At 63.6% G+C, this 55,794-nt stretch carries 55 protein-coding genes and 3 tRNA genes (1 of these 58 only partly in view); 30 read left to right on the top strand and 28 right to left on the bottom strand.

Annotated elements, in window-relative coordinates; genetic code table 11:
- The 5 genes in view from scpA to K0M74_RS02465 are tightly spaced (at most 11 nt apart) and all read right to left on the bottom strand, a layout consistent with a single transcriptional unit that may run on beyond the window.
- Positions 1 to 226, bottom strand: partial view of a methylmalonyl-CoA mutase gene (scpA, locus tag K0M74_RS02485; RefSeq protein ID WP_293967533.1) — the beginning only. The gene continues 1,922 nt to the left of window position 1, outside the view; only the first 226 of its 2,148 coding nucleotides appear in the window; it begins with the start codon at positions 224 to 226; its stop codon lies beyond the left edge, outside the window.
- Positions 227 to 237: 11 nt separating this feature from the next.
- Positions 238 to 852: a glutathione S-transferase family protein gene (locus K0M74_RS02480; protein ID WP_293967530.1), complete on the bottom strand. Its 615-nt coding sequence runs from the start codon at positions 850 to 852 to the stop codon at positions 238 to 240.
- Positions 849 to 1,292 (bottom strand): methylmalonyl-CoA epimerase, encoded by a 444-nt coding sequence (gene mce, locus K0M74_RS02475; protein ID WP_293967528.1) that lies wholly within the window; start codon positions 1,290 to 1,292, stop codon positions 849 to 851. The genes K0M74_RS02480 and mce overlap by 4 nt, the downstream gene beginning before the upstream one ends.
- Complete coding sequence (locus K0M74_RS02470) at positions 1,289 to 1,576, bottom strand: hypothetical protein (protein ID WP_293967526.1); 288 nt, start codon at positions 1,574 to 1,576, stop codon at positions 1,289 to 1,291. Before K0M74_RS02470 ends, mce begins: the two co-directional genes overlap by 4 nt.
- Positions 1,557 to 3,089: an acyl-CoA carboxylase subunit beta gene (locus tag K0M74_RS02465; protein WP_293700755.1), complete on the bottom strand. Its 1,533-nt coding sequence runs from the start codon at positions 3,087 to 3,089 to the stop codon at positions 1,557 to 1,559. The genes K0M74_RS02470 and K0M74_RS02465 overlap by 20 nt, the downstream gene beginning before the upstream one ends.
- Positions 3,090 to 3,301: 212 nt before the next feature.
- On the opposite strand from K0M74_RS02465, the gene K0M74_RS02460 reads away from it, so the two are divergent.
- Positions 3,302 to 4,711 (top strand): short-chain fatty acyl-CoA regulator family protein, encoded by a 1,410-nt coding sequence (locus tag K0M74_RS02460; RefSeq protein WP_293967523.1) that lies wholly within the window; start codon positions 3,302 to 3,304, stop codon positions 4,709 to 4,711.
- Positions 4,712 to 4,744: 33 nt separating this feature from the next.
- On the opposite strand, the gene gor is transcribed toward K0M74_RS02460, so the two are convergent.
- Both gor and pgi read right to left on the bottom strand, forming a co-directional pair.
- Positions 4,745 to 6,091: a glutathione-disulfide reductase gene (gene gor, locus K0M74_RS02455; RefSeq protein WP_293967520.1), complete on the bottom strand. Its 1,347-nt coding sequence runs from the start codon at positions 6,089 to 6,091 to the stop codon at positions 4,745 to 4,747.
- A 211-nt stretch (positions 6,092 to 6,302) separates the two neighbouring features.
- Positions 6,303 to 7,808, bottom strand: a complete 1,506-nt coding sequence (gene pgi / locus K0M74_RS02450; RefSeq protein ID WP_293967517.1) for a glucose-6-phosphate isomerase — start codon at positions 7,806 to 7,808, stop codon at positions 6,303 to 6,305.
- Between the two features lie 202 nt (positions 7,809 to 8,010).
- Between pgi and lepB the strand changes: the two genes are divergently transcribed.
- From lepB to K0M74_RS02430, 4 genes are read left to right on the top strand one after another with little or no spacing between them, the layout of a single operon-like run.
- Positions 8,011 to 8,895, top strand: coding sequence for a signal peptidase I (gene lepB, locus K0M74_RS02445; protein WP_293967514.1), 885 nt, complete (start codon positions 8,011 to 8,013; stop codon positions 8,893 to 8,895).
- Positions 8,892 to 9,572 carry a ribonuclease III gene (gene rnc / locus K0M74_RS02440; protein ID WP_293967512.1) on the top strand — a complete coding sequence of 227 codons (681 nt, stop codon included), beginning with the start codon at positions 8,892 to 8,894 and terminating at the stop codon, positions 9,570 to 9,572. Before lepB ends, rnc begins: the two co-directional genes overlap by 4 nt.
- A complete protein-coding gene (gene era, locus K0M74_RS02435) occupies positions 9,569 to 10,462 on the top strand; it encodes a GTPase Era (protein WP_293967509.1) in 894 nt (297 codons plus the stop codon). Before rnc ends, era begins: the two co-directional genes overlap by 4 nt.
- A gap of 12 nt (positions 10,463 to 10,474) precedes the next feature.
- Entirely contained in the window at positions 10,475 to 10,915 is a 441-nt protein-coding gene (locus K0M74_RS02430; RefSeq protein WP_293967506.1) for a hypothetical protein, read from the top strand.
- A gap of 5 nt (positions 10,916 to 10,920) precedes the next feature.
- On the opposite strand, the gene K0M74_RS02425 is transcribed toward K0M74_RS02430, so the two are convergent.
- The 3 genes from K0M74_RS02425 to K0M74_RS02415 form a co-directional block, all read right to left on the bottom strand.
- Positions 10,921 to 12,045, bottom strand: a complete 1,125-nt coding sequence (locus K0M74_RS02425; protein WP_293967503.1) for a lipase family protein — start codon at positions 12,043 to 12,045, stop codon at positions 10,921 to 10,923.
- A gap of 153 nt (positions 12,046 to 12,198) precedes the next feature.
- A complete protein-coding gene (tig, locus tag K0M74_RS02420) occupies positions 12,199 to 13,806 on the bottom strand; it encodes a trigger factor (RefSeq protein WP_293967501.1) in 1,608 nt (535 codons plus the stop codon).
- A 100-nt stretch (positions 13,807 to 13,906) separates the two neighbouring features.
- Positions 13,907 to 13,991, bottom strand: a tRNA-Leu gene (locus tag K0M74_RS02415).
- A 167-nt stretch (positions 13,992 to 14,158) separates the two neighbouring features.
- On the opposite strand from K0M74_RS02415, the gene K0M74_RS02410 reads away from it, so the two are divergent.
- Positions 14,159 to 14,380: a hypothetical protein gene (locus K0M74_RS02410; protein ID WP_293967499.1), complete on the top strand. Its 222-nt coding sequence runs from the start codon at positions 14,159 to 14,161 to the stop codon at positions 14,378 to 14,380.
- A 154-nt stretch (positions 14,381 to 14,534) separates the two neighbouring features.
- Positions 14,535 to 16,223, top strand: coding sequence for an amidohydrolase (locus K0M74_RS02405; RefSeq protein ID WP_293967498.1), 1,689 nt, complete (start codon positions 14,535 to 14,537; stop codon positions 16,221 to 16,223).
- 7 nt (positions 16,224 to 16,230) lie between these two features.
- Here K0M74_RS02405 and K0M74_RS02400 read toward each other — a convergent pair whose 3' ends face one another.
- The 5 genes from K0M74_RS02400 to K0M74_RS02380 all read right to left on the bottom strand — a co-directional run bounded on the left by K0M74_RS02400 (position 16,231) and on the right by K0M74_RS02380 (position 22,057).
- Complete coding sequence (locus tag K0M74_RS02400) at positions 16,231 to 16,629, bottom strand: hypothetical protein (protein ID WP_293967496.1); 399 nt, start codon at positions 16,627 to 16,629, stop codon at positions 16,231 to 16,233.
- A gap of 166 nt (positions 16,630 to 16,795) precedes the next feature.
- Positions 16,796 to 18,262, bottom strand: coding sequence for an Asp-tRNA(Asn)/Glu-tRNA(Gln) amidotransferase subunit GatB (gene gatB, locus K0M74_RS02395; RefSeq protein ID WP_293967494.1), 1,467 nt, complete (start codon positions 18,260 to 18,262; stop codon positions 16,796 to 16,798).
- 1 nt (position 18,263) lies between these two features.
- Positions 18,264 to 19,763, bottom strand: a complete 1,500-nt coding sequence (gene gatA / locus K0M74_RS02390; protein WP_293967493.1) for an Asp-tRNA(Asn)/Glu-tRNA(Gln) amidotransferase subunit GatA — start codon at positions 19,761 to 19,763, stop codon at positions 18,264 to 18,266.
- Positions 19,763 to 20,065 carry an Asp-tRNA(Asn)/Glu-tRNA(Gln) amidotransferase subunit GatC gene (gene gatC, locus K0M74_RS02385; protein ID WP_088443554.1) on the bottom strand — a complete coding sequence of 101 codons (303 nt, stop codon included), beginning with the start codon at positions 20,063 to 20,065 and terminating at the stop codon, positions 19,763 to 19,765. The genes gatA and gatC overlap by 1 nt, the downstream gene beginning before the upstream one ends.
- Positions 20,066 to 20,293: 228 nt before the next feature.
- Complete coding sequence (locus K0M74_RS02380) at positions 20,294 to 22,057, bottom strand: DUF4153 domain-containing protein (RefSeq protein WP_293967492.1); 1,764 nt, start codon at positions 22,055 to 22,057, stop codon at positions 20,294 to 20,296.
- 86 nt (positions 22,058 to 22,143) lie between these two features.
- On the opposite strand from K0M74_RS02380, the gene K0M74_RS02375 reads away from it, so the two are divergent.
- The 5 genes from K0M74_RS02375 (at position 22,144) to K0M74_RS02355 (ending at position 26,557) form a co-directional block, all read left to right on the top strand.
- Positions 22,144 to 23,403, top strand: a complete 1,260-nt coding sequence (locus K0M74_RS02375; RefSeq protein ID WP_293967490.1) for a DUF3089 domain-containing protein — start codon at positions 22,144 to 22,146, stop codon at positions 23,401 to 23,403.
- A 143-nt stretch (positions 23,404 to 23,546) separates the two neighbouring features.
- Positions 23,547 to 24,005 (top strand): Holliday junction resolvase RuvX, encoded by a 459-nt coding sequence (gene ruvX, locus K0M74_RS02370; RefSeq protein ID WP_293967488.1) that lies wholly within the window; start codon positions 23,547 to 23,549, stop codon positions 24,003 to 24,005.
- A gap of 2 nt (positions 24,006 to 24,007) precedes the next feature.
- Positions 24,008 to 24,334, top strand: a complete 327-nt coding sequence (locus K0M74_RS02365; protein WP_293967486.1) for a DUF1294 domain-containing protein — start codon at positions 24,008 to 24,010, stop codon at positions 24,332 to 24,334.
- Between the two features lie 13 nt (positions 24,335 to 24,347).
- Positions 24,348 to 25,343 carry an aspartate carbamoyltransferase catalytic subunit gene (locus K0M74_RS02360; RefSeq protein ID WP_293967484.1) on the top strand — a complete coding sequence of 332 codons (996 nt, stop codon included), beginning with the start codon at positions 24,348 to 24,350 and terminating at the stop codon, positions 25,341 to 25,343.
- On the top strand, positions 25,334 to 26,557 hold the full coding sequence (locus tag K0M74_RS02355; protein ID WP_293967482.1) for a dihydroorotase family protein: 1,224 nt from the start codon (positions 25,334 to 25,336) through the stop codon (positions 26,555 to 26,557). The genes K0M74_RS02360 and K0M74_RS02355 overlap by 10 nt, the downstream gene beginning before the upstream one ends.
- A 101-nt stretch (positions 26,558 to 26,658) precedes the next feature.
- Here K0M74_RS02355 and K0M74_RS02350 read toward each other — a convergent pair whose 3' ends face one another.
- Genes K0M74_RS02350 through K0M74_RS02340 form a run of 3 tightly spaced genes read right to left on the bottom strand, consistent with a single transcriptional unit; the run spans position 26,659 to position 29,497 of the window.
- On the bottom strand, positions 26,659 to 28,053 hold the full coding sequence (locus tag K0M74_RS02350) for an SPOR domain-containing protein (RefSeq protein ID WP_293967480.1): 1,395 nt from the start codon (positions 28,051 to 28,053) through the stop codon (positions 26,659 to 26,661).
- 23 nt (positions 28,054 to 28,076) lie between these two features.
- Positions 28,077 to 28,757, bottom strand: coding sequence for a hypothetical protein (locus K0M74_RS02345; protein WP_293967479.1), 681 nt, complete (start codon positions 28,755 to 28,757; stop codon positions 28,077 to 28,079).
- A 17-nt stretch (positions 28,758 to 28,774) separates the two neighbouring features.
- Positions 28,775 to 29,497 carry a ParA family protein gene (locus tag K0M74_RS02340; protein WP_088443538.1) on the bottom strand — a complete coding sequence of 241 codons (723 nt, stop codon included), beginning with the start codon at positions 29,495 to 29,497 and terminating at the stop codon, positions 28,775 to 28,777.
- 240 nt (positions 29,498 to 29,737) lie between these two features.
- On the opposite strand from K0M74_RS02340, the gene K0M74_RS02335 reads away from it, so the two are divergent.
- The gene (locus K0M74_RS02335) at positions 29,738 to 30,907 is read left to right on the top strand and encodes an SPOR domain-containing protein (RefSeq protein WP_293967477.1); all 1,170 of its coding nucleotides are present in this window, start codon (positions 29,738 to 29,740) and stop codon (positions 30,905 to 30,907) included.
- Between the two features lie 134 nt (positions 30,908 to 31,041).
- On the opposite strand, the gene bla is transcribed toward K0M74_RS02335, so the two are convergent.
- Complete coding sequence (gene bla / locus K0M74_RS02330) at positions 31,042 to 31,914, bottom strand: subclass B3 metallo-beta-lactamase (protein ID WP_293967475.1); 873 nt, start codon at positions 31,912 to 31,914, stop codon at positions 31,042 to 31,044.
- A 199-nt stretch (positions 31,915 to 32,113) separates the two neighbouring features.
- Here bla and K0M74_RS02325 point away from each other — a divergent pair, with 199 nt between their 5' ends.
- Both K0M74_RS02325 and K0M74_RS02320 read left to right on the top strand, forming a co-directional pair.
- Entirely contained in the window at positions 32,114 to 33,037 is a 924-nt protein-coding gene (locus tag K0M74_RS02325; RefSeq protein ID WP_293967473.1) for a LysR family transcriptional regulator, read from the top strand.
- A gap of 54 nt (positions 33,038 to 33,091) precedes the next feature.
- Entirely contained in the window at positions 33,092 to 33,895 is an 804-nt protein-coding gene (locus K0M74_RS02320; RefSeq protein WP_293967472.1) for an enoyl-CoA hydratase-related protein, read from the top strand.
- 43 nt (positions 33,896 to 33,938) lie between these two features.
- Here K0M74_RS02320 and K0M74_RS02315 read toward each other — a convergent pair whose 3' ends face one another.
- From K0M74_RS02315 to K0M74_RS02305, 3 genes are all read right to left on the bottom strand, one after another.
- Positions 33,939 to 34,541 (bottom strand): HD domain-containing protein, encoded by a 603-nt coding sequence (locus K0M74_RS02315; protein WP_293967470.1) that lies wholly within the window; start codon positions 34,539 to 34,541, stop codon positions 33,939 to 33,941.
- A 71-nt stretch (positions 34,542 to 34,612) separates the two neighbouring features.
- Complete coding sequence (locus K0M74_RS02310; protein ID WP_293967469.1) at positions 34,613 to 35,326, bottom strand: hypothetical protein; 714 nt, start codon at positions 35,324 to 35,326, stop codon at positions 34,613 to 34,615.
- The gene (locus K0M74_RS02305; RefSeq protein WP_293967468.1) at positions 35,310 to 35,870 is read right to left on the bottom strand and encodes a hypothetical protein; all 561 of its coding nucleotides are present in this window, start codon (positions 35,868 to 35,870) and stop codon (positions 35,310 to 35,312) included. The genes K0M74_RS02310 and K0M74_RS02305 overlap by 17 nt, the downstream gene beginning before the upstream one ends.
- Positions 35,871 to 36,019: 149 nt before the next feature.
- On the opposite strand from K0M74_RS02305, the gene K0M74_RS02300 reads away from it, so the two are divergent.
- The 4 genes from K0M74_RS02300 (at position 36,020) to K0M74_RS02285 (ending at position 38,297) form a co-directional block, all read left to right on the top strand.
- Positions 36,020 to 36,460, top strand: coding sequence for an Rrf2 family transcriptional regulator (locus K0M74_RS02300; protein WP_088443526.1), 441 nt, complete (start codon positions 36,020 to 36,022; stop codon positions 36,458 to 36,460).
- Positions 36,461 to 36,713: 253 nt separating this feature from the next.
- On the top strand, positions 36,714 to 37,052 hold the full coding sequence (locus K0M74_RS02295) for an MbcA/ParS/Xre antitoxin family protein (RefSeq protein ID WP_366932626.1): 339 nt from the start codon (positions 36,714 to 36,716) through the stop codon (positions 37,050 to 37,052).
- A gap of 7 nt (positions 37,053 to 37,059) precedes the next feature.
- Complete coding sequence (locus tag K0M74_RS02290) at positions 37,060 to 37,770, top strand: RES family NAD+ phosphorylase (RefSeq protein ID WP_293967464.1); 711 nt, start codon at positions 37,060 to 37,062, stop codon at positions 37,768 to 37,770.
- Positions 37,771 to 37,916: 146 nt separating this feature from the next.
- Positions 37,917 to 38,297, top strand: coding sequence for a hypothetical protein (locus K0M74_RS02285; protein WP_293967462.1), 381 nt, complete (start codon positions 37,917 to 37,919; stop codon positions 38,295 to 38,297).
- A gap of 175 nt (positions 38,298 to 38,472) precedes the next feature.
- Here K0M74_RS02285 and K0M74_RS02280 read toward each other — a convergent pair.
- Both K0M74_RS02280 and K0M74_RS02275 read right to left on the bottom strand, forming a co-directional pair.
- Positions 38,473 to 38,548 (bottom strand) — tRNA-Ala (locus tag K0M74_RS02280).
- A 129-nt stretch (positions 38,549 to 38,677) separates the two neighbouring features.
- Positions 38,678 to 39,001, bottom strand: a complete 324-nt coding sequence (locus K0M74_RS02275; RefSeq protein WP_088443506.1) for a TIGR02300 family protein — start codon at positions 38,999 to 39,001, stop codon at positions 38,678 to 38,680.
- 124 nt (positions 39,002 to 39,125) lie between these two features.
- On the opposite strand from K0M74_RS02275, the gene aroA reads away from it, so the two are divergent.
- The 4 genes from aroA (at position 39,126) to K0M74_RS02255 (ending at position 43,551) form a co-directional block, all read left to right on the top strand.
- Complete coding sequence (gene aroA / locus K0M74_RS02270) at positions 39,126 to 40,454, top strand: 3-phosphoshikimate 1-carboxyvinyltransferase (RefSeq protein ID WP_293967460.1); 1,329 nt, start codon at positions 39,126 to 39,128, stop codon at positions 40,452 to 40,454.
- Positions 40,451 to 41,080 (top strand): (d)CMP kinase, encoded by a 630-nt coding sequence (locus K0M74_RS02265; protein WP_293967458.1) that lies wholly within the window; start codon positions 40,451 to 40,453, stop codon positions 41,078 to 41,080. Before aroA ends, K0M74_RS02265 begins: the two co-directional genes overlap by 4 nt.
- A gap of 275 nt (positions 41,081 to 41,355) precedes the next feature.
- A complete protein-coding gene (rpsA, locus tag K0M74_RS02260; RefSeq protein ID WP_293967456.1) occupies positions 41,356 to 43,068 on the top strand; it encodes a 30S ribosomal protein S1 in 1,713 nt (570 codons plus the stop codon).
- A gap of 204 nt (positions 43,069 to 43,272) precedes the next feature.
- Complete coding sequence (locus K0M74_RS02255) at positions 43,273 to 43,551, top strand: integration host factor subunit beta (protein ID WP_293967454.1); 279 nt, start codon at positions 43,273 to 43,275, stop codon at positions 43,549 to 43,551.
- A 163-nt stretch (positions 43,552 to 43,714) separates the two neighbouring features.
- Here K0M74_RS02255 and K0M74_RS02250 read toward each other — a convergent pair whose 3' ends face one another.
- Together K0M74_RS02250 and K0M74_RS02245 are read right to left on the bottom strand one after the other, a co-directional pair.
- Positions 43,715 to 44,482, bottom strand: a complete 768-nt coding sequence (locus K0M74_RS02250; RefSeq protein ID WP_293967452.1) for an ABC transporter permease — start codon at positions 44,480 to 44,482, stop codon at positions 43,715 to 43,717.
- Positions 44,479 to 45,417 carry an ABC transporter ATP-binding protein gene (locus K0M74_RS02245; protein WP_293967450.1) on the bottom strand — a complete coding sequence of 313 codons (939 nt, stop codon included), beginning with the start codon at positions 45,415 to 45,417 and terminating at the stop codon, positions 44,479 to 44,481. Before K0M74_RS02245 ends, K0M74_RS02250 begins: the two co-directional genes overlap by 4 nt.
- Before the next feature lie 89 nt (positions 45,418 to 45,506).
- Here K0M74_RS02245 and K0M74_RS02240 point away from each other — a divergent pair.
- The 7 genes from K0M74_RS02240 (at position 45,507) to K0M74_RS02210 (ending at position 53,761) form a co-directional block, all read left to right on the top strand.
- Positions 45,507 to 45,592 (top strand) — tRNA-Leu (locus K0M74_RS02240).
- 74 nt (positions 45,593 to 45,666) lie between these two features.
- On the top strand, positions 45,667 to 47,175 hold the full coding sequence (locus K0M74_RS02235; RefSeq protein ID WP_293967448.1) for an ABC transporter substrate-binding protein: 1,509 nt from the start codon (positions 45,667 to 45,669) through the stop codon (positions 47,173 to 47,175).
- A 39-nt stretch (positions 47,176 to 47,214) separates the two neighbouring features.
- On the top strand, positions 47,215 to 47,637 hold the full coding sequence (locus K0M74_RS02230) for a DUF4112 domain-containing protein (protein WP_293967446.1): 423 nt from the start codon (positions 47,215 to 47,217) through the stop codon (positions 47,635 to 47,637).
- A 189-nt stretch (positions 47,638 to 47,826) separates the two neighbouring features.
- The gene (locus tag K0M74_RS02225) at positions 47,827 to 49,932 is read left to right on the top strand and encodes a prolyl oligopeptidase family serine peptidase (protein WP_293967445.1); all 2,106 of its coding nucleotides are present in this window, start codon (positions 47,827 to 47,829) and stop codon (positions 49,930 to 49,932) included.
- Between the two features lie 179 nt (positions 49,933 to 50,111).
- Positions 50,112 to 50,648: an RNA polymerase sigma factor gene (locus tag K0M74_RS02220; RefSeq protein ID WP_293967443.1), complete on the top strand. Its 537-nt coding sequence runs from the start codon at positions 50,112 to 50,114 to the stop codon at positions 50,646 to 50,648.
- A gap of 109 nt (positions 50,649 to 50,757) precedes the next feature.
- Positions 50,758 to 52,536, top strand: coding sequence for a VWA domain-containing protein (locus K0M74_RS02215; RefSeq protein ID WP_293967441.1), 1,779 nt, complete (start codon positions 50,758 to 50,760; stop codon positions 52,534 to 52,536).
- A gap of 148 nt (positions 52,537 to 52,684) precedes the next feature.
- The gene (locus K0M74_RS02210) at positions 52,685 to 53,761 is read left to right on the top strand and encodes a tetratricopeptide repeat protein (RefSeq protein ID WP_293967440.1); all 1,077 of its coding nucleotides are present in this window, start codon (positions 52,685 to 52,687) and stop codon (positions 53,759 to 53,761) included.
- Between the two features lie 211 nt (positions 53,762 to 53,972).
- Here the strand turns inward: K0M74_RS02210 and K0M74_RS02205 are convergent, their stop codons facing one another.
- Together K0M74_RS02205 and K0M74_RS02200 are read right to left on the bottom strand one after the other, a co-directional pair.
- A complete protein-coding gene (locus K0M74_RS02205; protein WP_293967438.1) occupies positions 53,973 to 54,707 on the bottom strand; it encodes an RES family NAD+ phosphorylase in 735 nt (244 codons plus the stop codon).
- Positions 54,685 to 55,059 carry an MbcA/ParS/Xre antitoxin family protein gene (locus K0M74_RS02200; RefSeq protein ID WP_293967436.1) on the bottom strand — a complete coding sequence of 125 codons (375 nt, stop codon included), beginning with the start codon at positions 55,057 to 55,059 and terminating at the stop codon, positions 54,685 to 54,687. The genes K0M74_RS02205 and K0M74_RS02200 overlap by 23 nt, the downstream gene beginning before the upstream one ends.
- Positions 55,060 to 55,794: the final 735 nt, after the last annotated feature.

Genomic DNA, 55,794 nt, shown 5'->3' with positions numbered 1-55,794 from the left:
AACCCGCATATTGCCGGATCGTCCACGGCCGCCCCGCATACATCGACGCGCGCACGCCGCGAGTGAAGGGCGCGAAACCGGGCAGGCCTGGGTCGGTGGTCACATCCTCCGCCGTGTAGAGCGGCTTGACGTCGATCCCCTCGGCGGTGTGCCAGGTGAGGTCTTTGCCTTTAACTTCCTTGGCGGCAGCGGCGGCCCATTGGTCGAGGGAGGGTTTGTCGGTCATGATCTTTGCTTTCAAGCCTTCGCGCTGGGGCGAGCCGACACGCGGTCGTGCCATGCGCGCAAACGGGCGAGGTCTTCGGGGAGCGGGATGCCGACGAACGCGGCAAAATCTATGGTTGTGAGCAGCAGGATATCCGCCATGCTAAACGCATCACCCGCGAGCCATGGCGACGATCCAAGTCCAGCATCGCACATCGCAAAGGCGTCGAGCGCGCGCGCGCGATTGCTCTCGCCATATTCGGGAAACCGCTGGGTCGGCAGTCGTGCAGTAAACGGGTGAGTGTGGACCCATATCTTGCCGATCGGCTCCATCACCATCAGCTCAATGCGGCGAATCCACATTTCGATCACGCCGATTTCGGCAGGCGTGGTGCCGAACAGCGGGGTGCCCGGATGCAGCGCCTCAAGATAGCGGCAGATCGCGACGCTCTCAGTGAGCACTGTCCCATCGTCCAGCTTCAGCGCCGGGGTCTGCCCGCGCGGGTTGATCGCGAGATATGCTGGCGCCTTATGCTCCCCCGCGACAATGGAGATCGTCTCGCTCGGGAGGTCGATACCCTTTTCGGCAGCGAAAATGCGAACGCGGCGCGGGTTGGGAGCGGGATTGGGAGTGTCGTAAAAGATCATTGGTGATCGCCCTTCGGCGTCTCCATAATCTCGGTCAGCACCCCGCCCATATCCTTTGGGTGGAGGAAGAATATCAACGTCCCATGCGCCCCGATCCGCGGCTCACCCAGCACCCGCTTGCCCATCGCCTCGAACGACGCCTTGGCCGCGTGAATATCGGGCACTTCGTAACAGAGGTGATGCTGCCCCCCTGCCGGGTTCTTCTCCAGAAACCCTGCGATCGAGGTGTTGCCGGGCAACGGCTCGACCAGCTCGATCTGCGTTCCGTTCAGCGCCCCATCGGCACCGGGCGTATCGACAAAACACACCTTCACCCCCTGCTCAGGCAGGTCAAACGGCTCGTGAATTTTCGTCGCGCCCATCACGTCGCGGTAAAAGACGATGCTATCGGCAATCGACGGCGTCGCAACGCCGATATGGTTGAGGCGGCCTAGTTTCATTGAGCACTCCAAATTTCGCCGGGTTTCATCAGCCCCTCACGCCAGGCATTGAGCTCGGCTTCACACTTCGTCAGCACGCTGCGTAAACCGCTCAAATCGAACTCCGCCTTCCAGCCATCAGAATCGAAAAGCTCGCTCGTTTCACCTGCGGGATTCATGGAAATGTCGAATAACACATGGCCATCCAACATGACCTCGACCCCAATGATGTCGGGATCATTCGCCGATACGAACTGATAACTCAGTTGATCGACGCCGATCGGTTCAGAGTGGAATATTGTCATGCTTCTTCCACGGGTTCTCGAGCTGCTTGTTCCGCAGTTTCCGCAGCCCCAGCGCGATCCGCTTGCGCGTGTTGTGCGGGTGGATCACCTCATCGATATATCCGCGCGATGCCGCGACAAACGGGTTGGCGAATCGGTCCTCATATTCCTTCGTGCGCTGCGCGATCTTTTCGGGGTCGCCGATGTCGCTGCGGAAGATGATCTCGACCGCGCCCTTCGCGCCCATCACCGCAATTTCGGCGGTCGGCCAGGCATAGTTCAGGTCGCCGCGCAGATGCTTTGACGCCATCACGTCATAGGCGCCGCCATAGGCCTTGCGGGTGATCACCGTGATTTTCGGCACCGTCGCCTCGGCATAGGCGAACAGCAGTTTTGCGCCATGCTTGATGATGCCGTTGAACTCCTGCGCGGTGCCGGGCAGAAAGCCGGGAACATCGACGAAGGTGATGATCGGGATTTCGAACGCATCGCAGAAACGCACGAAACGCGCTGCCTTCTTCGACGAATTGATGTCGAGCACCCCCGCAAGCACCAACGGCTGGTTCGCGACGATGCCGATCGTCCGCCCCTCGATCCGCCCGAATCCGCAGATGATATTGCCCGCATGCGCCGGCTGCACCTCGAAGAAATCGCCCTCGTCGACCGTCTTGCGGATCAGCTCGTGCATGTCATAGGGCTGGTTCGCGTTGGGCGGGATCAGCGTGTCGAGGCTGGGCTCGGCGCGGTCGAACGGATCGCTCGTCGGGCGCACCGGCACCCCGCTGCGGTTGTTTTCAGGCAGATAGTCAAAGAAATCGCGCGTCGCGAGCAGCGCCTCGATGTCATTCTCGAACGCGATGTCGGCGACCGAGCTTTTGGTCGTGTGGGTAATCGCGCCGCCGAGTTCTTCTTGCGTCACCACCTCGTTGGTCACCGTCTTGACCACATCGGGGCCGGTGACGAACATATAGCTGCTGTCTTTGACCATGAAGATGAAGTCGGTCATCGCCGGGCTGTAAACCGCCCCGCCCGCGCACGGCCCCATGATGAGGCTGATCTGGGGCACCACCCCCGACGCCAGCACGTTGCGCTGAAACACCTCGGCATAGCCGCCCAGCGACGCGACGCCCTCCTGAATGCGCGCGCCGCCGCTGTCGTTGATCCCGATGATCGGCGCCCCGACCTTCATTGCATTGTCCATGACTTTCATCATCTTCTGCGCGTGGCGCTCGGACAGCGACCCACCGAACACGGTGAAATCCTGGCTGAAGACATAGACGAGGCGGCCGTTGATCGTGCCCGATCCGGTGACGATGCCATCGCCGGGGATGATCTGGTCCTGCATCCCGAAATCGGTGCAATTATGCTCGACATAGGTGTCGAGTTCTTCAAACGAACCCTCGTCGAGAAGCACATCGAGCCGCTCGCGCGCGGTCAGCTTACCCTTGCTGTGCTGCGCATCGATGCGCTTTTGCCCGCCGCCCAAGGCAGCGGCGGCGCGACGGCGTTCCATTTCGGCGATATTGGCGGACATTCGGCTCTCCCAACGCACTTCAAAGTTTCGTCTGCCCGCTAAAGGCTCGCCAAGCAAATGCGAATTTGCAAAGTTGCAAAGTAATTGTTAGCAAAGTAGGACTGAATTCAAATCCGGTCGTGCTGAGCTTGTCGAAGCACCACTCTTTTTTTGATGCCGTCAGAAAAATGGCCCATCGACAAGCTTAGGGCGAACGGAGTGAAAGGCACTTCATGACCCGCAACCGCATCTTCGCAGGCGCTCGCCTTAAAGCCCTCCGCCAAGACCGCGGCATCAAACAGGCCGAGTTCGCCGCCGCGCTTGCCATCTCTACCTCCTACCTCAGCCAGATCGAGCATGACGACCGCCCTCTTACTCCGGCCTTGCTCGACCGCCTGCAAAAGCTGTTCCCTCTCGAATGGGAGGAAGTCGCCGCCGACGCGGGCGACCGCCGCGCCGGGGCGCTCCGCGAAGCCGCCGCCGACCCGCTGTTCGCCGCATCCCCCCTGCCACCCGAGCAGCTCGAACGCGCCGCGCTGCAACAGCCGCAGCTTGCCGACCAGTTCGTCGCACTCCACGCCGCCTATCGCCGTGCCGGTCAACGGCTCCAAATCATCGACGAGGCGCTGACCGGCGGCACCGCCGAGGGAAGCCGCCTGCCGTGGGAAGAGGTGCGCGACTGGTTTCACGACGCGGGCAATTATGTCGACAGCATCGACCGCGCCGCCGAGGCGCTGGCGGGGCAGCTGCGCGGCAAAGACCCATCCCCGTCCATCGAGACGATTGAGCGGCGGCTGCGCGATGCGCTCGGCATCTCGATCGTCTATACCCAGACTCAAAGCCTGCGCGATTTCGATGCGACGATGCGCCATCTGGTGATCGATCCGTCGCAGCCCGCGGAAAGCCGCCGCTTTCAGCTGGCGCATCAATTGGCCGCGCTGGCACTGGCGCACGAGATTGCGGCGGTAGTCGAGGCCAGTCCGCTCCGCACGGCCGCGGCCCGCCAACTCCTCCACGTCGGCCTCGCCAACTATGCCGCGGGCGCGGTGCTGATGCCTTACGCCCCCTTCCGCGCCAGCGCGCGCGCCGTGCGCCACGACATCGACCGGCTGCGGATGGACTATGGGGTCAGTTTCGAACAGGCCTGCCACCGCCTCTCGACCCTCCAGCGCCCCGGCGCGCGCGGCATTCCGATGTTCTTCTGCCGTGTCGACATGGCGGGCAATATCACCAAGCGGCACAGCGCGACGCGGCTGCAATTCGCGCGGTTCGGCGGCGCCTGCCCCTTGTGGATCGTCCACGAAGCCGCAGCGATCCCCGACCGCATCCTGTTCCAGCTCGCCGAAACGCCCGACGGTTTGCGCTATGTGTCGATGGCCAAGGGATTGGTGAAACCGTCGGGCAGCTATGCGCGCAGCCCGCGCCGCTATGCCGTCGCGCTGGGATGCGAGGCGCAATATGCGGGGGACTTCGTCTATGCCGACGGGGTCGACGTCGCCGCCCCGCAAGCCGCGACGCGGATCGGTCTGTCATGCCGCATCTGCCCGCGCGACGACTGCGACCAGCGCGCCTTTCCGCCGAGCGATCGGCCGATTCTGGTCGATCCGGATCGGCGCGATGTGGTGCCGTACCGGATTGGGTAATCTTCTCCCTTCCCGCAAGCGCGAGGGGGGCTTTTACTTAAACAACACCAGTTCTTCCGCCATGCTCGGATGCAATGCCACCGTCGCGTCGAAATCGGCCTTGCTCAGCCCGGCCTTCACCGCGACCGCCGCCGCCTGCAAAATCTCCGGCGCATCGGGCCCGATCATGTGCAGCCCGACGACCTGATCGGTCGCTTCATTGACGATCATCTTGTACAGCGCGCGTTCGTTGCGGCCCGCGAGGACATTCTTCATCGCGCGGAAATCGCTCGTGTAAACGCGGACGGTGCCGAGCTTGTTGCGCGCCTCGGCTTCGGTCATCCCGACCGCGCCGATCGGCGGGTGGCTGAACACCGCGCTCGGGACATTGGCGTAGTCGACGACCGTCGGCTTGCCACCGAACACGCTGTCGGCAAAGGCTTGCCCTTCACGGATCGCGACGGGGGTCAGCTGGATCCGGTTGGTGACGTCGCCGACCGCATAGATGCTCGCGACCGACGACTGGTTCGTCTCATCGACCTGGATCGCGCCTTCCTTGTCGAGTTCGACCCCGGCATCTTCCAGCCCCAGCCCCTTGGTGTTCGGCACGCGGCCCGCGGCAACCAATACGATGTCGGCGTCGATCGGATCGCAATTGCCCAGATGGACGGTTAGCGAACCGTCTTCCTTCTTTTCGATCGACTCGAACGGCGCGTTGAAGCGAAATTCGATGCCCTTGGTCATCGAGATTTGCAGCAGGCGGTCGCGGATCTGCTCGTCATAACCACGCAGGATCGTGTCGCCGCGGTTGACGATCGTCACCTTGCTGCCGAATTCGTTGAAGATCCCGGCAAATTCATTGGCGATATAGCCGCCGCCAGCAATCACGACGCGCTTCGGCAATTTGTCGAGGTGGAACACTTCATTCGAGGTGATTGCATGTTCGCTGCCCGGAAATTCGGGGACGAAGGGCCAGCCGCCAGTCGCGATCAAAATGCGTTCGGCAGAGATTTCCTGGCCATCGGCCAGCCGCACCTTCTGCGGCCCGATGATCGTCGCGCGCGTTTTGAACAGCGTGACTTTGTGATTATCGAGGGTCTGGCCGTACAGCCCTTCGAGCCGGGTGACTTCCGCCAGGACATTGTCACGCAGCCGGTCCCAGTCGAACTTGCAGTCGGGCACGTCCCAGCCGAAATGGCGCGCGTCCTTCAGATCTTCGGCGAAATGCGCGCCGTACACGAGCAGCTTCTTGGGCACGCAGCCCCGGATGACGCAAGTACCGCCGACCCGATGCTCCTCAGCCACCGCAACGCGCGCGCCGTGCGAGGCGGCGACGCGCGAGGCGCGGACCCCGCCCGACCCGGCACCGATGACAAACAGGTCGAAGTCGAAATTGCTCATATGGGAGACCCCTGAAATGGAATTGGCTGGCATTCGCAGCCCGCGCCTATGTGGTTACGCGGTGCCGCGATGCCAATCGATTTTTGCGCTTACAGTGATGGGGCGTTGCCGCAATCCCTTCGTCATTGCGAGGGAAGCGAAGCAATCCAGGGGCGGCCTTGCGCCTCTCTGGATTGCCGCGTCGCCTTCGGCTCCTCGCCAATACGAAGCACTATACTCCCAACGCAGCAGTCATCAGCGCCTGCGTTGCAGGGTCGAACTCCACGGTTCCCTCAGCCAGCCCCTTCGCCATCTCCTTGCCCAGTTCGACCCCGAACTGGTCGAACGGGTTGATCCCCAGCAGTGCGGCATTGGCGAACACGCGATGCTCGTAAAAAGCGATCAGCGCGCCCAGCGCGTGCGGGGTCACCTGATCGAGCAGGATCGTCGTCGATGGACGATCGCCCGGATAGTTACGCGCGCCATCGTCGCTCTGGCGTCCGGTCATCAGCGCCGCCCCCTGCGCGATACAATTGGCGACGAGAGTTTCGTGATGCGCGTCGTCGAGCAGATGGTCGGGCTCGCGGGCGACGACGAATTCGACGGGCACCAGGTTTGTCCCCTGATGGAGCAGCTGGAACACCGCATGTTGCGCATCGGTGCCGACGCCGCCCCAGGTGATCGGCGCGCTATGCTGGGTCAGCGGCTTGCCATCGAAGGTCACCGACTTGCCATTCGATTCCATCTCCAGCTGTTGCAAATAGCTGGGCAGCAGCCGCAGCCGCTCGTCATAGGCAAACACCGCGCGCGTCTGGCACCCCAGCCGGTTGGCGTAAAGCTGATCGACAAAGGCGGCGAGAAGACCGATGTTATCGGCGCCATGGGCGAGACGGAAATGCCGGTCCATTTCCGCCGCGCCTTCGAGCATATCCTCAAACGCATCCCAGCCCAGCGCGAGCGCGGCGGGGAAACCGATCGACGACCATAAAGAATAGCGCCCGCCGACGCTCTCGTTGAACGGCAGGATACGCGTCTCGTCGATCCCCCATTCAATCGCGCGTTCCGGGCTGGCGGTCAGCGCGATGAAGCGGCCGAGCGGATCATTTACCCCCGCCTCATCGAGCCACTGCAACGCGGAATTGGCGTTCATCAGCGTTTCGGTGGTGGTAAAGGTCTTTGAGGCGACCGCAACCAGCGTATGTTCGGGGCTGAACTTGGCGAACACCTCGTCGAGCGCGGCGCCATCGACGTTCGACACCACCGCAACGTCATAGCGGTTGCTGTGGCGTCCCAGCGCATCGACGAGCAGGTCGGGGCCGAGCGCCGATCCGCCGATGCCGATGTGGAGCAAATGGCGGATCTCGCCGAATGCCCCCGCCTCGATCGCATCGATCATCATCCGCATCCGCTGGTGCAGCGCCTGCGCGCGGTGGACCGAGTCGGGGGCGCCATCGCCGCGTTCGGCGCTATGTTCGGCGGCGCGATTCTCCGTCGGATTGGCAATGCCGCCCGAAAACAGCGTCTTGCGCCGCCCGTCGAAATCCTGCGCTGCCGCAAGGTCGGACAGGATTGCCACCGCCGCATCGTCGAGATGGGTCTTTGCGAAATCGAAGCGGATGTCCGCAACGCTGCGCACCAGCGCCTGCAACCGCGCGTCCGGATCAGCGGCGACCAGGTCGGTCAGTTTCTGCGGCTGCCAGTCGGCGAGTGCCTGCCAGGTTTGGTCGGCGGTGGGCATGCGAAAGTCCTCTAAAGTCCGTTCCTGTCGTGCGATATCGAGACACCGGGAGGGCATGCGCCACCTATGGGTGTCTCGACATCGCTCGATCCGAACGGAGGTGAGATGTCGGCCCTTCTCTAGGCCTCCCACCCTCGCGACACCAGCGTCATCCGCCGATATTTGCTTGACGTGGCAACCTATTCATCGCCAATGCCGCGGCATGACTGAAGCCAGCTTTACCGCCGATAACGCGCCCGCCAGCCCGTCTGCTCCGACCCCTGCGCCGGCGTCGGCAAAGGAAGAGGCCGTCGATACCGTCCGCTTCCTCGCGCTGCTCGCGATAGCGGTGCTGATTTTCCGCAGCTTTTTCCTGTCGCCGTTCAACATTCCATCGGAATCGATGCAACCTCGGCTACTGATCGGCGACTATCTTCTCGTCAACAAGATGGCCTATGGCTATTCGAAATACAGCTTGCCGTTCAGCCTCCCGCTGATCCCCGGCCGCGTTTTCGCGCGCACCCCCGAACGCGGCGACGTCGCGGTGTTCAAGGCGCCGCCGAGCGCCGACAATGATTATATCAAGCGCGTCATCGGCTTGCCGGGCGACAGCGTGCAGGTGAAAGACGGCATCGTGTTGCTCAACGGCACGCCGCTGAAGCGCGAAACCATGCCCGATTTCGTCATCCCGGTGACCGCAAACATGGTCGAAGCATCGCGCGCGATGGGCACCCTGCCCTGCTACTCGATGGAGTTTGAGGAAGTCGCCCCCGACGGCCAGCGTCAATGCCGATATAAACAGTATCGCGAAACGCTCCCCAGCGGCAAAAGCTATGCGATCCTCGACATCGCACCGATCGCCGAGGACAACACCCCGCTCGTCGTCGTTCCCGAAGGCCATTTGTTCATGATGGGCGACAACCGCGACCGCAGCGCCGACAGCCGTTTCCCGGCGATGGAAAATCAAGGGATAGGCCTCGTTCCCTTGGAAAATCTGGTCGGCAAGGCGCTGGTCGGGATGTTCTCGACCGACGGATCGGCAAGCTGGATCAACCCGATCAGCTGGTTCACCGCAGCGCGCTGGAGCCGCATCGGGGACGGTTTTTGACCGATAAGCTCGACACCGGGGCGCTCGCCGAAATCCTCGGCAGCACCCCGGACGATCTGGCGCTGTACGAACTGGCGCTGACCCATGGCAGCACCGGGCGCGCAGATTATCAGCGGCTGGAGTTTCTGGGCGACCGCGTCCTCGGCCTCGTCATCGCGTCCGAACTTTACGCGCGCTATCCGCACGCGAGCGAAGGCGAGATGTCGTCGCGGCTGCATGTGCTGGCTTCGGGCGCCACCTGCGCCGCAATTGCGCAGCGGCTGAACCTCACCGACCTGATCCGCTTTGGCGCGCAGGCGCGTAACGACGGCGGTCGCTACAGCGACAATATCGCCGCTGACGCGATCGAGGCGCTGATCGGGGCGCTCTATCTCGATCAGGGTGTCGATGCGGCGCGGACCTTCATCCTCGCGCATTGGGGCGACATGGTCGACGGGCAGGCGGAGGCGCCCAAGCACCCCAAGGCGGCGCTGCAGGAATGGGCATTGGCGCGCAAACGCCGCCCGCCCGAATATGAAATCATCGCGCGCGAAGGACCGGACCATGCGCCGCGCTTCCGCGTCGCGGTGAGCATCGGGAAGCTCGCGCGCGCCGAGGCCGAAGGCACCAGCAAACAGGCGGCCGAAAAGGCCGCAGCGGCGACATTGCTCGCCGAACTCGAAGGAATGAAATTATGACCCACCGCTGCGGATTTGTCGCCGTCGTCGGCGCGCCCAACGCGGGCAAATCGACGATCGTCAACGCGCTCGTCGGCCAGAAGGTCGCGATCGTCAGCCCCAAGGCGCAGACGACGCGCACCCGGCTGATGGGGGTCGCGATGGACGGCGAAACCCAGATCGTGCTGATCGACACCCCGGGCATCTTCGCCCCCACCCGCCGCCTCGACCGCGCGATGGTCGCGGCGGCGTGGAACAGCCTCGACCAGGCCGAAGCGATCCTCGTCATGATCGACGCCGCGGCGAAGCTCGGCGAGCGCGCCGAGCGCGTGCTGCAGGGGATCGAGGGGCGGCCCGAAAAGAAGTTCCTCGTGCTCAACAAGGTTGACCTGACCCGCAAGGATAAGCTGCTGACAACCGCGACGACGCTTAACGAGCGCGTTAAATTCGACGAAACCTTCTTCGTCTCGGCGAGCACCGGTGACGGCGTTCCCGAACTCAAGGCGACGCTGGCGAAGCTGATGCCCGAAGGGCCGTGGCATTTCCCCGAGGACGAGGTTAGCGACGCCCCCGAACGCATGCTCGCCGCCGAAATCACCCGCGAACAGCTTTACCGCCAACTCCATGAAGAGCTGCCGTACCAGTCAACCGTCGAAACCGAAAAATTCACCACCCGCCCTGACGGCAGCGCCGAAATCCACCAGCAGATCCTGGTCGCCCGCGACAACCAGCGCGCGATCATCCTGGGTCACAAAGGCGAACGGATCAAGGAAATCGGCAGCAAGGCGCGCGCCGAGCTCGGCGAATTGCTGGGGCGCCCGGTCCACCTTTTCCTGCACGTGAAAGTCAAGGCGAACTGGGACGAAGACCGCAGCGTCTATCGCGACATGGGGCTTGATTGGGTGGATTAGAGGGGACGACATATGCGGCGTCCGCCTTCAATTATCAATTTCGAGCGCAGCTTTTGGGCATCGACCCTGACCGGAGTGGCTAGTTTTGCCCTTCATTGGCCGACCATGATGGAGGCACTGAAGAGCGATCCACGTCTTTCGTCGTCGGTTGACGGTGCAGCGATTGGAGTCGCCCTTGCTATCGGCTTCAGTTTGGCACTCAGCCTGCTTCTTTGGTACCTGATCTCGAGACGGGCGAGCAATATCACAAAGTGGATTTATGTCGTAGTGATGGGATTTGGTGTCATCGCCGCGTTCACATCGATCAATGATCCCATGCCTTCCACCGGTTTCGCGCTCGCCATTTCGCTCGCAGGTACGGCGCTGACCGCGCTATCAATCTATTTCCTGTTCCGTCCCGACGCTCGCGCCTGGTTCGCAAAGGAAACCATCGACCAGAAAGTTTTCGATTAGTTTCGCTAAACCCGCCGACAATCATTCGGCGCTGGGTTGCCGTCGAAGCGTGACGTGATCCAGCCGATTGTTTCCTGCGCACTTTCGCGGGCGCTGTTGCCATGATCGCCCGTCATGTCGATCCAGCGGACACCCGTCCCCCGCCGGCACACCGCCTTGGCGAACTTGCGCGTGACCGAGGACGCGACAATCGTGTCGTTGCGGCTCTGCGCGATCAGCAGCGGCCCCGGCACCCGCGCCGCATCGACGCTGTTGGCGCGCGCGAAGCTGCCGAAGGGTTCAATCTTCGCGATGTCCTTGTTCTTCGTCGCGCGGACGATGGTCAGAATGCCCAGGATCGTGCCGAACTTGGGCTTCTTGTCGAGGTTCACGCAATTATTCTGCGCTAGTCGAGTGATGATCCCCTGATTGGTGCGGTTGGCGACGCCGTCCATCGAAAAGCCATACAGGGTCGACCAACTGTGCAGGGTGAAGGACAGCAACAGCGCACGAGCATTCTTGTCGCTGCCGTCGCGCAGATTGGCGGCGAGATCGGTCGGCGGCGCGGCGGCGGCCGTCGCAATCAGCGTGAGGTCGGGGGCATAGGAACGCGCTGCCGTCGCAGTCCACAACGCGGCGTGGCCGCCCTGCGATTCGCCCCACACGGCAAAGTCGCTGCCCGCCGCTGCGCCCGCAATTTCGCGCGCTGCACGCACGCCATCGAGAACCGAATGGGCGGTGTCGGGTCCGACGAGGAAGGGGTGCATCGTCGGACTGGCGAGGCCGATATAGTCGGGCGCGACAACGACATAACCGCGACTGACTGCGTCAATCGCCGCAGTCGCGGAAAAGAAGCTCGGGCTGAGCGAGGGTGCGCATTTTTCGGCGACGCCCCACGCGCCGTGGGTCCAAGCGATGACGCGGCGCGGGCGGGACGGAATCGCCTCCATCGGCGCCGCAACGATGCCGGTCACGGCCAGCGGGACGCCGCTCTGATTACTTGTCAAATATTGCACCCGCCACGCCTGCACCCCGGCCGGAGTGTCCTGGATCGGTGCGGCCGAAATCAATCGGCCTGGCTGCTGGGCTTCCGTGGGCATCGACACGGCCGCCGAAGCGGCAAGGACGAAGGCGGCAATCACATGGCGCATGGCACAATCTCCCCGATACGCGTCGGTATCACGGCCCGCCGCCCACGGGAATGCCATCTTGCCAGATCGAATCTGACCGCCCGATCGCGAGCCAACGCAAAAAAGGCCGGGGAGAAATTCCACCCGGCCTTTTTGCTCGGCTTCTTGCGAAATCTATTTCTTGGCAGCGGCCTTCTTCGCAGGCGCCTTCTTGGCCGCAGGTTTTTCAACCTCCGTTTTGTCCGGGGCAGCCTTCTTTGCCGCAGCAGGCTTATCTTCGGTCTTGGCTTCTGCCTTCTTTGCCGGTGCCTTCTTGGCGGGGGCGGCCTCGGCGGCGTCTTCCTTCACGTCAGCCTTTTTGGCTGCGGGCTTTTTCGCTGCCGCCTTCTTGGCCGGCTTGTGGTCGTGATCATGATCGTGGCCACAGCCCGGGCCGTGGACATGGCCGCTATCGTCATCGGCTTCGATCGCCGCTTCCAGTTCCTCGCGGGTGGTTTCGCGGTCGCTGATCTCGGCCTTTTCGAACAGGAAGTCGACGACCTTATCCTCATAAAGCGGAGCGCGGAGCTGCGCCGCAGCGAGCGCGTCCTGCTGGACATAGTCCATGAAGCGGCCGCGATCTTCGGGGCGATACTGCTGCGCCGCCTGCATGATGAGCCGCTGCATTTCCTGCTGCGAAACCTGCACGCCATGCGCCTGGCCGATTTCGGACAGCAGCAGACCCAGACGGACGCGGCGCACCGCGATCGCGTGATAATCGTCGCGGTCGGCTTCCAGCTCGGCCTTCGCCGCGACGGGATCTTCTTCGATTTCGACTTCCTGCTCCAGCTGCTGCCAGATCTGCGCAAATTCCGCCTCGACCATCGTCGGCGGCACGTCGAAATCATGGCTAGCGGCGAGCTGGTCGAGCAGCTTGCGCTTCATATAGGTACGCGTCAGGCCGTTCAGTTCCTGCTCGACCTGATCCTTCATCAGCTCTTTGAGCTTGTCGAGGCTTTCAAGGCCGAGCGACTTGGCGAACTCATCGTCGATCTTCGACGCTGCCGGAACCTTCACTTCCTTTACCGTCACGGCGAATTCGGCTTTGGCACCCTTCAGATTCTCGACCGGATATTCGGCGGGGAAGGTCACCTTGACGGTCTTCGCGTCGCCGACCTTGGCGCCAATCAGCTGGTCTTCGAAACCCGGGATCAGCTGGCCCGAACCGATTTCGACCGCCATGTCTTCACCGGTGCCGCCATCAAAGGCGACGCCGTCGACGCTGCCGGCAAAATCGATGATGACCTGGTCGCCGCTTGCGGCCTTCTTGGTCTTCGGCGCTTCTTCGAAGCGCTTCATCTGCGCGGCAAATTCTTCGATCTTGGCCATCACCGCCTTGTCGTCGGTGGGAACGGTCAGACGCTCGAGCTTCAGCCCGTCGATCGACGGGGTCTTGATGTCGGGCAGCACTTCGAGTGCGACGGTGACTTCGGCGTCCTTGCCGGTTTCATAACCATCGGCCAGCGTGACCGCGGGCTGCAACGCGGGACGCAGCTTTTCCTTGGCCATCAGGTCGCGAACCCCGGCGTCGATCGCCTTGTTCAGCGCGTCGGCCGACAGCGCGGGGCCGTGCATCTTGCGGATCAGGTTCGGCGGCACCTTGCCGGGGCGGAAGCCGGGCATGCGCACGGTCGGCGCCATGCTCTTCACCTCGTCGTCGACGCGGGCGTCGATGTCCTTGGCGGTGATGGTCACGCGATATTCGCGCTTCAGGCCTTCGTTCAGCGTTTCGACGGTCTTCATTGCCTTGGTCTTATCCTTGCTCAAAATCTCGTAACGATGAACCCCGGCCACATGGCGGGGTTCCCCTATCCCGGTTCCATCCCCAGCAGATCGTCGGAACTGGTGCGGGCGAAGGGACTCGAACCCCCACATCTTGCGATACTGGTACCTAAAACCAGCGCGTCTACCAATTCCGCCACGCCCGCAGAGGCTTTCGGCCGGGTGCACAAAGCCGCGCGCTGTGCCGCGCACGCCCGTGCGGGCCGCGCGGGGCTATAGCAGACGCGCCGCCGAGGGCAAGGGCACAAAGCCCGACATTTCTGCGGGGGAACGCGCACCGCGCCCATTCGTTGATAAGGCAAGGAGAGCCCATATGACCTTTGCATCCAGCCTGAACGTTCGCGCCACTGACCCCTTCCCCAAACCCAAGCCTGACACCATCGAACCAATGGCGCCGCCCGAGCATCCGGTGCAGCCGACGCCTCAGGAAGACCCCGCGGGTCAGCCGATGGAGATTCCCGGCAATCCGGGCGGCGGCGGCGATATGACCGAGCCCGGCCGCGGCCCCGACGAAGTGCCGCCGCAGCAAGTCTAATTCGCGCTCGCGCATACCCGAGCTCAGCAAGGCAATCCAGGGCGGTATAATCCGCGCTGGGTTGCTTTGCTGCATCAGCGACAATGATGGGTTGCATAGAGAGACTTGACCTCCGCCCTCCCCGACCGCCACCATGCGCGCCGGGGAGAGACATATGAGATTATCGACCGGCATCGCCGCGCTGCTGTTGACCATCGCCGCGCCCGCCAGCGCGCAAGATAGCGCGACCCTCTATCACGGCGGACCGATCATCACGATGGACGGCGACGAGCCGCACACGGTCGAGGCGGTCGTGACGCGCGATGGCCGCATCGCCTTCGCCGGGTCCGAAAAGGAAGCCCGCGCCGCTGCGGGCCGGGATGCCGCCGTCCGCGACCTCAAGGGCGCGGCGCTGCTCCCCGGCTTCATCGACGCTCATTCACATTTCACCGTTGCGACAATGAGCGCGGGCGGGCTCGACCTGCGCGACAAGGCGCACGGCGCGATCACTGATATTCCGGGCGTTCAGGCCGCTATTCGGAGCCATGTGGCTCGCAGCCCCGCCAAACCCGGCGGCTGGACCACCGTCTGGCAATTCGATCAGGAGGTGCTGGCGGAGAAACGCTACATCAACCGCGCCGAACTCGACACGGTCGCCCCCGACCGACCGCTTGTCGTCCTCCACGTCTCGCTCCACGGCGCCGTCGCGAACAGTGCGGCACTGAAGGCTGCTGGCATCCACGAGGCCACCCCCGTCCCGTCCGGCGGGATGATGCTGCGCGACGATACGGGCAAGCTCAATGGAGTGCTGCTCGAAAAGGCGATGTTCCTGCTGCTCGCCAAAATGCCGCAGCCGAGCGCCGAGCAGAAACTCGCCGCGCTCGACGCCGCGCAAAACGCCTATTTCGCTGAAGGCTACACCCACGCGCAGGACGGTGCGACGCTGCCGCCCGACATCGCGTTCCTGACCAGTGCCGCGGCGCGCGAACGGCTCAAGATCGACCTCGCTCTCCTCCCCTTCTCGACCGGCCTCGACGCGCTGCTCGCCAATCCGGACCTGAAATTCGGCGCCTATCAGGGGCATGTGAAATTGCAGGGGATCAAGTTCGTCCTCGACGGATCGGTGCAGGGGCGCACCGGATTCTTCACCCGCGATTACCAGCGCGGCAGCCCCGAAGGGTACCAGCCCTGGCACGGCGAACCGATCCTATCCGAAGCCGACTTCATCGCGCAGGCGAAAAAGGTTCACGACCGCGGCTGGCAGCTGTTCGTCCACGCCAATGGCGACGCCGCGATCGACATGGCAATCCGCGGCTTCGATGCGCTCGGCATCACCGCCGCCGACAACCGCCGCCCGGTCGTCATCCATTCGCAATTCCAGCGCCGCGACCAGCTGCCCGCCTACGCCCGCATCGGCGTCGGCCCGGGCTATTTCTCGAACCATGCGTGGTATTGGGGCGACGTCCACCGCACCAATTTCCCCGCCGAGGTCGTCGACTTCATCAGCCCGCTCCGCTCGGCACGCGCCGCGGGGCTGACGCCGTCGAACCACAGCGACTATAGCGTCACCCCGCTCGACACGCGCTTCATGCTGTGGACGTCGATGGCGCGCATTTCGCCGACCGGCATCGTCAGCGGACCGGACGAGCGCATCGACGCCTACGCCGCGTTACAAGCGCTCACCACGGGCCCGGCGTGGCAAATCTTCGAGGAGAACCGAAAAGGCCGGATCAAGGCGGGACTGCTCGCCGATTTCGTCATTCTCGACCGGAACCCACTGACGACGCGCGTTGATGACATCAAGGACATCAAGGTCCGCGAAACGATCAAGGAGGGCCGCAGCGTCTGGCACGCGACCAACTAGGCCCTCGCTACCCGGTACAGAATGCCACGAAGCGTGCGATCGCCTGTTTGCCGGTCACCGTTGCCGCCATGTCGATCGCGCGGCCTTTAGCGGTCATCCGCAGCCAGCCGTTCGCCGCAAAGGCGTGGATCAGCGGCAATCCGCCCGCAATTCTCTGCGACTGGAAAAACGGCATTCCGTCGATTTCGGTCGTGCCGGTGACGCGCAGCTTTGCATCACCCGACGCCAGTTCGACCGCGGTCAAATCCGGGAAGGCGCCCGAAATCCCCGCAAAGATGCGATTGCCGCCCTGCTCGCAGCGAAAATTCAGCGGCTGGTCGTCAGTGCCATCGACTTCATAGGCGAGGATCGCGTCCGACACCCGGTCTTCGTTGATCCGCATCGTCCAGTCATAGCCGTCGTTCACCGCGGGCGCGGCGCTCGCAGTGCCGCCCCGCCAGCATCAGCGCACCGCCAACCGCAACCATCATCCGCTTCATCATCATTCATTCTTCGCATCATACCGGCATGGGTTTAGCCACCAATGACACCGAAGCCACTGAATTGACTGGGAACTCGATCACAAAGGAGGATCAGCCGAGCGCCTTCTTCAGCAGCTCGTTGACCACCTGCGGGTTCGCCTTGCCCTGCATCGCCTTCATCGTCTGGCCGACGAAGAAGCCGAACAGCGCTTCCTTGCCGCCTTTATACTGCTCGACCTTGTCGGCGTTGGCGGTCAGGATCTTGGCAATCTCCGCCTCGATCGCGCCGGTGTCGCTCGTCTGCTTCAGCCCGTCGCGCTCGACGATTTCGGCAGCGCCGTCGCCGCTTTCGAGCATCTTTTCGAACACCTGCTTCGCAATCGTGCCCGAAATCGTGCCGTCGGCAACCAGCCCAAGCAATTCGGCGGCCTGCTGCGGCGATACCGGCGAATCGGTCAGGTCGCGGCCCATGCGATTGAGCGCGCCGAACAACTCGCTCGTCACCCAGTTCGCCGCCGCAACCGGCTTGGCGCCCGCATCGAGCAACGTGTCGAACCAGCGCGCTGCCTCAACCTCGGCGGTCAGAACATCGGCGTTATACGGCGAAATCCCCAGCGCCAGATAACGGTCACGCTTGGCATCGGGCAGTTCGGGCAGGCTTTCGCGACATTCGACCAGAAATTCGTCATCCAGTTCGAGCGGCAGCAGGTCGGGATCGGGGAAGTAGCGATAATCATGCGCATCTTCCTTCGACCGCATCGAGCGCGTCTCATTGCGGTCGGGATCGTAGAGCCGCGTTTCCTGCACCACGGTGCCGCCGCTTTCGATCAGTTCGACCTGACGCTTTGCCTCGCCTTCGATCACCGCCATGACGAAGCGCACCGAATTGACATTCTTCGTCTCGGTGCGCGTCCCGAATTCGTCGCCGGGCCTCCGCACGCTGACATTAACGTCGGCGCGCATCGACCCTTCTTCCATATTGCCGTCGCACGAGCCGACATAGCGCAGGATCGCGCGCAATTTGCGGACATAGGCCCCGGCCTCAGCCGGCGAGCGCATGTCGGGCTTCGACACGATCTCCATCAATGCGACGCCGCTGCGGTTCAAATCGACGTAAGACATCGTCGGATGCTGGTCGTGCATCAGCTTCCCGGCGTCCTGCTCGACATGGATCCGCTCGACCCCGATCACCTTCGCTTCGGGAATGCCCGCCTTCTCGTCCGCCTCGACGGTGATCGAGCCTTCGCCGACAAGCGGATGATAAAGCTGCGAAATCTGATAACCCTGCGGCAGGTCGGCATAGAAATAATTCTTGCGGTCGAACCGCGACCAGCGATTGATCTGCGCCTCGATCGCCATGCCCGTGCGCACCGCCTGGCGGATGCACTCGCGGTTCGGAACCGGCAGCATCCCCGGCATGGCCGCGTCCACGAGGCTCACCTGCGTATTTGGCTCCGCCCCGAACGCCGTCGCGGCGCCCGAAAACAGCTTAGCGTTAGTGGTGATCTGGGCGTGGACCTCAAGGCCGATCACGACCTCCCACTCACCGGTTTCGCCCTTGATGCGATAATCGCTCATCTTACCACCACTTCTCTGCGCGCGCCGTGAAGCCCGACCGCTCTTCAAGTGCCAACCCGGCGTTCAGCACGCTCTGCTCGTCAAATGCCTTGCCGATGATCTGCAAGCCCAGCGGCAGCCCTTCGCGGTTGAGCGCCGCGGGGACCGACATTGCGGGCAGCCCGGCAAGGCTCGCGGGAACTGCGAACACGTCGTTAAGATACATCGCCAGCGGATCGGCCATCTTCTCGCCCAGCCCGAACGCCGCCGACGGCGCGGTCGGCGCAAGGATCACATCGCACGAACCAAAAGCCTGTTCGAAATCGCGCGCGATCAGCGTCCGTACTTTCTGCGCCTGCGTGTAATAGGCATCGTAAAAGCCCGCCGACAGCACATAGGTGCCGATCATGATACGGCGCTTGACCTCAGGCCCAAATCCTTCGGCGCGCGTCGCGGCATACATGTCCTGCAACCCCGCGCCCCCCCCAGAGGAGTCCTTGGCGGGCAGGTCGCGCAAACCATAACGCACGCCGTCATAGCGCGCGAGGTTCGACGACGCCTCCGCGGGCGCGATGATGTAATAGGCCGGCAGCGCATATTTGGTGTGCGGCAGGCTGATTTCGACAACCGCGGCGCCCGCATCCTTCAGCATCGCGATCCCCGCTTCCCACATCGCGTCGATGTCGGGGTCGATGCCCTCCAGCCGATATTCCTTGGGAATCCCAACCGTCTTGCCCTTGAGATCGCTCGATAAAGCCGCTTCCCAATTGGGCACCGGCAGATTCAGGCTTGTCGCATCCTTCGCATCGAAGCCCGCCATATTTTCGAGCATGATCGCACAGTCGCGCACATCGCGCGCCATCGGTCCCGCCTGATCGAGCGAGCTCGCGAACGCCACGATGCCCCAGCGCGAGCAGCGGCCATAGGTGGGCTTGATCCCCGAAATGCCCGTGAACGCCGCGGGCTGGCGGATCGAGCCGCCGGTATCGGTGCCGGTTGCCGCGGGGCAGAGCCGCGCCGCGATCGCGGTCGACGACCCACCCGACGAACCACCCGGCGCGAGCGCGGCATTGCCGCCATCCTTGCGCCGCCACGGCGAGATCACATTGCCGAAATAGCTCGTCTCGTTCGACGACCCCATTGCGAACTGGTCGAGGTTCAGCTTGCCCAGCATCCCCGCGCCCGCGTCCCACAATTTCTGGCTGACGGTCGATTCATAGCGCGGGATGAAACCCTCCAGCATATGGCTCGCAGCCGTCGTCTGGACGCCATTGGTGCAGAACAGATCCTTCATCCCGATCGGTACGCCCGACAGCGGCTTGAGCGTCCCCGCCGCGCGGTCGGCATCAGCCTGCTTCGCGGCTTCAAGAGCATGCTCGGGTGTCTCGACGATAAACGCATTGAGCGCCTTCGCCCCTGCGACATTGGCACTGAACGCCTCCGCCACTTCGACCGCGGAAAAATCGCCCGCGCGGTGCCCGTCGCGGATCTGCGCGACGGTCAGGTTGGTCAGCTCGGTCATTATTCGATCACCTTCGGCACGCCGAAAAAGCCGTGCATCGCCGCCGGCGCGTTCGCCAGCACATCGTCGCGGCGGTTGCCGCCGGTCAGCGGGTCGGCGTCGATCACATCGTCGCGCAGCCGCAGCGTGTTCGGAATCACCGCGGTCATCGGCTCGACCCCGGTCACATCGACCTCGCCGAGTTGTTCGACCCAGCCCAAAATACCGTTGAGTTCGCCTTCCATCGCGGCGGCTTCGGCATCGCTGATCGCGATGCGCGCCAGCGACGCTATTTTCCTGACCGTTGCCTGATCGATTGTCATTGGGGTCCTGCCTTTGCGGGGAAGCCGCGCCGCTAGCATTACCGCGGGATCGCTTCAACCTTCTCTATCCTCCCTGTGACGAAGTCATGGGGTCCGCAGACGGCGTTGCAGCGCCAGCGGGACCGCCGCCGTAGGCGCTGGTGGAGGGGCGGCGGCGTCACGCCAGCGCCCCTCCATAAATCCTTCGGACTGCCACCTCCCCCGCGCAACGCGACGCGGAGGATCAAATCATTCGAACGCCCCCGACTCCGGCACGCCATCCACCAAAATCCGCCGCTGCTCGATCGTCTCGACCGTCACCGTCGCTTTCGACAGATCGACCTTGGGCCGCGTCGGGCGTGCGTCGCGGCTGAATTCTCCCTGCACCCAGCGCCCATCCTTGTTCAGCGTCACAAAATCAAAGTTCACCGGCTCGCCCGGCTCATTCTGCCCCAGCACCCCGATCCGGTCATCCGCCAGCCACACCGCGACGCATGCCTTGGCGCGGCTGCACATATAGGCTCCGGCGATGCGCTCCATCGCCTCGGCGGGCAGCGCACGCTCGGCAGGGATAACGCGGAGCCGCTCGGCAAGCGGCTTGAGCAACACCGGCCCCTTCGGCCCGGTCAGATCCCAGCGATTCTTCGCCGCCAGCGCTGCTTTGGCCGCGTCGGCGCGCTCCTTCTGCGGTGACCTCGTCAGCTCCTTGAGCGCCGCGCGCCCGCTCGGCCCGAAATCATAGGCCATCGCCGCCCAGTCGAGTTGTTCGACCTTCGTCGTCCCCGACGTCAGCCGTGCCATCTGGTCGCGCGTCGAAATCGCCCCGAAATCGAGGATCGGCAACGCCAGGAACAGCGCCAGCAACGCCACGCCGATCGCCAGCTTCTGCTGCAACGGGCGCAGCACATCGTCGAATTCGCGCCGCCCCTTCCCCACCGCCCAAAGGCCGATCGCGCCATAGGCCAAGGCTATCAGCGTCGCGATCAACCCCCAGATGCGCTCGGGTGTCCAGCCATATTGGCCGATCCGCAGCTGCATCGAATAAAAGGCGACCCCCGCCAGCGGCAGCACCGCCACCGCCAGCACCGGCGCCGCCCAGCGCAGCAGCGGATTCGTCGCGGGGTCGTCGGTGCCATTGCCGATCACCGCATTGGCGAGCAGCACCGCGAATGCCGCCGCCGCCAGCATCAGCGCCGCCGTCGAAAAGCCCGACGCCCACAGCTTCGCCAGCCCCGTCCCCGCCAGCGACAACAGGAAAATCACCAGCGCCGCCGCCAGCACCGGCGCCAGCACCGCCAGCACAACCATCACCAGCCGCTGCAGCGTCGAAACCAACTTGTCGCGCTCGCGCAGCAACCCGACCGCGCCGCCGAACGCCGCCCCCGCGAGCATCCAGCCGAACCATTCGTCGTTCAGCAGGTCGCGGATCAGGTCGATCCCGATCAGGTGGAACATTTCCGAAATCAGGAAGGTCAGCAGGAACGCGATGCCGACGAACGCCAGGCTCGCCGCGCCGATCACCGCATCGGTCCACGCATGGCTGTGCAGCCGATCATAGGGCATCGCCCACAACTTCCAGAAACGCCAGTCGGGCGCGACATCGCGCCGCGTCTGGAACAAGGGCGTCGCGACGAGCACCGCGAGCATCCCCGACCAGAACGACCATTCGATCGGGCTGCCCTGCAGATTATACGCCGCCGTCTGCCACGCGATCAGCCCCAGCACGATGCCCCAGAGCAGCGCGAAACCCAGCGCCCAGTGCCAGCGGCGCAACTCGACGCCGAGAACGAACACCACCGCTGCCACCGCCACCGCGGTCGCCAGCGCGCTGCGCCATTGCGCCAGCGCGTCTTGGTAGGGATGATCGACCAGCGCGTGGAACGCGAGCCCCGCCGCGGCGCAAATCGCCGCCATGATCCACGGTCGCAGCGGCCATGGCGGGTCGTTATCGTCAAGGCGTGCGGAAACTCGGGGCGAATCGGCGGCTGTGCCGGTTGCGGGCGCGTCTGTCATACCCCACATCTGGGCTTGTTTCGCTGGCCAGCGCAAGCCAAACAGCGCACCAGCCCGTCTCCCTTCTCTCCCCCATGGAGCCCCCATTGGCCCGCAAATTTCTATACGTCATTGCCGCGATCATCTTGCTGATCCTCGCCGCCGGGGTTGTGTACCAGCTCTTTCCCGGCTGGGTCGCGCGCACCGCCTTTGTGCCGAGCGCCGAGTTCAAGCAGCAGGTCGCGGTTGCGCCCAACGCCTATGACGATCCCAAAATGTGGTTCGCGCGTCCCGGCATTGATGGTGACCCGTCGGCCTGGCGCCCCGCCTCCGAAGGATCGACGCCCGACAGCGCCGAAGCGCAGTCGCGCGACCAGCTGATTCCGTCCGCGGGTGCCACCGAAACCACCGCGCCGCCGGCACCAAAGGGCGACGCCGCGGTCTTTTTCGTTCACCCCACCAGCTATTACAGCCGCTCCAGCTGGAACGCGCCGCTCGCCGACCGCGATTCGGATCACCGCGCTAATCTGTTCGTGCAGGGCATGGCGAGCGCCTTTGCCGACGCGGGTGACATCTGGGCGCCGCGCTACCGTCAGGCGACGCTCGGCGCCTTCCTCGCCGAAGACCGCGTGACCGCGGGCAAAGCGATCGACGCCGCTTACCGCGATGTCGAGGAAGCCTTCGACGCCTTTGTCGCCGCCCAGCCCAAAAACAAACCGATCATCCTCGCCGGCCACAGCCAGGGCGCGCTTCATCTCACCACCCTGCTGAAAAACAAGATCGCAGGAACCCCGCTCGCGAAGCGGATCGTCGCCGCCTATGTCATCGGCTGGCCGATCAGCCTCGACACCGACATGGCGGCGCTCGGCCTGCCCGCGTGCCAGACCGCTGATCAAAAGGGCTGCATCCTCGGCTGGGCGACCTTTGCCGACCCCGCCGACCCCGCAATGGTGACGAGCGCCTATGATGGCACGATCGGCTTCGACGGCCGACCGCGCGCCGACACGCGGATGCTGTGTACCAACCCGCTCACCGGCACCCCCGATGCCGCAGCGGCGCCCGAGGCCAATCTCGGCACGCTCAAACCCACCGAGGGCTTCAAGAGCGGGTCGCTGATCGCGGGCAAGATCGGCGCCAAATGCGACGACACGCGCGGCCTGCTGATGATCGGCGATGCCGACGTCGCCAAGAATTACGTCGTCGCGGGTTATGTGCTGCCGGGCAACAATTATCATGTGTATGACATCACCCTGTTCTGGGCGAACGTCCGCGCCGATGCTTTGCGGCGATTGGCGACCTTCGGGGGCAATCCGTCGCCGGTACCGCCCGCGGCGGTGCCACTGCCGATTGCGCCCCCGCACCGGTAGCAAAATCCTGAGCTCGTCATTGCGAGGAGCGTAGCGACGCGGCAATCCGGAGCCTGCGCAAACCGCTCTGGATTGGTTGGCATGCGGCCGCCTTCGGCCCGATCCGCTCGCAATGACCAGGTTTTGGAATTAGAGGCAGTCCGATGATCACCACCGCCACCCCCGACTTCGCCGCCCATTTCCCGACCGGCGGCCGCCTCGCGGGTCTCGACGTCGGCACCAAGACCATCGGCGTCGCGACCTGCGATATGAACTGGAGCTTCGCGACCCCCGACAAGACGATCATCCGCAAGAAATTCGCCGCCGACCTCGCATCGCTCAAAGCGGTCCTCACCGCCCACGCGATCGTCGGTCTCGTTGTCGGCCTCCCCCTCAACATGGACGGCACCGACAGCCCGCGCACCCAAAGCACCCGCGCCTTCGCCCGCAACCTCCTGCCGCTTGACCTCCCCATCCTGCTCTGGGACGAACGCTGGTCGACCGCCGCGGTCGAGCGCGCGATGATCGCCGCCGACGTCAGCCGCGCCAAACGCGCCGAACGGATCGATAGCGCCGCCGCGGCCTTCATCCTGCAAGGCGCGATTGATGCGATGACGCGCTAATCATGGACCGTGTCACCGAATATATCCTCTACTGGCTGATCGCCGCCAATGTCATCGCCTTCGCCCTGATGATAAACGACAAACATCGCGCCGCAGCGGGCGCGCGGCGGATCAGCGAGGCAGCCCTGCTGCAATGGGCTTTTCTCGGCGGCGCAATCGGCACCTTTGCGGCTTCACGGCTCGTTCGGCACAAGACGCGCAAACAGCCTTTCGCGACGCAGATGATGACGCTGCTTGTCCTCGAACTGATCCTGCTCGCGCTTTGGGTGCTCGGATTGCTGGGACCGCTGATCGCCGCGGCGCTTGCGTATTTGCCTCGTCCTGCCTAAACGCTCCCCTTTAATGACAACATCAACAACCCGACCCGCCAGCGACTATCCGCCCGGCGGCGATGCCTTTCGCCATCGCCACCTGATCGGCATCGCCCAGTTGACCCCGTGGGAGATCAGCTATGTTCTCGACGCCGCCGAGGAGTGGGTCGACCTCAACCGCAGCGGCGCCGCCAAGCATGACGACCGGCTCGCCGGGCTCACCATCATCAACGCCTTTTTCGAAAATTCGACGCGCACCTTGCTATCTTTCGAAATCGCCGGAAAACGCCTCGGCGCCGACGTCGTCAACATGCACGCGGCGCAATCGAGCGTGAAGAAGGGCGAGACGCTGATCGACACCGCGATGACGCTCAACGCGATGCGCGCCGACGCGATGGTAATCCGCCACGGCAGCTCGGGCGCGGTGCAACTCATCGCCGACAAAGTCGACTGCCCCGTGCTCAACGCGGGTGACGGCCGTCACGAACATCCGACGCAAGCTTTGCTCGACGCGCTCACCATCCGCCGCCGCCTCGGCCGTGTCGAAGGCCTCACTATCGCCATCTGCGGCGACGTCCTCCACAGCCGCGTCGCGCGCTCGAACATCCTCGCGCTCACCTTGCTCGGGAACGAAGTGCGCATCGTCGCGCCGCCGACGCTCACGCCGCCAGCGATCGACCGCATGCATGTGACGACCTTCACCGACATGGACGAAGGTCTGAAGGACGCCGACGTCGTGATGATGCTTCGCCTCCAGAACGAGCGCATGGACGGCGCTTATCTGCCCAGCGCGCGCGAATATCACGCGCTCTACGGCCTGACCCCCAAACGCCTCGAAAAAGCCAAGCCCGACGCGATCATCATGCACCCCGGCCCGATGAACCGCGGGGTCGAAATCGACAGCAGCGTCGCTGACCACCCCACCCGCTCGACAATCACCGAGCAGGTCGAAATGGGGGTCGCGGTCCGCATGGCGTGCCTCGACATATTGACGCGCCGCCAGCGAGGGGTCGCGGGATGGAACTGAAACCGCTCCTAATCACAAACGCGCAGCTGATCGACGGCGACACGCCGCGCCCGGGCAGCCTGCTCGTGGTCGATGGCCGCATCGCCGCGATCGATCCGGTCGACATTCCCGCGGGCGCCGAGACCGTCGACGCGAAAGGCCAATGGCTCGCCCCCGGCATCATCGACCTTGGCGTGTTTGCGACCGACAAACCCGCCTTTCATTTCGGCGGCATCACTCGCGCCGCGCTGATGCCCGACGCCGGGCCGCTCGACGACCCCGGCCTTGTCGAGCGCGCCGCCAAGGGCGGCAAACCCGACCTGTGGGTTCATCCGCTCGCCGCTGCGACCAAAGGCCTCGCGGGCAAGGAGCTCGCCGAAATCGGCCTGATGAAAAGCGCGGGCGCCCGCGCCATCGCTACCGGCCGCAGCCGCATCGCCGACAGCGGCGTGATGCGCCGCATCCTCGCTTATGCCGCGTCGCTCGGCCTCGTCACGATCATCCACGCCGAGGATGAAGGTCTTACCGCCGGCGCGGTCGCGACCGATGGTGAAATGGCGACCCGCCTCGGCCTCGCCTCGGCCCCCGCCATCGCCGAAGCGATCGCGATCGCGCGCGATCTCGCCCTCGTCGAAGAAACCGGCGCCCCGGTTCATTTCCGGCAGGTCACCACCGCCCGCGGCCTCGATCTGATCCGCGCCGCGAAGGCGAAGGGGCTGCCCGTCCTCTGCGGCATCACCCCCGCGCATCTGTTCCTCTCCGACACCGCGATCGGCGATTTTCGCACCTTCGCGCGCCTGTCCCCGCCGCTGCGCAGCGAGGATGATCGTCAGGCGTGCCTCGCCGCCGTTGCCGACGGGACGATCGACGTCCTGTCATCGGGCCACGACCCGCGCGGCCCCGAGGACAAGCGCTTGCCCTTTGCCGAGGCGTTGCCGGGCATGGCGGGCGCCGAAACGCTGCTGGCGCTCGGGCTCAATCTCGTGCGCGACGGCCATATCGCGCCTGGCCGCCTCTTCGACCTGCTCGCCGCCACCCCCGCCTGCCTGCTCGGCCTTAATGCCGGGCGCCTGACCCTAGGCAAGGACGCCGACCTCATCCTGGTCGATGAGGGAACCCCGTGGCAGGTCGATGCCAAGAGAATGGCCGCCTATGCCGGCAACACTCCGTTCGATGGCATGCCCGTGCAGGGCCGAGCGACTGAGATGTGGAAGGGTGGATTGCGTATACGCTGAGCTGTTCAAATGCGTCATTTGCGAACGAACATGAAAAAAGGGGCGGGACCATGTGGCCCTGCCCCCTTTTTCGGTTCGGCCCGCCGAGCGGACGCTTTGCGTTAGCGCGACGCCATCCGGATCTGGCTGGCTTTCGACGCCCACTGGATGCTCTCGCTACCGCCCATCGCGCGGATGAAGCAGGTCTGGCCATGCGCCTTCAGCTCGTTGCACAGGCTCGTCGCATCGGCGCGCGTTGCCAGGCCGTTGACGGTCAGGCGATAGAAGATGCGGCCCTTGACCGTCGCCGCATGGCTCGATGCCGGGAAATTCGCCAGCATGGCGCTGCGCTTTTTCAGCCCGCCCCATTTTTCCTTGGCGATGCCCAGGCTGTCATAGGCGCCCAGCTGCACCGCCCAGCCGCTTGGCTTTTTAGCGTTGAAAGCGATTGCCTTCGGAATCAGCACGGTCGCCAGTTCCAGTGCCTGTTGCTGCGCCGGACGGATACGCCCCTCGCCCGCGAGGCGCGGTGCGGCGCGATAGGGAGCGGCGTCGGCCATAATGACTTCGCTCGCGGCGTTCGGCTGCGGCAATTCGGTGACCGGCACGACGCCATCGGCGGTGCGTTCAGGCATCGGCAGTTCGACGCTGCGGATCGCGCTGCTGGCGTCGGCCAGCACCGGCGGCGGCGGCGCATAGGCGGCAACCGGCGCCGGATCGGCGCTTGCGAGTTCAACCGGCGCCAATTCGGCGGCCGCCATCTGCGTCTCGCCATAATTGCTCAGCGCCAGACGAACCGGCATCCCGGCATCCTGCTGCGCCTTGGTGCCGATCAGGCTCGCGACGCGAAGCTGCGCGTTCGGCGTTTCGGCCAGTTTTGACCATTCCACCATCCGCGCTTCCAGCTTGGCGGGCGACAGGTCCTGCGACGCCAGGATTTGCGCCTGCGCCCAGCGCCCCGACAGGGCAAAGGCGAGCGCCAGATTCTGCCGCGTCCGCGCGCTTGCGTCGGGCGCGCGCGCCGCGTCGGTCAGCACGTAGATCGCGCCTTCGCTATCCCCGGCCAGCGCCAGAGCCAGCCCGATGTCCGATGCCGGAACCGTGTCGCGGTGCGCCTGCAGCAGCGAAATCGCCTCGGCGCCCTTGCCCTGCGCAATCTGTGCCAGCGTCAGCGCGATAATGGTATTGCTGTCGGTCGCGCCCAATTCCATCGCTTCGGTCAACGCCGAAGTGGCGGACGTAAAACGACCGTCGTTGAGATAGGCCTGCCCCAGCAGCGCCCGATAGCTCGCGTCGCGCGGGCTTGCGGCAACCGCAGCTTCGGCCAAGCCGACGGCCTTGCTGACTTTCCCGGCTTCGAGCGCAGCGCGCGCTTGATCGGCCGACTTGGCGGCGACTTGGGGCTTGCCTGCGGCGCGCGACGGCGCATCGGCCATCGCGCCCATCCCGCTGCATCCGGTGGCGACGCTCAGGATAAAGCCCGAAACGGCGAGGTTCATCAGCATTTTGCGGTTCATCTTATGGTCCCCTTTGGACTGGTTCAGCGCGGCATCGTCTGGCGCGTCGGACGGGCCGCCGGCAGGCGGCTCGCCATCGCGTCGATTTCGGGCAGCGTCGTCAGATATTCATCGAGCAAATCGATCAGGATCACCTGCGAGGACCGGTTTGTCACCGCGCTCGCCAGCCGCAGCCGCAGATGGCGTTCGGCATCGAGGCGGAGCGTGAACGCCGCTTTTTCACGCGCCCGCAATGCGCGCGGCGCCTTTTCCTTCTTCGGCTTCGGCTCGGGCCGCGCTTCGACCTTGCGCGCCACGGCGGCGACGCGGTCGATCAGCGATTCCTGCTGGCGGACGATTTCGGGGACTTCATGCGCTTCGGCTTCAAAAGCATCGGCGCCATAATCTTTCGCGGCATGATCCTCGGCAACCGCATCGGTCAGCTCGTGACCAACGCTGTCTTCGAGTGCTTGTTCAGCCTCGACATTATGCGCCGGCACCGAACCGGTCAGCAAAGGTTTCAGGTCGAGCATCCGCGCCGGTTCGCCCGACTGATCGGGATCGACGTCATAGCCCATGTCATTCCAGCCAAGGTCGTCATAACCGACGGCGTTGGTGGGTGCAGGGCCGCTGCCCAGCGGCTGACGGCGCATGGCGGGCCGTGCGCCGCCCTTGCGGGCCAAGAGGCCGGCACTCAGCGATGCGAGAGGTTTGGGTTCGCCCATGGTTCCGATCCCTCCCGTCACTGGCCAGCGATGCGGCGGCCAAAGCCACCGCCCATCGGACGGACCGCGCCATAATTGCCCTGCGTCGGGATCGGCGCGGCAAAGATGGTGCGGCGGAAATTCTTTTCGAGCCGGTCGCTCATATACGTCCACAGCTGGCGGATCTCTTCGGCCGAACGGCCATTGGGATCGACTTCCATCACCGTGCGGCCATCGATCATCGACGCGGCATAATCGGTGCGGTGGTGCAAGGTAATCGGAGCGACAGTGCCGTGCTGCGACAATGCGACGGCGGCTTCGCTGGTAATCTTGGCCTTGGGCGTTGCGCCGTTGACGACGAACACCAGCGGCTTGCCAGCGCGTTCGCACAGATCGACGGTGGCACCGACGGCGCGCAGATCGTGCGGGCTGGGCCGGGTCGGGACGACGATCAGTTCGGCGACCGAAATGACGCTCTGGATCGCCATCGTAATTGCCGGAGGCGTATCAATGACCGCGAGCTTGAAACCCTGCTGGCGCAGGATTTCCAGGTCGGACGCGAGCCGCGCCACGGTGGTCTGGGCAAAAGCCGGAAGATCGGTCTCGCGCTCGTTCCACCAGTCGGCGAGCGAGCCCTGTGGATCGATGTCGATCAGGACAACCGGCCCGGCGCCCGCTAGCTGCGCCTGTACCGCCAGATGCCCCGACAAGGTCGTTTTTCCCGACCCGCCTTTTTGTGAAGCCAATGCCAAAACGCGCACAGCTGTCCCCCTGAAAAACCACGAATTGGCGGTGGAATGCCATGCGGGGCGCTAAAATTGAGTTAACGATGATGGAAAGAAGGTGAACGGCCCGCTCGCCATCATGGTAAACAAGGTCGCAAGCGACATTTGTCCCGAAATGGATCAGATATGGCGCAGGATGCAGGTTGCTAACGCGGTGTTAGCCATTCCACGCTAGGAAACACGCGGGGACTGCAGCGATGCAAGTCATTGGAGAATATGATGCGACCATTCCGCACTGCCGTTTCGCTGGCGCTGCCGCTGATTGCGGCAATGATGCTGACCGCGCCCGCCCATGCCGACGTCAAGGACGGCGTCGATGCCTGGCAGCGCGGCGACTATCAGGGCGCCGTCGCCCAGTGGCGCCCCGCCGCGCTCGCCGGCGATGCCGATGCGCAGTTCAACCTGGGGCAAGCCTACAAGCTTGGCCGCGGCGTTCCCACCGACCTCGCTCAAGCCGAAGCCTGGTATCGCCGCGCCGCCAAACAGGGCCATTTGCAGGCCGAGGATAATCTCGGCCTCGTGCTGTTCACCGCCAACCGCCGCGACGAAGCGATGCCGTTCATCCTTCGCTCGGCCGAACGCGGCGAACCGCGGGCGCAATATGTCCTTGGCACCGCGCACTTCAACGGTGACCTTGCGGCGCAGGACTGGCCGCGTGCCTATGCGCTCACCAAGCGCGCCAGCGACGCTGGGCTCGGCATCGCCTCGGCCCGGCTCGCGCAGCTCGACAGCCTGATCCCGCTCGAACAGCGCCAGCGCGGCCTTGCGATGCTGCCCGAAATCGAAAAGAACGAGGCGCGCGCGCGCCTAGCCGCGGTGAACTCCGCCGCGCCGCCGCCGACGGCAAAGCCGACGCCTGCATCGCCGATCAAGACCGCCAGCCTGCCCGCCTCGGTTCCCGGCGCAAGCTACACGCCGCCGCCGGTGGTCGCGACCCCGCCACCCTCGACACCTGCCGCCAAGGCCGCCACGATCGCCGCCGTCGAAGCCACTGCGGCGGCCGACGCCGCCAAGGGCAAGCCCGGCACGACCTACGCCCCGCCGCCCACCAGCGGCACGCTGCCGCCCGCTGCGGCCAAATCCAAACCGCCCATCAACAACGCGCCCATCGCTGTCCGCGAAACCCCGACCCCGTCGCGTTCTACTGGCGGTAAAAGCACCTGGCGCGCCCAGCTCGGCGCCTTCGGGATCGAGGCCAATGCGCGCAGTCTCTGGGTGACGCTCGGCAAAAAATATTCGGCCGTCGCCGCGCGCCAGCCGACCTACGTCAAGACCGGGAAGGTCACCCGCCTCCAGACCGGCGGCTTTGCCAACAAGGGCGAAGCCAACAACTTCTGCGCCGCGCTCAGCAAGGGCGGACAGGCCTGTCTGGTCGTCGATAAATAGACGCAGAGCCCCATGACGGCGTCATGGGGGGAGACCGAATGGTGGAGGGACAGCACCTTTGCGTCTCTGCTCCTCCCTCACTCCTGCGGACGCCACCTCACCATCGCTACGCGACAGGGAGGATCAACAACCGGCTACTTCGCGGCCCCCGCCTTCTCCGCCGCCAACCGCTTCGCCAAAGCCTGGCGCGACCGATCGGCATAGGCGCGGCACGCTCCCGGCTTCGAATTGTACCGCCCCTCGCCCGCATTGTCGGGATGCGCCGAAATCAGGACGTCGCAGGCCAGCGCGTCCATCGTCCGATAACTTTGCCCAAAGGCCGCAATGAACGGCGTCCCCGCAACGCTGGTGAACCGATAATCGTCGGCCGACACCGGATTCAGGCTCGATGCAAAGACAATTGTCTTGCACTGGTTGCCCTCGCACGCCGGCCAGCTCCAGCTCATGCTGCCCATCGTATGCCCCGGGGTCGCATGGGCGGTGATCCCCAGCTTGCCCAGCTTGAGCATCTCACCATCCGCCATCACCCGCGTGGCCGTGGTCACCGCGGGCCAGCTGCCGCCATAAGCGAGCTGCGGATCGTCGGCGGCGTGGCGTCCCGACTTCAACCCCTCAATCCCGCCCGCGCTCGCCACCACTGTCGCGCCGGTGTCGCGCGCCAGCGCCGCGAGCCCGCCAGCATGGTCGAAATGCGGTTCAGTGCTCAGAATAAATTTAATGTCTTTGGGGTCGAACCCCAGCTTCCGGACATTGGTCAGGATCGCGGGCGCCGCTTGCGGCAAGGCGCCGTCGACCAGCACCAATCCGTCCCCGGTGTCGATCAACGCCACACTCATCCCGCCAAACCCGACCAGATAGCTGTTGCCGTAGATCTTTTCAGGCGGCGCAGGTGCCAACCACTCGGCGGACCGCGACGTCGTGATCGGCTGCGTCAGCGGATCAACCGCCGGAACCGGCGCCCCGCTCGTCGCGGCAAGCCACGCCAACAGACTGATTGCTTCGAACATTACCGTCTCCCTTCGCCGCCAAATTGCCAAGTCGGCACGCCCGGTACAAAGCATCATTTCTCGACAAAACCATGAGAATTTCTCATATCTTTCGTAATCCCGGACTTGATCCGGGAACCATTGGCCATCGCCGCCGCGTGGACCCCGGATCAAGTGCGGGGTCACGAGCCCAGACAGGTCGACATAGTAAAGAGGCCCAATGGACCGCGCCCAGCTCCCGCTCAACGCCCTGCGCGCCTTCGACGCCGCCGCGCGCCATCTTAATTTCACCCGCGCCGCGATCGAATTATGCGTCAGCCAGGGCGCGGTCAGCCATCAGGTCGCGCAGCTCGAACGCCGCCTCGGCACCCGCTTGTTCCACCGCCTGCCGCGCGGCCTCGCGCTCACCGACGAGGGGCATGCGCTCGTCCCCGTCGTCGCCGACGCGTTCGACCGCGTCGCCGCCACGCTCGATCAATATAGCAGCGGCCGCTTCCGCGAGGTGCTCAAGGTCGGGGTCGTCGGCACCTTCGGCACCGGCTTTCTCCTCCCGCGCCTCGACGCCTTCGCCCGCGCGTATCCGGGGATCGACCTGCGCATCTCGACCAACAACAACCGCGTCGACCTGGCGGGCGAGGCGCTCGATTTCGCGATCCGCTTTGGCGATGGCGCCTGGCACGGCACCCATGCCGAGCCGCTGCTCGCCGCGCCGATGACCCCGCTCTGCACCCCCGCCATCGCCGCGCGGCTCAAGACCGCCGCTGACCTGATACCCGAACGCCTGCTGCGCTCGTACCGCGCCGACGAATGGACGCGGTGGTTTGCCGCCGCTGGCGTCCCCGCCCCGGTGCTGCGCGGCCCGATGTTCGACAGCTCGGCCCTAATGGCCGCAGCCGCTGCCGCGGGGCTCGGCATTGCCCTCGCACCGCCCGCGATGTTCACCCGCGAACTCGCATCCGAACTGCTGGTGCAGCCTTTCACAATCGAAATCGACGCCGGTCGCTATTGGCTCACCCGCCTGATGTCGCGCCCCGAAAGCGGAGCGATGTCGCATTTCAAGGGCTGGCTGAGCGACGTGCTGGCGCAAGAAACATCGTCCAAAAAACCGGTGCCGCCTTCCCCCTTGCACTCGCCCGCCAAATGAGTCACATCTTTACGTGAACGTAAAGGTAAAGTGCCTGCAAGAGGATTCTTCCCCATGACCGACATCCCCACCTTCGACACGATCAAGCTGGACATTGCCGACGATGTCGCGACGATCACGCTCAACCGCCCTGACCGGCTCAATTCGATGCCGCCCGCGATGGCCGACGACATCCGCAGCGCGCTCGATTACTTGCCCCTGCTCGGCGCGCGCGCATTGCTGATCACCGGCGAAGGACGCGGATTTTGCTCGGGGGCCGATCTGGGCGGCGATCGCACATCGTCGGCGGTTGGCGGCGGCGCGAACAGTCGTAAGGCGCTGCGCAACCACTACAACCCGATGCTGCTGGCGCTCGCGAACCTCGACATCCCGGTCGTCACCGCGGTCAACGGCCCCGCCGCCGGGGTCGGGTGCAGCTTTGCGCTGTCGGGTGATTTCACGATCGCAGGCAAAAGCGCCTATTTCCTTCAGGCTTTCGTCAATATCGGGCTCGTCCCCGATGGCGGCTCGTCGTGGCTGCTGCCGCGCCTTATCGGCCTGCCGCGGGCGACGCAGATGATGATGCTGGGCGAGAAGATTTCGGGCGAGCAGGCCGCCGATTGGGGCATGGTCTATAAATGCGTCGACGATGCCGAGCTGATGGGCGAAGCGCGCGCGCTGGCGGCGCGGCTTGCAAACGGACCGACGGTCTCGCTGGGGACAATGCGCAAGGTGCTGCGCGATGGCCTGTCGCAAAGCTATGCCGACACGCTCGATGCCGAAGCCAAGGGGCAGTTCATCGCTGGCAACAGCGCCGATGCGGTTGAGGGCATCATGGCGTTTGTCCAGAAGCGGAAAGTCGAGTTTAAGGGGAAGTAAGAAAGCTCGTCATCCCAGCGAAAGCTGGGATGACAGTTTTAGACTACTCCGCCGCTTCCGCGACCATTACCTTCTTGTAGATGCTCGTTTTCGGATACGAACAGATCCGCATCACCATCGGCTCGAAAAATTCCAGCGCTTCGCTGTCGTAATCGGCGTCGAACGCGGGCGCGTCATATTTTTCGCAAAATTCGGCGCACGCCGCATAATGCGGGCTGTCCTTGAACTGGTCGCGCATGTCACGATCGAGCCCGATATAGTGGAAGAAATAATGGCCCTGGAAAATACCATGGTGCTGGACGATCCACAGATTTTCCTCTGACAGGAACGGCTTCAAAATCGCCGCCGCGACGTCGGGGTGGTTGAACGCGCCCAGCGTGTCGCCGATGTCGTGAAGCAGCGCCATCACGACATATTCCTCGTCACGACCATCACGGTGCGCGCGCGTCGCGGTTTGCAGGCAATGCTCGAGCCGGTCGACCGGAAAGCCGCCATAATCGCCGCCGAGCAGCTTGAGATGATTGAGAATGCGCTTGCCATTCTGCGGCGCGAATTCTTTCTGTTCGCGCGCGATGATGTCCCAATCTTCCTGCGTCCCGTCGATCATCGACCGGAAGGTCGCATGGTCATGCGTCATCTCGTTCATGGCAGCCTCTCCTATTTGACCGCCAATCTACGACTTTCGTTTCAGTTTGCAACGCTACACACGCGGCCCGATCATTCCTCGGGCGCGTAGGTCACCCCATATTTCAGCGCTTCAGCAAGCGTCAGACAGCGGCGGGTCGATTTATTCTCGTCGGTCGCCACCGCCTGCTGGCGATACATGACTTCGGTCAGCAATTTTCGCGAAATCCCCATGCGGATCAGGAAATCATTGTCTTCACTCGCCAGCAGCGCCGAATCCTGTTCGATGTCGCCGATCAGTTCGCGCGTCGCGTCAGTTCCCATTGCGACGCTCATGTCGATCGCCGAACGGTCGCCGGTGCGCGTAAACATGTGGACCATGAATTGGCCGCCGGGCTCGATGACTCGCGGCGCGCCACCCATGAACACGAAATTGCAGGCGCTGAAACAGGCCCAGCCCGCAGGGATCCGGGTCGTAACGCCCAGATTTGAGCGGATGATCCGCCCCGCCGCATTGCCCGCGCGAGCGTCGCCGCCGGGGGAGCGCAGCCAGATTTCGCCGACGTCGGGATTGGCCTTTAACGCGGCGGTCAGCCGGTCGGGCAATCCGGGGTCGATCCGCCCCTCGGCCAGCAGAACTTTCATCCCGCCACGCTTTTCCACCGTCAGCTTCATCGTCGGATAGGCCGACCAATTGGGGTTGAGCGGGCAGGTCGGGTTGACCGGATCGACCGCGGTGGCGGCGGTCAGGCTGCCGAGCGCGATCAGCGAAATGCCGCAGCGTGCCGTTCTACGCCGCCAGGACATAACGCGATTCACCCGGTCCTTTGCACATGCGTTTTGTCACCCGCGTTTCTTCGCCTTCGACGATGATAAAGTCGTTGACGTTCATGCACTTGCGCCCGCCGCCCTCTTCGTTAATCGACGCCACCGTCGATGATCCGCTGACTTCGGGGCGGGTCGCGCTGGTCCAGTTGGCCGTCGCGCCAACCTCTTCACCGCGCGTCGCTTCCTCAGTCGCGACGGCCGCTTGCACTTGCTCACCCGGATCGAGTCGGCACGCGATCGCGTCGGTCAGCGTCCCGCTGACTTCGCTGATGGGCACATAGCTATAAACGCCGGCCTTGCTCGCCACATCTCCGACCGCATCGTTCAGCACATTGCCCAGGATGTTGCGGCCGATGCTGCTGCCCTTTTTGCCTTTGGGGCAGCCGCCATTGTCGTCGCTGCTCGGTTTTGGAGCGGGCGTTGTGGCTTTGCGAAGCAGGCTGCCGAACTGCGCCTGCGCGGGGGTCCCCGCAAGCATGCACACCGCCAGCACCGCCGGAACGCCAAGAAATTTACGCATCATCAGCTCTACCTCAAATCATTGCCGTAACCGGCAGCATCACGGTGCTTATAGCCTTCGTTCATGCCACCCGCTGTGATTTTCATCAACTCTTGGCGAAATGTCATCCAGACAGGTTGAATTAAGCCTGAATATGTCACAGTAAGCCCGCCATGCTCTCGCAAAAGACCCGTTATACGATCCGCGCGTTCCAGCATCTTGCCGATCATTGGGGCAAGGGGCAGGTCCAGCTGGCGGACATTGCGGAAGCGCAAAACATCCCGCCCAAGTTCCTGACCGTCATCCTGTCGGAAATGGCGCGCGAAGGCCTGCTCATTTCTCAGCGCGGCCGCGATGGCGGGTATCAGCTGGCCATATCGCCGATCGACATCAGCTATGGCGACCTTGTCCGCCTGACCCGCGGGTCGCTGGCGCTGGTCCCCTGCGCGGCGCGAAATGCGCACGAACATTGTAAAAATTGCCTTCCCGAGGCCGAATGTCGCCTGCGCAGCCTGATGCTGAAAGTCCGCGACGATACCGCCTCGATCCTCGACCGCATCACATTGGCCGACCCGATCGCGCTGGAACCGTTGTTTGACGAGGTTGCCGGGTAAGCCTGCGACCAGGCGCGTTCGCGCGCTTCTGATTGCGAGCTTGCGCTGCTCTCGCTGCAATCGCTCCTGTCGGGCGCAGTCCATGCAGGCGGAATGACGCCTAACCTCACGGCTCCGCGACGATCTTGACAATTGGCACGTTATCATCATATTCATGCCAATTGTCTCGACAGAGGTTCTTATGCAGCTGGTAGCTATCAAAGGCACGGTGCCGCCCCAGGCACGCGAATTTTCGACCGAGGAAGTGCAGGCGATGCAGCGCGCCGTGATCCGCCTGTTCGACCATTGGGGGGTGACCGATGCGCAAGCGGCAGTCCTTCTTGGCGATATCGCAGTACGGACCTATCAACGCTGGAAACAGGGCGAATACGGCCGCTGGAACGTCGATCTTGCTGCGCGCTTGTCGAACCTGATCGGTATCCATAAGGCGCTGCGACTTCTCTATACTGAGGCCGACCGCGGCTATCGCTGGATCAAGGCGCCGAACCGCGCCTTTGGCGAGCGAACGGCACTCGAGGTGATGCTTGGTGGGCAGCTCACCGATCTCATGCGCGTTCGCCGCTATCTCGACAGTTACCGCAGCGCCTGGTGAGGCTCGGATGGCCGACCCGCCGCTGTCCCCCGTCGACTGGCCGTCGGCTGTTCGGCTGATCGAGAGCAAATATCCGCCGATCGACCTGTTCGAAGATCTCGCCGATCCCGCAGATTGGGAGCTGCTCGCGGCGGCTGAAACCAAGACCAATCCCCGAATCGCCGAGACGATCGGCAATCTCGATCTCGTGCCCGTGGCGCGCCGCGTCGCCGGCGCCGGGGCGAGCTATGTAATGGCGCCATTTACGCATTGCTCGCCTGATCGACCCGGCCGCTTCCACGACGGGCATTTCGGTGCCTATTATGCTGCACGCGAGTTCGAAACCGCAGTGGCAGAGGTTTCCTTTCACCAGGCCCAGCGCCTGGGAGACAGTCGCGACGAGCCTGGCTGGATTTCGGACATGCGCGAGCTTGTCGGCGCGGTCGGGACCCTGTTGCACGATATCAGGGGTACGGGCTTTGCAGCCCTGCTTGCACCCGACGATTATGCGTCCTCGCAGGCCTATGCGCGCGACCGGCGAAGCGACGGCGGCAACGGCATCGTCTATCCATCGGTCAGAAACCCCGGCGGCGAATGCGTGGCGGCGTTCTGGCCCGACGTGGTCGCCATCCCTGTGCAAGGGCGGCATTTTCGCTATCACTGGAATGGGACGCGGATCGACATGATCCACGAGCTTCGCCTCGACGGAAACGGTCCAGTTTATCGGCTTGAGGTGTGAGACGATTCGCAGCGTCTTACAACGATCCTCAGCTTTTGCGGCTAGCTTCGGCCCGTCAGTCATTCTGGATTGCGGCATGCTGGGACCGGACAATGCGATATGGGACGATGCCGAATGGATCAGCTGGGACGTGCTGAATTATCACGATGAGCAGCAACATCTGCTTGCCTACTTCCCGGATGCCGACCTGTCCCTCGTGCCTATCTTCCAAGGACCTTCTCGGCACCGCGCAGGACTTTCGTCTGACCGGTCGTCATCTGCAGGTCTATGGCGACATCGGCGAACTATATGGCGCGATCGCTTATGGCATCAGGCTGCACAAAAATTACGCGCAAGTCTCCGATGGCTGCCTTGGCAATGATTTCACCGAAGTGAAGACGATTACTCCCTTCAAGCAAAATAAAGTGGTGCGACTCGGTCTGAGCAGGAACTTCAGCAAGGTGCTGATTGTTAGGATTTCCCCGGACTTCGAGGGCAGCGGCACATTGATTGACCGCCAATCGCTGCCAATTTTCAAAGGCAACTGATTCTTGCCTCGTTGGTCCCAGTTTGAGGGCGGACCACAGGCCCCCGAACAGACCGACAAGCGCAAAGCGCACGCGAAAGGCCAGCCTAACCGCGAATCAAATGTTGGTAAGAATGAGGGGACAGCTATTAGCTGCCCCGCATAACCACCTATTTTCAATAGGTAGCGCGTGAAAATGGTGGAGCCTAGCGGGATCGAACCGCTGACCTCCTGCATGCCATGCAGGCGCTCTCCCAGCTGAGCTAAGGCCCCACATCTTCATTCGATCGCCCCCGCCAATCGTGGCGCCTGCGATCGGGTTGCCGCCTTTAACAGTGCGGGCGGCTGATGCAAGGGGCCAAATGCATCCGACGATGCCTTTTTGGCCCCTTGAAACAAAAATCAGGTTTCGACGTCGTCGTCATCCGCGGTCGCAACGCCCAGATCGTCGTCGCCGCCCAGGTCGACGTCATTGTCGGGCGAGTCATTATCCTCGTCGACATCGACGTCCAGATCCAGATCCTCGTCGACGACGACCTCTTCCTTGACCGTCTTGCCGGGCTTTTCGACCTCGAACGGGGTCGACTGCTTCGATTTCAGCACTGATTCCGGGATCCAGTTATAACCGCAATTGATGCAGTTGACCGGATCATCTTTCGTCAAATCATAGAATCGCGTGGCGCATTTCGGGCAGCTGCGTTTCGTGCCCCATTCAGCCTTGATCATATATGCCTCGTAACCTTCTGGAAACAGAATAGAATGTGTGGAGAGCGACGGCTGCCTGCGCGGCGTCCATCAAATCGGCGTGCGCCTTGCCAGATTGTAAGGGCGCTGTCAAAAGCCGCTCGCCATGACCGATCAAAACGCCCGCCCGCGCAGCTTTTCCGCCTCCGTTCCGCTCAAGGGCCGGATTGCGATTCCGGGTGATAAAAGCATCTCACACCGATCGCTGATGCTCTCGGCGCTTGCCGTCGGAGAAAGCCGCGTGACCGGGCTGCTCGAAGGCCATGACGTGCTCGCCACTGCGGCGGCGATGCGCGCTATGGGCGCCACCATCGAACGCCGCGCCGACGGCGAATGGCGCATCCATGGTGTCGGGGTCGGCGGGCTGATCCAGCCGCAGGGCGCGCTCGACATGGGCAACAGCGGCACCTCGACCCGGCTGCTGATGGGGCTCGTTGCCAGCCATCCGATCACCGCCACCTTCATTGGCGACGCCAGCCTGTCGGGGCGCCCGATGGGCCGCGTCATCGATCCGCTGGCGCAGATGGGCGCCGACATCACCTCGTCGCCGGGTGGCCGCCTGCCGCTGATGGTCCGCGGCCTTGCCCCCGCCATCCCTCTTGCCTATCGCCTCCCGGTCGCGTCGGCGCAGGTGAAGAGCGCGGTGCTGCTTGCTGGTCTCAATACGCCGGGCATCACACAAGTCATCGAACCCGTCCCCACCCGCGACCACAGCGAACGCATGCTGCGCGGGTTCGGTGCAGACCTGACCGTAGAGACCGATACCGACGGCACCCGTCACATTCGCATTGTCGGCGAGGCCGAACTAAAGCCCCAGACGATTGTCGTCCCTGGCGATCCGTCGTCGGCGGCGTTCTTCATCGTAGCGGCGCTGCTCGTGCCCGGATCCGATGTCACCATCACCAATGTCGGGCTCAATCCGACGCGCGCCGGGCTGATCGACGTGCTGCGTCAGATGGGCGGCAACATCGAATTGATCGATCCGCGCGAAGTCGGCGGAGAGCCCGTCGCCGACCTGCGCGTGCGCCACAGTATGCTCACCGGCGTGGATGTCGATCCCGCGGTCGCGCCCAGCATGATCGATGAGTTCCCGATCCTTTTCGTCGCCGCGGCGCTGGCAAAGGGCCGCACCACGACCACCGGGCTTGAAGAACTGCGCGTCAAGGAAAGCGACCGTATCGCCGTCATGGCGACCGGCCTGAAAGCCATTGGCGCGCGGGTGACCGAAACCGAGGACGGCCTGATCATCGACGGCACCGGGGGCGATCCGCTGCCCGGCGGCGCGACGATCGCCGGTCACCTCGACCACCGGATCTGCATGAGTTTTGCGGTCGCCGGACTTGTGAGCGGGGCACAGGTGTCGATCGACGACATCGCCCCCGTCGCCACCAGCTTCCCCAGTTTCGAGGCCCTGCTCGCAGGCCTTCAGCAATGATCATCGCCGTCGACGGGCCCACCGCATCGGGCAAGGGCACGATTGCCCGCGCCCTCGCCGAACACTTCGGGCTGCCGGTGCTCGACACCGGGCTGCTTTACCGCGCGGTCGGTTATCAGACGCAGCTGAACCATGGCGACGCCGACATTGCCGCCGACGCGCTGGCGGCCTGCGATTTCCCCGATAGTCTGCTCGACGACCCCGCATTGCGTTATGAAACCACCGGGGGCCTTGCCAGCCGGGTGTCGGTTCATCCGCAGGTGCGCGCCGCGCTGTTTCAGCGGCAGGTCGATTTCGCCAATCAGCCCGGCGGCGCCATCCTTGACGGCCGCGACATCGGAACCGTCATTGCACCGCATGCTGATGCCAAGCTGTTCGTCACCGCCAGCGCTGACGTGCGCGCCCACCGCCGCCATGCCGAGATGCTGGGGCGCGGCGTCGATGTGACTTTTGATGCGGTGCTTGCAGATGTTCACGCCCGCGATGCCCGCGACACGGGCCGCGCCGACGCGCCGCTGCTGCGCGCATCCGACGCGATGCTGCTCGACAACAGCGACATGCCCCGCGACGCCGCGATTGCTGCGGCGATCGCCTTTGTCGAAGCGCGCCGGAGCGGCCGCAGCTGAACTGGCTTTCCACCTTGCGTTTGCGGGGTTTGCGGACTATAGGCGCCCGGTCCGACGGGCCTTTCAGCCGGTCGAGGCACGGACAACCGCCGCCCGCAACCGGGCGTCGGGCGTGACGAGGCAATCTCGTCGCGCCCTTTCTGCTTTGCCCCTGCCCCGCCCGAACTGGTCCGAAGGATGTTCTGCATCGCATCCGGCGAGCAGGACAGATCGGCCATTAAGACCAGCGGAACCAACCGCTTGGCCGGAACAAATGAAGTAAGGAATATATCTCTATGGCCACTACGGCTTTTCCGACGCGCGACGATTTCGCCGCGATGCTCAATGAATCGCTTGGTGGTGCGGACGGCGGCTTTGAAGGCCGCGTCGTCAAGGGCACCGTCACCGCGATCGAAAACGACCTGGCAGTCATCGACATCGGTTTGAAGAGCGAAGGCCGCGTGCCGCTGCGCGAATTCGCCATGCCGGGCCAGAAGGCCGACATCAAAGTCGGTGACGAAGTCGAAGTCTATGTCGACCGCGTCGAAAACGCCAATGGCGAAACCATGCTGTCCCGCGACCGCGCCCGCCGCGAAGCCGCCTGGGACCGCCTGGAAGAAGAATTCAACAAGGAAGCGCGCGTCGAAGGCGTCATCTTTGGCCGCGTCAAGGGCGGCTTCACCGTCGACCTCGGCGGCGCCGTGGCGTTCCTGCCCGGTTCGCAGGTCGATATCCGCCCCGTGCGCGACGTCGGCCCGCTGATGGACCTGCCGCAGCCTTTCCAGATCCTCAAGATGGATCGTCGCCGCGGCAACATCGTCGTGTCGCGCCGCGCCATTCTCGAAGAAACGCGCGCTGAACAGCGTTCGGGCCTGATCCTGAACCTGGAAGAAGGCCAGATCATCGAAGGCGCCGTCAAAAACATCACCGATTATGGTGCGTTCGTCGACCTCGGCGGCATCGACGGCCTGCTCCACGTCACCGACATGAGCTACAAGCGCGTCAACCACCCGAGCGAAGTCATCAACATCGGTGACACCGTCAAGGTGCAGATCATCCGCATCAACCGCGACACCCAGCGCATCAGCCTGGGCATGAAACAGCTGGAAAGCGATCCGTGGGAAGGCGTTGCCGCCAAATATCCCGTCGGTGCGAAGCTGTCGGGTGTGGTCACGAACATCACCGATTACGGTGCCTTCGTCGAACTCGAAGCCGGCATCGAAGGCCTGGTTCACGTCAGCGAAATGTCGTGGGTCAAGAAGAACGTCCACCCCGGCAAAATCGTTTCGACGAGCCAGGAAGTCGATGTCATCGTCCTCGAAGTCGACAGCGACAAGCGCCGCATTTCGCTGGGCCTCAAGCAGGCTCAGTCGAACCCCTGGGGCGCATTCGCCGACACCCACCCGGTCGGCTCGGTTGTCGAAGGCGAAGTCAAGAATGCGACCGAATTCGGTCTGTTCGTTGGCCTGCCCGGCGACGTCGACGGCATGGTCCACATGTCCGACATCGCCTGGGGCATCTCGGGCGAAGAAGCGCTGCACCTCCACCGCAAGGGCGAGGCCGTGCAGGTTGTCGTGCTCGACGTCGACGTCGAGAAGGAACGCATCAGCCTTGGAATCAAGCAGCTTGAAAAGGGTGCTCCGGCCGTTGGCGGCGGCGTTGCCGCTGGGGGTTCGGTGAAGAAGAACGACGTCGTCACCGTCACCGTCCTCGAAGTTCGCGACAACGGCCTCGAAGTCCAGGCTGGCGACGATGGCGCCACCGGCTTCATCAAGCGCGCCGACCTTGGCCGCGACCGCGACGAACAGCGTGCCGAGCGTTACCAGGTCGGTCAGAAGTTCGATGCAATGGTCATCGGCTTCGACCGTTCGAAAAAACCGAACTTCTCGGTCAAGGCGATGCAGATCGCCGAAGAGAAGCAAGCCGTCGAACAATATGGTTCGTCGGACTCAGGCGCCTCGCTCGGCGACATCCTCGGCGAAGCGCTGAAGGCCGGCAAGAAGGATTAATTCTTCTCTCCGCCGTCAGGTGAAATTAAAGGCCCGCAGAGTGTCCCTCTGCGGGCCTTTTTCTTTCAGTGATATATTTTGACCAGACAGTGATTCATGATACCTTCCGCGCGCGTTGGGAGGGGTCTCGCGCAAACAATGGACCGGCAACGACCGGACGCCTGCTTCGGCGGGAGATGCGTGACTTATAACTAGGGGAAGCAGATGATCCGGTCAGAACTGGTTCAAAAGATCGCGAGCGAAAACAGCGATTTGCGCGTCGACGAAGTCGAACGCATCGTCGATACGTTTTTCGATTCCATCGTCGAGCAGCTGGCGGCGGGGGGCCGCGTCGAGCTGCGCGGCTTTGGCGCGTTCTCGACCCGGGCGCGCGAATCACGCACCGGCCGCAATCCGCGCACGGGTGCGTCGGTCGAAGTGAAGGCCAAGAATGTGCCTTATTTCAAACCCGGCAAGGAAATGCGCGAGCGGCTGAACGACTGAAAGCGTCGGTCACGGCAACGCCAGCCCCACTCGCCGGCGTTAACTTTCGCGTCCTATTCGCCCGATGATATCGATCGTCCGAAAATTCGCGTGTGGGCTTCATCGGCGCCGCGATGACGGCTGGCATCGTCCGCCAGCGCTGTTCCGGCATCGCTGGCGACGGTCAGTTCTTCAATCGATAGCCGGTCCGGAACACCCAGAAGATCACGCCCAGGCACAGTGCAAAGAACAGCGCAACCGCGGCCATGCTGACCTCGATGCCGACGTCGCCTTTTCCGAAGAAGGTCCAGCGGAAGCCGCTGATCAGATAGACCACCGGATTGAACAGCGTCACCGTCCGCCACGCTGCGGGCAGCATATCGAGCGAGTAAAAGGCGCCGCCCAAAAAGGTGAGCGGATAGATCACGAGCATCGGGATCACCTGCAGCTGCTCGAAGCTTTGCGCCCAGATGCCGATGATGAAACCGAACAGGCAGAATGTGACCGCCATCAACAGCATGAAGCAGACCATCAGCAGCGGATGCGCGACCTGTACATCGACGAAGAGATGTGCGGTAGCAAAGATGATTGCGCCGATGATCACCGACTTGGTCGCCGCCGCGCCGACATAGGCGATCACCGTTTCCAGCGGTGACAGCGGCGCCGACAACATCTCGTAGATCGTCCCGGTCCATTTCGGCATATAGATACCGAACGAGGCGTTGCTGATGCTTTCGGTGAACATCGTCAGCATCATCAGCCCGGGGACGATGAAGGCGCCATAAGGCACCCCGCCAACCTCACTCATCCGGCCGCCGATCGCCGATCCGAACACCACAAAGTAGAGCGCCGTAGTGATCACCGGCAGCGCCAGACTGGTCCAGACGGTGCGCCCGAAGCGCGCGAGTTCAAACGCATAGATCGCGCGCACGCCGCGCCAGTTCGCGGTCATGCGGCCTCTCCCTTGGTTTCATGGACAAGCCCGACAAAGATATCCTCGAGCGAGCTTTGTTTGGTATGCAGATCCTTGAAAGCGATGCCGATGTCGCTCATCCGCCGCAGCAGCGACGGCACGCCGGTCGCTTCGGCCTGACTGTCGAATTCATAGACCAATTCATGCCCGTCGCCCGTCAGTGCCAACTTCCAGTCGGCCAGTTCGGCCGGCACGGTCACGAGCGGCTCGGCGAGGTTAAGCGTCAGCGTCTTGCGCCCCAATTTCTTGATCAGCGCGTGCTTTTCCTCGACCAGGATCAACCGCCCCTTGCTGATCACCCCAACGCGGTCGGCCATTTCCTCGGCCTCTTCGATATAATGGGTGGTCAGGATGATCGTCACGCCGCGCTCGCGCAGTCCATGAACCATCTGCCACATATCGCGGCGCAGCTCGACATCGACCCCTGCGGTCGGCTCGTCGAGGAACAGGATGTCGGGCTCATGGCTCAGCGCCTTGGCGATCATCACGCGGCGCTTCATGCCGCCCGACAGCTCCATGATCTTGGAATTGCGCTTGTCCCACAGCGACAGGTCGCGCAGCAATTGCTCGATGAAGCCGGGGTCGCGCGGTTTGCCGAACAACCCGCGCGAGAAGCTGACCGTCGCCAGCACCGTTTCGAACGCATCGGTGTGCAGTTCCTGCGGCACCAGCCCGATCATCGTCCGCGCGGCGCGATAGTCACGCGCATGATCATGCCCCGCAACCGTCACCGTACCCGCGCTGGCGGTGACAATGCCGCAGACGATGCTGATCAGCGTTGTCTTGCCCGCGCCATTCGGCCCGAGCAGGGCGAAAATCTCGCCTTTGTTGATCGAAAGATCGACATCACTGAGCGCGACGTGACCGCTTTTATAGGTTTTTCCGAGGCCGGAAATTTCGAGAACGGTTGTCATGCCACGCCGTCTAGCCGAGCGACCGGGCCGGGTGAAGCAGCAAACAGCGCTTGACCTGAAACAGTCCTTCGGCTTGACCGGCACCGCGTGCGGACGTGGCGAAATCGGTAGACGCAGCAGACTTAAAATCTGCCATCCTCTGGATATGCGGGTTCAAGTCCCGCCGTCCGCACCAGCATTCCTATTTTGAACTCGCGGCAAGCCGCATGCCCACTTTCGGATTTGCACGGCATGTCTATGATGGCGGCAATGTTGCCGACAATCAACCGATCGCAGAACTGGACGCGGAACGCCGCCGCCGCTGGCTTCCTACTGCTTTCGCTGGGCAGCTGCGGCCTGCTCGGCGAACGTGGGCCGGTGCGGATTGCCGCGATGGGGTCGATCAATCCCGCCGCCAACCCGCTAAACGGCGAGCTGTCCGCGACCAATGCCGCGCTGCTCGACGCCACCTCGCAAGGGCTGGTCAGCTATGATGGCGAGGGACAGATCGACACCGGCCTTGCCGACCGCTGGACCGTCACCACGGATGGGCGGAGCTATATCTTTCGTCTGCGCGAAGCAAAATGGAGCAACGGTCGCAAGGTAACCGCAAAGGACGTCGCGGCGATCCTGCGGACCTATCTGGCGCCCGCGAGCCGCCACATGCTCAAAAACGACTTTCCGGAGATCGAGACGATCCGAGCGATGACCGAGACGGTGATCGAAATCCGCCTGTCGGTGTCGCAGCCCGCGATCCTCGAGCTGCTGGCGCAGCCGTCGATGGCGATCGTCAACAAGGGCATGGGCTGGGGACCGATGCGCGCGCGCAAGATCGGGCGCGCGATCTTGCTGTCGCCCGTTCCCGATCCGCTGGCCGAAGACGCGGAGGCTGCCGAAGCAGCAGCGAACGATCCTGCCGCATCGATCGAACTCGTCGGTACCTCCCCCGCCGGGGCGTTAGCGCGGTTCAAGAATGGCTATGCCGATGGCGTGGTCGGCGGCCGGTTTTCCACCCTCCCCTATTTCGCCGCGTCGAACATCGCGCGGTCGCGGCTGGTGGTCGATCCCGCTCCCGGTCTGTTTGGATTGAGCTTTGTCCGCGCCGAAGGCTTTCTGGCGACCGACACCAATCGCGACGCCTTGGCCCGTGCGATCCGGCGCGAGCGACTGGTCGATGCATTTGGGCTGGAGGAGTGGCAGGAACAGCTGACGCTCCGCCCCGACGTTCACACGCGCGATAGCGGACCGGCGCCGATGTTGCCGGCATGGGCGGAATATGACGATGCATCGCGGCAGACGCAGGCCAGACGCGTCGTCGACGCGTGGCGGGCAGCGGGGCGCGAGATCGATCCGGTTCGAATAGCAGTGCCCGACTCGCCAGGGGGACGCATTCTCTTTGCCTATGTGGCTGCCGATTTTGCCGCAATCGGCGTGCCAAGCCGCCGCGTCACCATGTCATCGACCGCCGACCTGCGGCTGATCGACGAGGTCGCGCCCAATGACGATCCGCTGTGGGCGCTGCGCCGCCTGTCGTGTCGGCGCGACACCCTGTGCAATCGCGAAGCGCAAGGCCTCATCGAGCAAACGATGCGCAACATCGATATCGGCCAGCGCGCCGAGCAATTGGTCGAAGCAGAAATTGTCCTGACGCGCTACACCCCCTTCATCCCGCTCGCGACGCCGCTCCGCTGGTCGGTCGCGGCGCAGCGGCTGACCGGTCTGCGCGCCAACGGTCGCGCGCAGCACCCATTGAATCATGTGATCGCCGCTCCCAACTAAAACCTTGGCGCCGTCGTGGCGCTTTATGAAAGCACCGCCATGGCCCCCTCGCCGCGCAATCCAGACGCCATTTTCGACGCCCTGGTCGAGAACCGCACCGACCCCGCGGCGCTGCGCAAGCGAGTCGAGACGCTGGAAATTCTGCTCGAACGCAGCTTCGTCATTCCCGGCATCAACCGCCCGGTCGGGCTCGACGCGATTGTCGGGCTGGTGCCGGTGGTCGGCGACGTCATCGCCGGCCTGATGGGCGCTTATTTGATCTGGGAAGCGCGCAACCTGGGCATGCCGAAGTGGAAGCTCTGGCGGATGGCGGGCAATCTGGGCATCGATACCACACTGGGCGCGATCCCGCTCGTGGGCGATGCGTTCGATCTCTTCTTCCGCTCGAACTCGCGCAATCTGAAGATCATCAAGCGCCACCTCGACAAGCATCACCCGGGTACGATCATCATCGATCAATAGACCTTCCTCGTCATTGCGAGGAGCGAAGCGACGCGGCAATTCAGCGCCTGCGTAAGTCGCACTGATTGGTTGGCCTGCGGCCGCCTTCTGCCCGCTCCGCTCACAATGACGAAGCGCGGGGTAGAGCCTTCCCCTCCGGTGTCTGGTGATGCTAGCACAGCGTCACCACACCCCATGGGAGACATATTGATGATCCGCGCCAGCCTTGCCGCGCTTGCCCTCAGCTGTTCGTTCACCGCGGTCGCCGCCGCGCAGGAAGCCGATCCCTATCTCTGGCTCGAGGACATTGAGGGCGAAAAAGCACTCGACTGGGTCAAACGGGAAAATACCGCCACCGACGCGCTGATCGTCGGCCGACCCGGTTTCGAGGCCGATCGCAAGCGCGCCCGCGCCATCCTCGACGACGATCGCCAGATCGCCATGCCTGGCGATGTAATGGATAACAGCATCACCAATTTCTGGAGAGATGCCGCCAATCCGCGCGGACTGTGGCGGCAAAGCCCGCTCGACGCCTATCTGGCCGGCAAGCCCGTGTGGACGACGCTGATCGACGTCGATGCGCTGGGCAAGGCGGAGGCGCAAAGCTGGGTGTGGCACGGCGCCGACTGCCTCGCCCCCGCCTACACCCGCTGCCTCATCTCGCTCAGCCCCGGCGGCACCGATTCGGACATCGTGCGCGAATGGGATCGCCCGACGAAAAGCTTCGTCACGGACGGTTTCATCCTTCCCCAGGCCAAGAGCAGCGTGACGTGGGAGGACGCCGACACCCTTCTCGTCGCGACCGACTATGGCGCGGGCAGCATGACGACGTCGGGCTATCCGCGCATCGTCAAGCGCTGGAAACGCGGCACCCCGCTGGCGTCGGCCGAAACGGTGGCGGAGGGGGAAGCCGAAGACGTCGGCATGAACGTCTTTGCCTTCACCGACGGCGACAAGCGCTGGCCGATGATCAGCCGCGGCAAGACCTTTTACACCGCCGACATCAAGCTGCCGAACGCCGATGCCTCGCGCTATATTTCGACGATTGTCCCCGACACCGCCAGCGTCCGCGACGTCATCGACGGCCAGCTGGTGATCTTTCTGAACCAGGATTGGGCAAACATCCCCGCAGGCTCGCTCGTCTCGCTGTCGCTCGCCGACATGTCGGCCGACCGCCAGGTGCCCATCATCACCGCGATGACCCCGACCAAGGCGCAGGCGATCGAGAACGTCTCGGCCACCGACAACATCCTGTGGGTGAAGGCACTCGAGGATGTCGAGGGCAAGCTGTTCGCGCTGCGCCGCGACCCGGCCACCAGCAAATGGAGCCAGAAGGAGGTGCCACTGGCTGCCAACGCCACCGTCGGCATCGCCGGGACGATCGGCAAGCGCGACATCGTGCTCGCCACCGCCGAGACGATGCTGACGCCGCCGACCCTTTACGCGGTGTCTGAAGACAAGACGCCGAAAGCGGTGCAGAGCCTGCCGGCGACCTTCGACGCCAAGGCGATGACGGTCGAGAAACGCTTTGCGATCTCGAAGGACGGCACAAGAATTCCCTATTTCCTCGCCCGCAAGAAGGGCGCCGCCGGTCCCGTTCCCGCGCTCGTCCACGCCTATGGCGGCTTTCGCGCCGCGCAGACGCCCGGCTATCTCACCGGGCAGCCTTACCGCGCCGGGCCGCTCGGGCTCTACTGGGTCGAGGGCGGCAACGCCTATGTCCTCGCCAATATCCGCGGCGGCGGCGAATATGGCCCGGCCTGGCATCAGGCGGCGCTGCGCGAAAAGCGCCAGAACAGCTTCGACGATCTCCACGCGGTGGCCGAGGATCTGGTGGCGACCGGGGTCAGCGCCAAGGGGAAGATCGCCATCTCGGGCCGCTCGAACGGCGGCGTGCTCGTCGGCGCGGCGATGACGCAGCGCCCCGACCTCTATGGCGCGGTCATCTCGGGTTCGCCGATCAAGGATATGTGGCGGTACGACAAGATGCTCGCCGGCGCGTCATGGGTGGCCGAATATGGCGATCCCGATGTCCCAGAGGATTGGGCGTTCCTGTCGAAATATTCGCCCTATCAGGCGCTGCGCAAAGGCGTGAAATACCCGCCGATCTTTCTCTATCTGTCGACCAAGGACGACCGCGTCCACCCCGGCCACGCGCGCAAATATGCCGCGCGGCTCAAAGAACTCGGCAACGGCGTTTATTACCACGAATATATCGAGGGCGGCCATTCAGTCGGGGCTGATCATGCCGAAGACGCGGTCCGCGCCGCAATGCTCCACGCCTTCCTGCTGCGCGAACTGGTGGAGAAAAACTAGGGCCGCTCGGAGCGGTGGTCGGTCTCGAACCAAAAACCGGACCAACTATGTTATAGCCTTCGCACGGCCGTTGAGGCACAACCATCGCAATGGCTCGATACGGGGGAAATATTTGGTCCGGGAGTTGCTTCCCGTTCGCTGACAGTCCCGATTGCCCGCAGCGCATACGCCGCTGACATATGGCGGTCGGCAACGATCCAAATATCGTAAAGGCGGCGATTGCCGGCGACCGCGATGCCTTCGCCGCACTGCTTCAGCGCCATTATGACCGCATCCACGGCCTCGCCTGGCAGTTGACGGGGTCGCGCGCCGACGCCGACGATATCGCGCAGGACGTCTGTTGCATCCTCGCTGAAAGGCTTGGCGACTTTCGCGGTGACGCCAAGTTTACGACATGGCTATGCAGCATCGTCTTCAACGCCTGCCGTGATTTTCGCCGGCGTCGTTCGGCTTTCTCGCGCTTCGCCGACAAGCTGAGCGTCATGGCGGGGCTGACGAATGGGCCGGACGGGCGCGATCTCTATGACGCGATCTGGATCGAAAGCGCGATTTCGCGGCTGAAGCCCGAGCTTCGTGACACGGCGATCCTCGTCGCGGGCCAACAGTTGACGCATGGCGAAGCCGCACAGGTCCTGGGAATCGCCGAAGCGACGGTGTCGTGGCGGATGCATGAGATTCGGCGCCAGATTGCGCCCAAAGAAGGCACGGAAGACTAAACTTCAAATCTCTCCGAATTTTTTCGCAAGGCCGCCAAGGATTTCCGGCGCCCGCGCATCTCAGGAATATGCGGGCAATTTTGCACCGCTGTTGCCTGGGAGACCTTCTATGTCCCGTTTCCATCTGATGCTCACCGCAGGGCTGTCAATCTCGCTCGTCACTGCCTGCTCCCAATCGCAAGACGTCGCGTCGTCCCCCGCGGCACCGTCCCCGAATATCGTCGTCAACACCCAGCGAGCCGAGACCGACGAGGCGCGCGATATGGTCGTTACCGGGCGGGTGCGTCAGGAATATCTTCAGGATACCCCGGCTGCGGTCACCGCAATCTCATCCGAAAGAATCTCACCTGCACCGCCGCCGCCAACCGCTGGCAAAGTGGTCGCGACGGGAAGCTACGTGCGCGCGGTCGCGCCGCGTGCTGATGTGACGACACCCTTTTATCAGGACGTGGGCCGCGACAAATTCACGGCGACCGAGCAGAATGCGTTCAAGGTGGCCCTCGACGAACCCGTGTCGACCTTTTCGATCGACGTCGACACCGCCTCCTATTCATTCGTTCGCGCGTCGCTCAGCCGCAACACGCTGCCCCAGCCTGCGGCGGTGCGCACCGAGGAACTGGTCAACTATTTCCCTTATGATTATGCCGCGCCGCAAAGCGCCGAGCGGCCGTTCAGCACCAATGTCGCGGTGTTCCCCAGTCCGTGGACCGAGGGACGCAAGTTGGTGCGCGTCGGCATCAAAGGCTTTGCGATCGGGCGCGAAACGCGGCCGCGCGCGAACCTCGTCTTTCTTGTCGATACCTCGGGTTCGATGAACGATCCCGCCAAGCTGCCGTTGGTCAAACAGTCGCTCACGATGCTGCTCGAACAGCTCGATGGCAACGACCGGGTCTCGATCGTCACCTATGCCGGCAGCGCGGGCACCGCGCTCGAGCCGACCCCGGCGAGTCAGAAGGGCAAGATCCTGGCGGTGCTCGACCAACTTGGCGCTGGTGGCAGCACCGCGGGGGCCGAAGGCATTCGCCAGGCCTATGCGCTCGCCGAACGCAATCTTGATCCGCGCGGCGTCAACCGCGTCATTCTGGCGACTGACGGCGATTTCAACGTCGGCATCACCGACCAGAACGAGCTGAAGGGTTATATCGAGCGCGAGCGCAGCAAGGGCATTTTCCTGTCGGTGCTCGGCTTCGGCATGGGCAACTACAACGACGCGTTGATGCAGACACTGGCCCAGAACGGCAATGGCGCGGCCGCCTATATCGACACGCTCGCCGAGGCGCGAAAAACGCTCGTCGACGAAGCGACCTCGACGCTTTTTCCGATAGCTAAGGATGTGAAGATCCAGGTCGAGTTCAACCCGGCGACCGTCGCCGAATATCGGCTCGTCGGATATGAGACGCGGATACTGAAGCGCGAGGACTTCGACAATGACAAGGTCGACGCCGGCGATGTCGGTTCGGGCCAGACGGTGACCGCGATTTACGAGATCGTACCCGTCGGCGGGGCCCGCGCGATCGGCGGTCTGCGCTATGCCAAGCCGACCGCGCAGATCGCCGATGCGGGCCGCGCGGGCGAATATGGCTTCGTCAAGATCCGCTACAAACTGCCGAAATCGGGGACGAGCCAGCTGATCTCGACACCGATCAACCGCGGCGTGGAGTTCGCGCGCTTTGAAGATGCGCCGCAGGATGCGCGCTTCGCCGTGGGGGTCGCATCCTTCGCCGAACTGCTCCGCGGCGGCAAATACAATGGCCCGATGACCCTGGACGATGTCCTCCGCATCGTCGGCAACGCGCGCGGGCGTGACGAGTTCGGGTACCGCATGGAGCTGGTTAATCTCGTCCGCGCGGCGAAAACAGCCGGCGCGATGGCGCGGCTCGACCAATAGCGCGGATAGACTACGATACGGCGGCGCTTCGGCGCAAGCGTCGCCGTATCGACCACCAGGCAATTGTGCGTATAAGCAAGATAATGCCGATGCCCTTTCCTCATAGTCCAGACGGCTGCGAAGGCCTGCCGACCGACGGAAAACGTCGATGACCGGCGACGACGACATCCGGGCGATGTTGCCCGATCCGCCGCCAGCTGCGCCGAAACCGCGCGAGGCCGCGATCGCCGGGGCGCTCGCGCGCTTCGACGGCGCTCCCGTTCCGACGCTCAGGCCGCAGCGTATGGCGGCATCCTGGTGGAAAAAGCTTCAGCGGCCACAGGCCGGGCTGCTGACCGCCGCAGCGCTGGTCGCCGCGATCGGCCTGCCCTTCGCCTTTACGGATCCGCTTCCCGTCACGCCGGCAGCCGACGAGCAGGTTGTGCCGGAAACGAAAGTCGAGGCGCCTGCCGCCAAGCGCGACATCACCGCGGCACCGGCCGCAGGTCCGGCGGCGGCGCCGCCCGTCACCGCAGCCGTCTCAGCCAAGGTCGCCCCGCCTGCCTCCCGTCTGGGCGAGGTGGCCCCGACGAGCAAGCGCATCGAGATCGCGCAGGCCAAACCTATCGCACCGCCCCCGCCGCCGGCGATGCGTGCCGAAGGGCCCGCAGCCAGGTCTGTCCAAGGACGGGCAAGATCGGCGGCCGAGGTGCAGGATGCTCCGGCCGCCAATTATTCGGTCGTGTCGGCTGACGAATATTCGCGCAACGATCGAGACGTCGTTGTCACCGGCACGCGCATTTCGAAAAGTCGGCCGATCGGCCGCGGCGACTGGAACGCCTGCACGGTGAACGACCCGCGCCAAGCCTTGGCGCGTTGCCAGAAGCTCGCCGACAAGGCTCCCAAATCGGTACGACACCAGGCAGATGCCTATCTTTCCGATGGCCTCAAACAGGCCTGGGACGGCAATCTCGACAAGGCGATCGCGGCGTTCGGCGAGGCGATCGCCGTCGCGCCGAATCTTTCGGTCGCCTATCTCAACCGCGGCCTCGCGCATGATAGCCAAGGCGACAGCGAGGCCGCGCTCGCCGACCTTGACCGTGCGGTACAACTGTCGCCAAAGTCGGCGCGCGCCTATTACAACCGCAGTGTGCTGCTTCGGAAATATGGCGACGCCAAGCGCGCCAGCGCCGACGAACAACAGGCAATTAATTTGGACCCACGTTATCAGGCGATTCTGCCGTAGGCAGAGAAACGGCGCCGCGCTGCACTGTGGCGTCCCATTCACGCGACAATGGCCGTTTTCAGACAATCCGGTTCAATGTCGCAACGAAGACCGTTCGGTCGGTCGTCAGTCCGCTCGGCAGGCTTGCGCTGGGCGCGCCGGACGAAGAGGCACCTGATGCCTAAACACGCCCACTTTCGGCCGAGTCTAGAAGTAACTAAATTCGGCGCGATCAGAGCCCCAAATCCGAAGGACAAAAGCTGAAGCGCTCCTTTGACGGAAATGCCCCAAATGCGGTCAGCTGCCCCTGCTCATATCGGAAATGCCAGGTTTGCGCATTTCGCGGCGCCCGGTCGCGGAAGGCCGATGCCTCGAGTATCGCAACATTTGCCCGGTGCTGCAGGTCGCGGACCGAAGCAGAACGTATCGCCTGCGCATCGATCGCCCGCGCCTCGGCGGCGAACAGTTGGCAGGCCGAGTAATCATCAGGCGCCATCCAAAGCGACGCAGCTTCGAGATAAGGCGGCGCACAGAGATCGAGCAGGCGATCGATCGCGACGGTCACACTGATCGCCGAATGCTCGACAGTCGTATTCGGCGGCTGAAATCCGGGCGATCGCGAGTAAAAGCGAAGCCGCCAATAGGCCATCTCGGCAATCGCCGTGGCGATGGACTCCGCCGCATAGAAAATGCCCGGCTTCTCGCCAGCCCGGCGGAACCTCGAACTGCTCATGTGCCCGTAGCGAAACGGGATCGCGAGCAAATAGTGAAGATGGCGAGCCGCCGCAGGCAGGCTCGGCTTCACCTCTTCGACCAGCTGTTCAAGCAAAGCCTGATCGTCGGCACCGGCGGCAAGGCGGTTCGTCGAAATGCGATGCTGCGCCTCGACGATCCGCCAGAGCTTTCCGCGGTAGGCGCGAAAATGCTCGGGCTTCGGCGTTCGGTTAGACGCGGGCGCGGTAGTCATCGACATAGTCGGCGACGTCGCTCAAGCCGCGAATGGAGCGGATCAGAACGATCGGTCTGCCGCCCAGATCGATATTCTCGGATTTCAGCCAAGAAATCGACGCGGCATCATCGCTTCCCATAAGGGCGTCGAGGCTACGAAACAGCCGGACCAGATATTGCCCGAGTTCGAACGCCTTTTCGGCTCGTTGAATTTGGTAGCTGCCAGAACGCAGACGCGACGCGGTGGCGGCAGAAATGCCCACGACAGCGCCCAATTGGTCATTGGTCAATTTCCAGCACGTCGCGACGCGCGCAACGGCCTCCGAGAGAACCCGGCCCTGATCCGCTTGCAAGGCAAGCTGCGTTACCACGCCATTCTCCTGAATGAATTTCTATGTAATCATTCATAGGAACAAAAATGAACCTATGCAAGGCTCGCGGCGTCATTTCAGCAGAAATCAATCTTGAGCGGACTTTTTAGAACACTGCTCGTAGCGAAAATTATCAACCCAATTTCCGGTTAACTGGAGCAAATATGCCGACGTTCAGAACTGGATAGATGCACGCAACGGGCCAAGTGGTACCGGGCTGGTGGTTCTCATGCGGCACTCGGACGCGGTCATCGACGCCGCGCTCTCACTCGCGGGACGGCCCGACATTCAGGGGCAGGCAAAGCTCGGGCAGGCAGGGCGACATCTACGTGCGGCCGCGCCATCGGTACTCGATTGTTTGCCGCTCGAATGAGGTGTGATGCGGTGAAGGATATGCGCTGTCCTCTGGCGCGAGGCTGTCGAGGACGTAAAACTGGAGGAGCCTGCCTTCATCTCGTTTCGTGAGAGTTTGATGATCGCTGGATCACCACAAAAAAAAATTTTGTTAGCAAAACCTGCTTACGCAATCATCAACTTCCAGGGCTGTCATCTGGCGCTCATCAAATCGATTGTGCGCACTTCACCAGAACGGAGTGTCAGGCGACATGTAAAACTGGTCCGGTAGCGACATGTAGAACTGGTCCCCCCATTTAGCTGAGGAGGGACTGATGGACGTCGATACCCGTACGAAGATTTCCGCGACAATGACGCGGAGAGAAGCGATGCTCGAGCCGG

Source organism: Sphingopyxis sp., from assembly GCF_019459305.1.
Taxonomy (GTDB): Bacteria; Pseudomonadota; Alphaproteobacteria; order Sphingomonadales; family Sphingomonadaceae; genus Sphingopyxis.
Note: the sequence above shows the minus strand (reverse complement) of the source record. Positions and strands in the feature narration are given on the sequence as shown.

Coding starts and splice junctions, on each gene's coding strand:
- K0M74_RS02255 (WP_293967454.1), top strand. CDS start 43,273: ATGATCCGGTCAGAACTGGTTCAAAAGATCGCGAGCGAAAACAGCGAT.
- K0M74_RS02295 (WP_366932626.1), top strand. CDS start 36,714: ATGCAGCGCGCCGTGATCCGCCTGTTCGACCATTGGGGGGTGACCGAT.
- K0M74_RS02345 (WP_293967479.1), bottom strand. CDS start 28,757: ATGGGCGAACCCAAACCTCTCGCATCGCTGAGTGCCGGCCTCTTGGCC.
- K0M74_RS02215 (WP_293967441.1), top strand. CDS start 50,758: ATGTCCCGTTTCCATCTGATGCTCACCGCAGGGCTGTCAATCTCGCTC.
- K0M74_RS02315 (WP_293967470.1), bottom strand. CDS start 34,541: ATGAACGAGATGACGCATGACCATGCGACCTTCCGGTCGATGATCGAC.
- K0M74_RS02480 (WP_293967530.1), bottom strand. CDS start 852: ATGATCTTTTACGACACTCCCAATCCCGCTCCCAACCCGCGCCGCGTT.
- aroA (WP_293967460.1), top strand. CDS start 39,126: ATGACCGATCAAAACGCCCGCCCGCGCAGCTTTTCCGCCTCCGTTCCG.
- K0M74_RS02365 (WP_293967486.1), top strand. CDS start 24,008: ATGGACCGTGTCACCGAATATATCCTCTACTGGCTGATCGCCGCCAAT.
- gatB (WP_293967494.1), bottom strand. CDS start 18,262: ATGAGCGATTATCGCATCAAGGGCGAAACCGGTGAGTGGGAGGTCGTG.
- K0M74_RS02380 (WP_293967492.1), bottom strand. CDS start 22,057: ATGACAGACGCGCCCGCAACCGGCACAGCCGCCGATTCGCCCCGAGTT.
- K0M74_RS02360 (WP_293967484.1), top strand. CDS start 24,348: ATGACAACATCAACAACCCGACCCGCCAGCGACTATCCGCCCGGCGGC.
- K0M74_RS02265 (WP_293967458.1), top strand. CDS start 40,451: ATGATCATCGCCGTCGACGGGCCCACCGCATCGGGCAAGGGCACGATT.
- K0M74_RS02205 (WP_293967438.1), bottom strand. CDS start 54,707: ATGACTACCGCGCCCGCGTCTAACCGAACGCCGAAGCCCGAGCATTTT.
- K0M74_RS02225 (WP_293967445.1), top strand. CDS start 47,827: ATGATCCGCGCCAGCCTTGCCGCGCTTGCCCTCAGCTGTTCGTTCACC.
- K0M74_RS02405 (WP_293967498.1), top strand. CDS start 14,535: ATGAGATTATCGACCGGCATCGCCGCGCTGCTGTTGACCATCGCCGCG.
- K0M74_RS02300 (WP_088443526.1), top strand. CDS start 36,020: ATGCTCTCGCAAAAGACCCGTTATACGATCCGCGCGTTCCAGCATCTT.
- ruvX (WP_293967488.1), top strand. CDS start 23,547: ATGATCACCACCGCCACCCCCGACTTCGCCGCCCATTTCCCGACCGGC.
- K0M74_RS02350 (WP_293967480.1), bottom strand. CDS start 28,053: ATGAACCGCAAAATGCTGATGAACCTCGCCGTTTCGGGCTTTATCCTG.
- K0M74_RS02235 (WP_293967448.1), top strand. CDS start 45,667: ATGTTGCCGACAATCAACCGATCGCAGAACTGGACGCGGAACGCCGCC.
- K0M74_RS02410 (WP_293967499.1), top strand. CDS start 14,159: ATGACCTTTGCATCCAGCCTGAACGTTCGCGCCACTGACCCCTTCCCC.
- K0M74_RS02290 (WP_293967464.1), top strand. CDS start 37,060: ATGGCCGACCCGCCGCTGTCCCCCGTCGACTGGCCGTCGGCTGTTCGG.
- mce (WP_293967528.1), bottom strand. CDS start 1,292: ATGAAACTAGGCCGCCTCAACCATATCGGCGTTGCGACGCCGTCGATT.
- tig (WP_293967501.1), bottom strand. CDS start 13,806: ATGAAGACCGTCGAAACGCTGAACGAAGGCCTGAAGCGCGAATATCGC.
- K0M74_RS02425 (WP_293967503.1), bottom strand. CDS start 12,045: ATGCGCCATGTGATTGCCGCCTTCGTCCTTGCCGCTTCGGCGGCCGTG.
- K0M74_RS02335 (WP_293967477.1), top strand. CDS start 29,738: ATGATGCGACCATTCCGCACTGCCGTTTCGCTGGCGCTGCCGCTGATT.
- K0M74_RS02230 (WP_293967446.1), top strand. CDS start 47,215: ATGGCCCCCTCGCCGCGCAATCCAGACGCCATTTTCGACGCCCTGGTC.
- K0M74_RS02320 (WP_293967472.1), top strand. CDS start 33,092: ATGACCGACATCCCCACCTTCGACACGATCAAGCTGGACATTGCCGAC.
- era (WP_293967509.1), top strand. CDS start 9,569: ATGACCCACCGCTGCGGATTTGTCGCCGTCGTCGGCGCGCCCAACGCG.
- K0M74_RS02305 (WP_293967468.1), bottom strand. CDS start 35,870: ATGATGCGTAAATTTCTTGGCGTTCCGGCGGTGCTGGCGGTGTGCATG.
- K0M74_RS02275 (WP_088443506.1), bottom strand. CDS start 39,001: ATGATCAAGGCTGAATGGGGCACGAAACGCAGCTGCCCGAAATGCGCC.
- K0M74_RS02250 (WP_293967452.1), bottom strand. CDS start 44,482: ATGACCGCGAACTGGCGCGGCGTGCGCGCGATCTATGCGTTTGAACTC.
- K0M74_RS02465 (WP_293700755.1), bottom strand. CDS start 3,089: ATGTCCGCCAATATCGCCGAAATGGAACGCCGTCGCGCCGCCGCTGCC.
- K0M74_RS02310 (WP_293967469.1), bottom strand. CDS start 35,326: ATGTCCTGGCGGCGTAGAACGGCACGCTGCGGCATTTCGCTGATCGCG.
- K0M74_RS02430 (WP_293967506.1), top strand. CDS start 10,475: ATGCGGCGTCCGCCTTCAATTATCAATTTCGAGCGCAGCTTTTGGGCA.
- K0M74_RS02460 (WP_293967523.1), top strand. CDS start 3,302: ATGACCCGCAACCGCATCTTCGCAGGCGCTCGCCTTAAAGCCCTCCGC.
- K0M74_RS02355 (WP_293967482.1), top strand. CDS start 25,334: ATGGAACTGAAACCGCTCCTAATCACAAACGCGCAGCTGATCGACGGC.
- K0M74_RS02210 (WP_293967440.1), top strand. CDS start 52,685: ATGACCGGCGACGACGACATCCGGGCGATGTTGCCCGATCCGCCGCCA.
- K0M74_RS02285 (WP_293967462.1), top strand. CDS start 37,917: ATGAGCAGCAACATCTGCTTGCCTACTTCCCGGATGCCGACCTGTCCC.
- gatA (WP_293967493.1), bottom strand. CDS start 19,763: ATGACCGAGCTGACCAACCTGACCGTCGCGCAGATCCGCGACGGGCAC.
- lepB (WP_293967514.1), top strand. CDS start 8,011: ATGACTGAAGCCAGCTTTACCGCCGATAACGCGCCCGCCAGCCCGTCT.
- K0M74_RS02245 (WP_293967450.1), bottom strand. CDS start 45,417: ATGACAACCGTTCTCGAAATTTCCGGCCTCGGAAAAACCTATAAAAGC.
- gor (WP_293967520.1), bottom strand. CDS start 6,091: ATGAGCAATTTCGACTTCGACCTGTTTGTCATCGGTGCCGGGTCGGGC.
- pgi (WP_293967517.1), bottom strand. CDS start 7,808: ATGCCCACCGCCGACCAAACCTGGCAGGCACTCGCCGACTGGCAGCCG.
- K0M74_RS02470 (WP_293967526.1), bottom strand. CDS start 1,576: ATGACAATATTCCACTCTGAACCGATCGGCGTCGATCAACTGAGTTAT.
- K0M74_RS02220 (WP_293967443.1), top strand. CDS start 50,112: ATGGCGGTCGGCAACGATCCAAATATCGTAAAGGCGGCGATTGCCGGC.
- gatC (WP_088443554.1), bottom strand. CDS start 20,065: ATGACAATCGATCAGGCAACGGTCAGGAAAATAGCGTCGCTGGCGCGC.
- rpsA (WP_293967456.1), top strand. CDS start 41,356: ATGGCCACTACGGCTTTTCCGACGCGCGACGATTTCGCCGCGATGCTC.
- K0M74_RS02325 (WP_293967473.1), top strand. CDS start 32,114: ATGGACCGCGCCCAGCTCCCGCTCAACGCCCTGCGCGCCTTCGACGCC.
- bla (WP_293967475.1), bottom strand. CDS start 31,914: ATGTTCGAAGCAATCAGTCTGTTGGCGTGGCTTGCCGCGACGAGCGGG.